Origin of the sequence: Pseudomonas sp. NPDC078416, from assembly GCF_050268485.1 — a bacterium.
In the GTDB taxonomy this organism is placed as follows: domain Bacteria; phylum Pseudomonadota; class Gammaproteobacteria; order Pseudomonadales; family Pseudomonadaceae; genus Aquipseudomonas.
On record NZ_JBNNGV010000014.1, the window covers coordinates 1 to 57671 of the forward strand.

Sequence of the window (57671 nt, forward strand, 5' to 3'; positions counted from 1 at the left end):
CAAGCACCCACACGAATTGCTTGATTCAGTTGTTAAAGAGCGGGTGGTTAAGATCTTTCGTCTCAACCGAGGCGCGCATTCTACAGCGTCTCTTGCCTCTGTCAAGCGGTTATTTTAAGAAGTTTTCAAAGTTTCCTTATCAACTTCAACCACTTGCGCTTCGTTCGACTTAACGTCTCACATCAGCGGGAGGCGAATTCTACAGCGTTACAACCTGCTGTCAACTACCTTTTTCACCGCTGTCGATTCATGCATCTGAACCGAAGCATTCCTCGCTGCTTACTTCGTCCAACTCTTTGATTATCAAGGAGTTTTCCGTTTCGTCTGCGCCGGAAGTGGGGCGAATTATAGACACATCCAGAGAGGCGTCAACACCTAATTTGAACTTTTGGTGAAAAAGCCAAAACCCTAACGAAATCCGACACTTCCTTCTGTTTATACAGAGACTGGCCGAATAGACACGCGAGAGCATCAGCCCTCAAAGAACGCCCGCGTCACGCAACTGCATTACCTCGGTGTCTGACAACCCCAATACGCTAGTAAGAACCTCCAACGTATGCTCTCCCAACAACGGCGGCGCACGTCGGTATTCAACAGGCGTCGCTGATAAACGGATCGGGCTGGCGACCTGAGGAACAGTCCCGCCCAATGCATGCGGCAACTCAATCTGTAAACCGCGAAACTGCACCTGTGGATCTGCGAATACCTGCGCGACATCATTAATAGGCCCACATGGAACGCCTGCCCTTTCCAGCGCCGTTACCCATTCAGCTGTGGTCTTGAAGACAGTAGCCTGCCGGATCAACGGGATGAGCTCGGCACGATGCGCTACGCGCTGCTTGTTACTCGCGAACCGCGGATCGCTGGCCCACTGCGGTTGCCCAGCCACTTCTGCGAATTTGCGGAACTGACTGTCATTCCCCACCGTGAGAATGAAATCGCCATCGGCAGTGGGGAAATCCTGGTAGGGCACGATATTCGGGTGAGCATTGCCCAGGCGCCTTGGCGATATGCCCGTCGTGAGGTAATTCATTGCCTGATTCGCCAGGCATGCGACCTGCACGTCCAGCAATGCCATGTCGATGTGCTGACCAGCCCCTCCTTGATCCCGATGCGCCAGAGCAGCAAGAATCGCAGAAGTCGAATACAGCCCCGTCAAAATATCCGTCAGCGCCACGCCGACCTTGACCGGTCCTGCGCCATCTTCCCCTTCGGGACGACCGGTGAGGCTCATTAGCCCACCGAGCCCCTGGATCATGAAGTCGTAACCTGCTCGCTTGGAGTAGGGCCCCGTCTGACCAAATCCGGTAATAGAGCAATAGATGAGCCTGGGATTTTCCAGCTGCAGCGATTCGTAATCCAGACCGTAGGCCTTCAGCCCGCCAACCTTGAAGTTCTCGATGACGATATCGGACTTCGCCGCCAGCTCCCTAACCAGCCTCTGCCCTTCAGGCCGAGTGAAGTCTATAGTGACGGACTGTTTGTTACGGTTGGCAGATAGGTAGTAGGCAGCTTCGGACGTGTTTTCTCCGCGCGGATCCTTCAGAAAGGGCGGTCCCCAGGCGCGCGTGTCGTCGCCATTGCCCGGGCGCTCGATCTTGATCACCTCTGCACCCAGGTCAGCCAAAATCTGCCCTGCCCACGGGCCGGCGAGCACCCTAGACAAGTCCAGCACACGCAAATGCGATAACGCGCCCATTGCAGGCTCCTTAATAGAAGGCCTGGATGCCGGTCTGCGCGCGCCCCAGGATGAGCGCATGGACGTCATGAGTACCTTCGTAGGTATTGACCACTTCCAGGTTGACCAGATGTCTGGCGATACCGAACTCATCAGAAATGCCGTTGCCGCCCAGCATGTCACGCGCCATACGCGCGATGTCCAGCGACTTGCCGCAGGAGTTGCGTTTCATGATGGAGGTGATTTCCACGGCTGCAGTGCCCTCGTCCTTCATCCGGCCAAGACGCAGGCAGCCTTGAAGCGCCAACGTGATCTCGGTCTGCATGTCAGCGAGCTTTTTCTGAATCAGCTGATTAGCTGCGAGCGGACGGCCGAACTGCTGACGGTCCAGTGTGTATTGACGCGCGGTGTGCCAGCAAAACTCGGCAGCCCCCAAAGCGCCCCAAGAGATGCCGTAGCGGGCGGAGTTCAGGCACGTGAAAGGCCCTTTTAGACCACGGACGTCCGGGAAGATGTTCTCTTCCGGCACGAACACGTTGTCCATCACGATCTCGCCGGTGATCGAAGCGCGAAGGCCGACTTTGCCGTGAATCGCTGGAGCAGTCAGGCCTTGCCAGCCTTTTTCCAATACGAAGCCGCGGATGTCCCCAGCGTCATCTTTGCCCCAGACAACAAACACGTCGGCGATAGGGCTGTTGGTGATCCACATTTTGCTGCCGGTCAGACGGTAGCCGCCCTCGACGCTCCGCGCACGAGTGATCATCGCGCCAGGATCCGAACCATGATTGGGTTCGGTAAGGCCGAAGCAACCAATCCATTCACCCGACGCGAGCTTTGGCAGGTACTTTTGTTTTTGCGCTTCGGTACCGAATTCGTTGATAGGCACCATGACCAGAGAGGACTGCACGCTCATCATTGAGCGGTAACCGGAATCGACGCGCTCGACTTCGCGAGCGATCAAGCCGTAACACACATAATTCAGGCCGCTGCCCCCGTACTGCTCAGGGATCGTGGCGCCGAGGAGACCTATCTCACCCATCTCGCGGAAGATCGCTGGATCTGTCTTCTCATGCCGGAAGGCCTCAAGCACACGCGGCGCCAGTTTGTCCCTTGCGAACTGTTCGGCGCTGTCACGAACCATGCGCTCTTCTTCGGTGAGTTGCTGATCCAGCAACAGGGGATCAATCCAACTGAAACTTGCCTTGCCGCTCATGATTCTCTCCTCACCAAATGCGCTTCCGGATCTCCCGGAAAAGTAATGAAGCGAGCCTAGGCCTGAACCCTTCATGGAGCAAACGACGATTTCGCATCATCTTGTGCTAATTTCTCACTCCGAAACACGCCATGCAGCAGCCGGCCGACCCTTTTAAGTGAGGCAAAGGTACATGCGTCGTAAAATTCCAAGCACCGCTGCGCTGGTGAGCTTCGAGGCCGCCGCGCGGCACGAGAGCTTCACAAAGGCGGCCGAGGAGCTTTCCCTGACCCAGAGCGCAATCTGCCGACAGATCGCGAGCCTGGAAGAGTTCTTGAATGTCGGCCTGTTCCGACGTTCAAGACGGGGCGTGAAGCTGACTGAGGCAGGCCTTTCCTACAGCCGGCGCATCGCAACGCAACTCGATGCCGTTGAACGCGACACGCTGTCGGTGATGGGCCATCAGGGCGTCAATGTGATCGAACTCGCGGTGGTGCCTACATTCGGCACGCAATGGCTACTTCCGCGCCTGAAAGATTTTCAGCAGAAGCACCCTGACGTCACTATCAACTTGACCAACCGCACGCGGCCCTTTTTGTTCGCGGATACCGAATTCGACGCGGCGATCTACTTTGGTGATGCTGATTGGTCCGGTACCGATTCTCACAGACTGATGGGCGAAAACCCGATGCCAGTCTGTAGCCCTGCACTGCTTGGGGCACGGAACAGCATCAGCGCTCAAGAACTGGCCGAGATGCCGCTGCTCCAACAGACCACTCGGCCCTACGCCTGGCGGCAGTGGTTCAACTCGCTGGACATGGGCGTGGCCCGCGACATGACAGGTCCGCGTTACGAGCTATTCTCCATGCTCGCGCAGGCAGCTATGCATGACATGGGTGTGGCGCTGATCCCGCCATTCCTTATTCAGCATGAATTGGCCGAAAAGCGCCTGATGATTGCCAACCCTCACCAGCTCTCAAGCACAAAGGCGTATTACTTGATGATTCCGGAGCGCAAGACGGAATCGGCGTCACTGAAAGCGTTTCGCGACTGGCTGATTCAGCAGGCGGAGACCTACTCGCTGCCCTGAACGCTCAACCGCAACCCGGACCTCTTCATGTAGTGCTCGTCTTTAAAAACCTACAGATATCTTGATATGTCGCATTTACGACACACAGTTCTATTTTGATTCAACACTTCAATAGTCATACAAATAGCGCCCTCCAGCAGGTTCTCTGTCATTTTCAATTTCTAGCGCTCGAATTCCTTTATCTGCGTTTAATTCGTCAAAACTCATATAAATCAAGTAGTTGATTGATTTGATGCGTCAATCGGTCACAGGGTGACTTGTAGTACATTTTTAGTTCAGTTACAGAAACCCTTGAAGGCCTCTGGTATCCCCTGCAAAATGCCGCGCCCGGCTGTTTTAAAGGGCGTAGTGATCGCAATTCCAGCCCTCGGGCCGTAGCGCGCTGGCCTAATTAAAGACAATAAGATCACGCAGGAGATTTGACGTGCACATTGGAGTCCCCCTCGAAACCCAGCTTGGTGAAACCCGGGTCGCCGCCACTCCCGAAACCATCAAAAAGCTCATCGCCCAAGGCCACACGGTGACTGTTCAGAACGGCGCGGGCATTGCAGCGAGCGTGACAGACAGTGCTTATGAGGCAGCAGGTGCATTGATCGGTAGCGCCGTTGATGCGTTTGGCGCCGAACTCATCCTCAAGGTCTCCGCTCCCAGCGAAGCTGAGCTGCTGCTGATCAAAAACGGCGCAGTGGTTGTCGGGATGCTCAACCCTTTCAATAACGACATGATCGCCAGGCTGGCTGAACGCGGGATCACCGCCTTTGCCCTCGAAGCCGCGCCACGCACCTCTCGCGCGCAAAGCCTCGACGTGCTGTCTTCCCAGGCCAACATCGCCGGCTATAAGGCTGTGCTCTTGGCGGCGCATCACTACCCGCGCTTCATGCCCATGCTGATGACAGCGGCCGGTACGGTGAAAGCAGCGCGCGTGCTGATTCTCGGAGCGGGCGTTGCAGGGCTGCAGGCCATCGCCACTGCCAAGCGTCTGGGTGCGGTCATTGAGGCCTCGGACGTACGTCCGGCGGTGAAGGAACAGATCGAGTCGTTAGGGGCCAAGTTCGTTGACGTCCCTTACGAGACCGACGAGGAGCGCGAGGCTGCCGTCGGCGTCGGAGGTTACGCCCGCCCAATGCCGGCCAGCTGGATGCAGCGTCAGGCAGTGGCCGTGCACGAGCGTGCCAAGCAGGCGGACATCGTGATTACTACGGCGCTGATCCCCGGTCGCAAAGCACCGGTGCTGTTGAGCGCTGACACGGTCGCGCAGATGAAGCCCGGTTCAGTGGTGATCGATCTGGCCGCGGCGCAAGGCGGCAACTGCCCGCTGACAGTGGCCGACCAAGTCGTGGTCGAGCACGGCGTGACCATCGTCGGCCACACGAATCTACCCGCCATGGTCGCGGCGGATGCATCTGCTCTTTATGCCCGCAACCTGCTGGACTTCATGAAGCTGCTCTTCACCCCCGAAGGACAGTTCCAGATCAACCTCGAAGACGACATCGTTGCCGCGTGCCTTATGTGCCGCGATGGCCAAGTCATCCGCAAGAACGGCTGAGGATAAAAATAATGGAAGAGTTCATCTCACCCGGTATCTACAACCTGATCATTTTCGTGCTGGCCATTTACGTCGGCTACCACGTGGTCTGGAACGTGACGCCTGCGCTGCACACGCCGCTGATGGCAGTCACGAACGCTATCTCGGCCATCGTCATCGTTGGCGCCATGCTCGCCGCAGCGCTGACAGTGACACCACTGGGCAAAACCATGGGCACCTTGGCCGTCGCGCTGGCTGCGGTTAACGTCTTCGGCGGTTTTCTGGTCACCCGGCGCATGCTGGAGATGTTCAAAAAGAAAGCGCCCAAGGTTAAAGACGAGGTGACCAAGTAATGAGCATGAACCTTGTCACCTTGCTGTACCTCGTTTCGGCAATCTGCTTCATCCAGGCGCTGAAGGGGTTGTCTCACCCGACCACGTCGCGTCGAGGCAACCTGTTTGGCATGCTCGGCATGGGCCTGGCTGTTCTGACCACGATCGGACTGGTGTTTAAACTGGCCGCATTGTCCACCGACGGTGCCAGCGCCGGCATTGGCTATATCCTTGTTGGCTTGCTGGTCGGCGGCACTGCCGGTTCGATCATGGCCAAGCGCGTCGAAATGACCAAGATGCCGGAACTGGTCGCTTTCATGCACAGCATGATTGGCCTGGCAGCCGTGTTCATCGCCATCGCTGCCGTGGTCGAGCCACAGTCGCTGGGCATCGTTCACCACTTGGGCGATCCGATTCCTGCGGGCAACCGTCTGGAGTTGTTTCTTGGTGCGGCGATCGGGGCGATCACGTTCTCCGGTTCTGTCATCGCCTTCGGCAAATTATCCGGCAAATACAAATTCCGCCTGTTTCAGGGCGCACCCGTGCAGTTTGCCGGTCAGCACAAGCTCAATTTGATCCTTGGTCTGTCGACGCTACTATTCGGCATCACGTTCATGCTGACGGGTAGCCTGTTCGCGTTCAGCATCATGCTGATCCTGGCCTTCGTGATTGGCGTGCTGCTGATTATCCCGATTGGCGGCGCGGACATGCCGGTCGTGGTGTCGATGCTCAACAGTTACTCAGGTTGGGCAGCAGCAGGAATTGGCTTCTCGCTGAACAACTCGATGCTGATCATCGCAGGTTCTCTGGTCGGGTCTTCCGGCGCGATTCTGTCGTACATCATGTGCAAAGCGATGAACCGCTCGTTCTTCAACGTGATCGGTGGCGGCTTCGGTGGGGCAACGGATGCCGGTGCTGCGAGCAGCACCCAGGAAGCCCGGCCGGTTAAATCGGGATCGGCTGACGACGCGACCTTCCTGCTGACCAACGCGGATACCGTGATCATTGTTCCCGGCTACGGGCTGGCGGTCGCTCGAGCGCAGCACGCGCTTAAGGAGTTGACCGAGAAGCTGACCCACGCGGGAGTCACCGTGAAGTACGCGATCCACCCGGTGGCTGGCCGGATGCCGGGGCACATGAACGTCCTGCTGGCGGAGGCCGAGGTGCCTTACGATCAGGTGTTCGAGATGGAGGACATCAACTCCGAATTCGGTCAGGCGGACGTCGTCCTGGTGCTTGGCGCCAACGATGTGGTCAATCCGGCGGCCAAGAACGATCCCAAGTCGCCGATTGCCGGCATGCCGATCCTTGAGGCGTACAAGGCCAAGACCATCATCGTCAACAAGCGCTCCATGGCCAGCGGCTACGCGGGCCTGGATAACGAGCTGTTCTATCTGGACAAAACCATGATGGTCTTTGGTGATGCCAAAAAAGTCATCGAGGACATGGTCAAAGCGATCGAATAACCGCTGCAAACCGCGATAAAACAACCCTCGGCGCAGGTCATGGCCGAGGGTTTTTTACAGCCCGGGTAAAAGTGTTTCTCGCGCAGAGGCGCTAATTAGAGCCTTTATTGCGACCTTGGTAGCGGGACGAACAAACCTCAAATCTCTAGACTTCGCTCACGCATCTTTGTCTGAGATTAAACAACATGCACCGTGAACGAATCCGTCTGCCTTCGCTGATGAGCAAGATAATGAGCGCGGCCGACGCCGCTTCCTTGATCAAGGACGGCATGACCGTCGGTATGAGCGGCTTCACCCGCGCCGGCGAAGCCAAAGCCGTGCCCCAGGCGCTGGCTGACCGGGCCAGGACAACACCCTTGAAGATCAGCCTGATGACGGGTGCCAGCCTGGGCAACGATCTGGACAAGCAGCTGACTGAAGCCGGCGTGCTCTCCCGTCGCATGCCGTTTCAGGTCGACAGCACCCTGCGCAAGGCCATCAACGATGGCACCGTGATGTTCATTGACCAGCATTTGTCGGACACCGTCGAGCAACTGCGCAATCGCCAGATCAAGGCCGTGGATATCGCCGTGATTGAATGCGTGGCGATCACTGAAGAAGGGCACTTGGTGCTCAGCACGTCAGTCGGCAACTCGGCGAGCTTCGCCATTCTTGCCGAACACGTGATCATCGAGATCAACCTCGCACAGCCTCTGGAGCTCGAGGGGCTGCATGACATCTATATACCCACTTACCGGCCAACGCGCCTGCCGATCCCGGTGCTCAAGACCGATACCCGAATTGGTAGCCAGGCCGTGAAGATCGATCCAGCCAAGATCGTCGGCATCGTGATCAGCAATCAAACCGACTCGCCATCGACCGTGTTGCCGGCTGACACCGACACCCAGGCAATCGCAGGCCACCTGGTCGAGTTCTTCAAGAACGAAGTGCGGCTGAACCGCCTGACCAATCAACTGATGCCGCTGCAGGCGGGGGTAGGCACGATCGCCAATGCCGTCATGACAGGGCTGATCGATTCACCCTTTCACGGCATGACCATGTATTCGGAAGTGTTGCAGGACTCGACGTTCGATCTGTTCGAGGCGGGCAAGCTGGATTTTGCATCGGGCTGTTCCATGACGCTGTCCGAGCGCAAGCACTCTGCGGTCTACGACAATCTGGACCAGTACAGATCCAGACTGTTACTGCGGCCTCAGGAAATCTCCAACCATCCTGAGGTCGTCCGCCGCCTGGGCATCATCGGCATTAACACCGCTCTGGAATTCGACCTGTATGGGAACGTCAACTCCACACACGTGGGTGGCACGCGCATGATGAACGGGATAGGCGGGTCAGGCGACTTCGCCCGCAACGCCCATCTCGCCATTTTCGTAACCAAGTCCATCGCCAAGGGCGGGGCGATCTCAAGCGTAGTGCCCATGGTCAGCCATGTGGACCATACCGAACACGACGTGGACATCCTGGTGACAGAGATAGGACTGGCCGACTTGCGAGGCCTGGCACCCCGGGAGCGTGCGCGGGTCATCATCGACAACTGCGTGCATCCGGCTTACCGCGAGGCGCTGAATGATTATTTCCGCCGCGCCTGCGCAATTGGCGGTCACACCCCGCATGTGCTGCGGGATGCACTGAGCTGGCACCTTAATTTGGAAGAAACGGGTCACATGCTGGCGATCTGAAAACACAGTTTGAGGGTAGTGACGACCTTTCGTCGTCACAGTTCGTGGCCTGAACGAAAATCCTGCAAGAACTGTACTGCTGTACGGGTGATTTCGCTTAGGTAAAACAGGAAATCAGCGATGCACGCACCCAAAAAGCACACATATGGTGCAGACCCATACAGTTGCCCCACTTCTGTACAAAACAGTGGTGTTTAACAGTTAACTGGAGCAGCACAATACAAATGAACTGTGTCTAGAGAGAGAAGGGCAATGAGAGGAATATTGTCACCAATCAAGTCACTCTCTAATCCCGCCACAAGCGGAAGGAAGAAGCATCATGGAACGCACCGTCAGTTCCGAACTGTTCTACGAAGACACCGCAAAAACCGCACAAGCCTCGTTGCCGCTGCGCATGTTCGCCAACCTGATGCTCTGGCAGCGTCGTCTGTCCAGCCGCCATCAACTGGCTCGTCTGGATGCACGTTTGCTGGCCGACGCCGGTATCAGCGAATCCCAGCGTTACGAAGAGCTGAGCAAGCCGTTCTGGCGCTAATCTAGCGTCTGCTGGTCCCAGGCCACGTGCCTCTCGCCAGCAACCCGAATTGTTCAAACAAAGCCCGTCAGCAGGTTACTGCTGGCGGGTTTTGTCGTTTCAGGCCAGCGCATAGCCTGTAAGCAAAACCAGTACAGTTTTGATTGTTTTCACGCGACACCCATACAGAACAATGTTTCCAGGCGATTTCAGCAGTAATGGTCCGCACGCCGGCTGCTTGCGTAAGGCGAGGATGGTTAGCGGGCTCGCTTATAAGCTAATCTTGCGCCACCTCGACCACGCACTCGCGAGACAGCTAAGGCTGAGCTTCCGATTTCACCGTCAGTGGTTTTCGAATCCCGTTATTTTGGAGTGCCCGTATGTCTCGCGTTCGCCTGTTGAGTGCCGCTTTCCTGATCGTTGCTGCTACCGGGGCCCAGGCTTCCAGTTTCGTTGTTACAACCGACACCATTGTCCGTGCGCTGGATGCATCGTCCAATGCCACGTCGAAAATCTCGTCCTCCTTTCATGACGACAAGATCGTCCTGGCCGCTCGCGACGACGCAGCAAGCTTCGTTGCCAGCGAAGGCGAGATCCGTGGCGTGAAGCTCCAGGGCGCCTTGCAACACATCCGCGAAGTCGCACCTGGCCTGCAAGCCTCGGACGCGCAACTCGCGCAAGCGATTCTTGCCATCTGATTCAGCTTCCCGACAGGTTTCTCAAACGCGCGCCCGGGTCTTTGCACTAGCTCTGACCAGGGTCTTGCGCTAGCCTTGCGACTCGTTTCGCAGAACCTGAACAGCCCTGAATAGCCATGCATTCGTTGTCTCGCTTAGTGCTTGCCGTCACCGCCACCTTGAGTATTTCCACTCAGGTTATGGCGTTCGATGTGACCACACAAAGCCTGGTCAAAACCGGATACGCCACCAGCCAGGTGACGACCGGGCCTTTCGATAGCAAGTTAATAATTGCCGCCCAGGATGATGCTGCAGTGTTTGTCGCCAGTGACGGCTAACTGCGAGGAGCACGGCTGGAATCGGCGCTGGCGTACCTGCGTCAATCCCGTCCAAAACTTCATGCAAGCGACCTTGAACTGGCGCAGGCAATCCTCGTCCAATAATCACTTTTTTGTAACTTCCGTATTTTGGAGACGTTCCATGCGTACCCCGTTGATCGCTGCCGCCCTCGGCCTGCTCTTGCTGACTGATATGGCACAGGCACAAACCCTGAAGGCCACCAGTAACATCGTCGTTCGCGCCCTCGGCCGCAGCATCGATTTCACCTCTGACACCACCTCCTCGGTGCGCAACTGGAAACTCGTGCTTGAAGCGCGTGACGATGCCGCCAGCTATGTCGCCAGCAACGGCGATATCCACGGCGCACTCCTCGACGCAGCCTTCATCACCCTGCGCGATCGTCTGCCTGAAGCACGCACTGCCAGTGATCAGGACCTCGCCGAGGCCATCCTCGCACTGTGAAACACCTCGCTGTCTGGCTGCTGACGTCGGCGCTCTCGCTGATTTGCACGAGCGCCTTCGCCGACCTCAGCCTGTCGCTGCATACCGACGGGCTCAGTCCTGCCCAACAAAAGGCCAGCCAGACATTGCTCGACGAAGCCATGGCGCATCTGCCGCCGCTGTTCGTCAGCAAGCTTGATCGCAAGGTCGAAGTGCATTGGACAGACGACATGCCGTCCAATGCCTACGGTCGTGCGGACGGTCCTTACCGGCTGGACCTGAATCAGAACCTGCTCGCAGGGCTGACTGACGGCAGCGCAGCAACGACCCGAACCAACCGTCCCCACGGCACCGTGCGCGAGGAAATGCTCGCTACGGTGCTGCATGAGCTGACCCACATTTATGATCACGCGCAGCTCTGGTCCCCTGAAGACCGCAAGCTGATCGTTGCCTGTGCCCGGCAGGGCAAGAGCGTAGGCAAGGTTGGCCTGCGTGACAGCTGCCGGGGCCAGACCGACCGACGCTTCACGTTGAGCGATGATCCGCGGCTTCTGGATCTGGCTGGCTGGCCGCAGTACGTCGGCCGCCGCGGTGACAGGGAAGAGCGCAACGGCCAGGTCGCGCGCAGTCCGGACATCTACGAAATCAGCAGCCCGCTGGAATTCGTTGCGGTGAACATGGAGTACTTCCTCCTCGATCCGGCTTATGCCTGCCGCCGCCCGGCCCTGTACGACTATTACAAGGATCGGTTCGACTGGGCGCCAGCGGCGAAGGATCAGTGTCCGACGTCCTATCCTTATCTCAACGCCGGGAACGACTTTGCCCGAGAGCCGCTGGGCAAGCTCGACCCCGAACGCGTATACGAAGTCGATTACCTGCTGGCCGAAGCCAACCAGAATCTGGCGAGCCGTTGGGGCCATAGCATGCTGCGGCTGGTGATCTGCAAGCCCGGTCGCCCGCGCGGCCCCGATTGCCGGCTGGATCTGGATCAGCACTTGGTGCTGTCGTACCGCGCCTTTGTAAACGATCTGCAGCTGTCCAGCTGGAGCGGTTTGACCGGCAAGTACCCGTCGCGCCTGTTTGTCCTGCCACTGGGTCAGGTGATCGATGAGTACACCAAGACCGAACTGCGCGGCCTGGCCTCGGTCCCGCTGAAACTGTCCCGCGAAGAGATCAACGGTCTGGTTCAGCATGCTGCCGAGATGCACTGGGCATACGACGGGGATTACTGGTTCCTGTCCAATAACTGTGCGGTGGAAAACCTGAAGCTGCTTCGCAGTGGCACTAACGATCCGCGGCTTGTCGGGCTGGACAGCATCATGCCCAACGGGTTGCTGGAAGTCCTGAAGGGCAGAGGGCTGGCGGACACCAGCGTGCTGGACGATCCGAAGAAAGCGCTGCGCATGGGCTACCGCTTCGACTCGTACCGAGACCGTTACCAGGCGATGTTCGATGTGTTGCGCAAGACCACCCGTGTCAAGCAAACCACGGTGGAAGACTGGCTGGCACTGACGCCCCAAGAGCGACGCCCTTATTTCGCTCAGGCGGATCTACGCACCAGCGCGGCGATGCTGCTGCTGGAACAGGCCGGGCTGCGTCGTCAGTTGTTGCTCGCGCAGGATGAGGTCAAACAGCGATACCTCAGTGCCGTGGAGCAAAAGGATAACGGCGTCTCCAGGGCGACTGGCACGCTGCAGGACATTCTGGCCAACAGCGGATTTCTGAGTCGCCCGGCGGAACTGCTCGGAAGCGGCGGCTACGGTCTGCCGCAGGAAGGCGAGTGGCAGCGTCTGGAAGACGAGAGCAGTCAGCGGCAGAAACAGCTTCAGCGGCTCAGCGGCGATCTGGACAAAGAGGTGAGGGCGCTGCTCGATCCCGACCGCGCTGCCGAGATTGCTGCGACCGAAGACAATCTCAAGCAAGTCGGCGAACACCTGCGGGCATTGCACAAGGCGTCGGGCGGGCTGGAGCTGCCTTGATCGTTCCCCAGATGCACGCTGCGCGATGACTCAGGCAGTTTCACCTGGCTCACCCGGCAGATGCTCGTCCAGGTGTAGCCAGGGCAGGCGGCTGTCGGTCCAGATGTGTCGATCGGCAGGCGTCAGCTCCGGGTGATCAAGGGTCGCGATGGTCACGTCCATGGTTTCCGGGCTATTGCGGCTGAACAGCGCGACCTGCGCCCCACAGTTATTGCAGAAATACCTGACGCACGTCGGCCCTGAATCATAGGCGGTCGGACTTCCCGCCAGCCATTTGAACGTATCGACAGGCACGCTGGTCCACGTCATCACGATGCCGCCTGACGTGCGCCGACAAATCGAACAGTGGCAGTGGGCAACATCATCCAAGGGCCCATCAAGCTGGTAACGCAGATTGCCACAATGGCATCCGCCGGTATGCAATTCACTCATGAGCACTCTCCCGGTTATGTATGGGTCTGACCGCATCCTGAGGTCGATAACTCAAACTCCCGCTCGTCAACTTCAGAAGTGCAACGAAAGCTGGCTGAAAGCTTCCCCGTTTAGCATCACCTCACCGCCGGCGACAGACCGGTCGGCCAGGACGAACGCGCTTGACGTTCTCCGGCCCATCTACAACAACAATTAGGTGATTCCCGATGCTTGCATGTGCCCTGCAGTACCCCCTCCGTACTACCCGACTCCACGCGCCGCTCGTCTTGAGCTGATCGATTCGTCTCGTCCGTTCCCACGCCGCGTAACGCTGGAGTATTGCTATGTTGACCTTCCTCGGCTTCGCCATGGTCGTTGCTTTCATGTACCTGATCATGAGCAAGCGCCTGTCAGCGCTGATTGCCTTGATCATCGTTCCTATCGTTTTTGCCTTGTTCGGTGGCTTTGCCTCGGAAATCGGCCCAATGATGCTGGCCGGCATCACCAAGCTGGCGCCAACGGGCGTGATGCTGATGTTCGCCATTCTTTACTTCGCACTGATGATCGACTCCGGACTGTTCGACCCGGCCGTGCGCAAGATCCTCAAGCTGGTGAAGGGCGACCCGGTCAAGGTGTCGGTCGGTACGGCGGTGTTGGCGCTGGTTGTCTCGCTGGACGGTGACGGCGCCACGACGTACATGATCTGCGTGGCCGCCATGCTGCCGCTGTACAGCCGTCTGGGCATGAGTCCGCGCATCATGGCCGGCTTGATCATTCTGGCCGGCGGCGTGATGAACATGACCCCATGGGGCGGCCCGACCGCGCGTGCGGCGAGTGCTTTGCATGTCGATCCATCCGACATCTTCGTGCCCATGATTCCGGCGATGCTGGCAGGCGTTGTGGCGATTCTGGTGATCGCCTACTTCTACGGCAAACGCGAGCGTGCGCGCTTGGGTGAGCTGCACTTGCCCGGTGACGAAGGCGATCACAGCGACATCAGCGTTTCCCAGTTTCCTGAAGCCCGCCGCCCCAAGCTGATCTGGTTCAACGGTGCTCTGACACTGGCGCTGATGGTCGCGTTGATCATGGGCCTGCTGCCGCTGCCGGTGCTGTTCATGATCGCATTCAGTATCGCGATGATCGTCAACTACCCGTGCCTGCAAGCGCAGAAAGACCGCGTTGCGGCCCACGCCGGCAGCGTGCTGGCGGTGGTCGGACTGATTTTTGCTGCGGGGATCTTTACCGGTATCCTGTCCGGCACCGGAATGGTTGACGCGATGTCGAAGAGCCTGCTGGCCGTGATCCCTGAAGCGATGGGTCCTTATCTGGCCGTCATCACTGCCGTGGTCAGCATGCCGTTCACCTTCTTCATGTCCAACGATGCGTTCTACTACGGCGTGCTGCCGGTACTGGCCGAAGCCGCTGCGCATTACGGCATCAGCCCGGTGGAAATGGCACGTGCCTCGATCGTCGGCCAGCCCGTCCACCTGTTGAGCCCACTGGTGCCTTCGACGTATCTGCTGGTGGCACTGGCGGGCATCGAGTTCGGTGATCACCAGCGCTTTACCCTCAAATGGGCCGTGCTGGTGTGCGTGTGCATTCTGATCGCTGCGCTGCTGATGGGGATTTTTCCGTTCTTCAGCAGTCTATAACGCAACTCAACGCTCCCTCTGACGCCGCCGCGCCAGCGGGAATACGAACGTTTAAAGGAATACGTAATGGAATGGCTGACCAACCCTGAGATCTGGGTTGCTTTCTTCACGCTGACTGCCCTGGAAATCGTGCTGGGCATCGACAACATCATCATGATCTCGATTCTGGTCAGCCGCATGCCCAAGGCGATGCAGCCGCGCACTCGCATCTTCGGTCTGGCACTGGCGATGGTGACGCGGATTCTGCTGCTGCTGTCGATCACCTGGGTCATGCGCCTGACCGACGACCTGTTCGTGGTCTGGGGCCAGGGCATTTCCGGACGCGATCTGATCCTGTTCTTCGGTGGTCTGTTTCTGTTGTGGAAGAGCTCTCAAGAGATTTACCACGGCATGGAAGGCGAGGAAGAGACGCTGGACGAGCCGAAAGGCAAGGGCGGCATGTTTCTGTACACCATCCTTCAGATTGCAATCATCGACATCGTATTCTCGCTGGATTCGGTCATCACCGCCGTCGGCATGGTTTCCCACGTACCGGTGATGGTCGCGGCGATTATCGTGGCTGTGCTGATCATGATGCTGTGCGCGGGCGTCATCAGCGATTTCATCGAGAAGCACCCTTCGCTGAAGATGCTGGCGCTGTCGTTCCTGATCGTCGTCGGTACCGTGCTGATTGCCGAGTCGTTCGATGTGCATGTGCCGAAAGGCTACGTTTACTTCGCCATGGCGTTCTCGCTGGCGGTCGAAGCGATCAACATCAAGATGCGCACGTCGATGGCTAAAAAGCGTGCGATGCAGGACCCGGTGAAACTTCGCAAGGACGTGCCGGGTCAATAACGTCCGCCGCGCGAACGTCAAAACAACGGGGCTGTGAATGCCCCGTTTTTTATTGGCAGGGCGCTAAGGTGGGGCTTTCAAACACCTGATTTGTTACAGATTTGTTTCAAGAAATAATCCGCTGTGCCATGCTGGCATTAAGGCCACAGGCCGACTAAAGCTTAGTTGAGCGCGCTGCCGATGCACCTCAAGCGCTTACGCTCGCTAGACGCTGGACCTTTTAACTTTGCCCGATGGGCAACCTACAGGGGGCTCTCCGTATGCTGACCCTGCTCGATTTGCTTTCCGCCGTCGCGCTGTTGATCTGGGGCACACACATCGTTCGGACGGGCATTCTGCGTGTCTACGGGTCGCAGCTGCGCCGTGTCATTGGCCAGAACATGTCCAAACGCCCGCTGGCATTTGTCGCGGGGATACTCGTCACCGCTGTGGTGCAGAGCAGTAACGCCACGGCGATGCTGGTGACGTCCTTCGTCGGCCAGGGCTTGATGGGCCTGACGCCCGCGCTGGCCATCATGCTAGGTGCCGACGTCGGTACAGCGGTGATGTCGCGAATCCTGACGTTCGACCTGTCGTGGCTGTCGCCACTGCTCATCTTTCTGGGCGTGATCTTCTTTCTGTCGCGCAAGCAAACCCGAGTGGGCCAGCTAGGTCGTGTTGGCATTGGTCTGGGCCTGATCATCCTCGCCTTGCAGCTGATCGTCACTGCCGCCGCGCCGATCACTCAGGCGGCTGGAGTGAAGGTGCTGTTCGCCTCGCTGACGGGCGATCTTCTGCTCGACGCATTGGTCGGCGCCATGTTCGCGCTGATTTCCTATTCAAGCCTGGCGGCCGTGCTGCTAACGGCGACTCTTGCTGGCGCGGAGATCATCAGCCTGCCGGTGGCGATCGGCCTGGTGATCGGTGCCAACATCGGCAGCGGTCTGTTGGCATTCCTCAGCACCAGCATGCAAAACGTCGCCGGGCGGCAAGTGGCGCTGGGCAGCCTGCTGTACAAGCTGATCGGCCTGTTGCTGATCACCCCGGTGCTGACCCCGCTGGTGGCCTGGATGGACACGCTGAACGTCAGCCCGTCGAGCCTGGTCATCAGCTTTCATGTGATCTACAACTCGTTGCGTTGCCTGATCATGCTGCCGACGGTGGGGCCGATGGGGCGCCTGTGCGCATCGATTCTGCCGCAGCAGGCCGAGATCAACGGCCAGACCAAGCCTCGCCATCTGGACCTGACTGCACTCGCCACGCCGAGCCTGGCGCTGGCCAATGCCGTGCGCGAAACCCTGCGCATGGGCGATCTGATCGACAGCATGCTCAATGCCATGCAAGAGGTGCTGCGTGGCAACCAGACCGCGGTCACTCAGGAAGTGCGCCGGCTCAACGACGACGTCGAGGTGCTCTACAACGCCATCAAGTTGTACCTGGCGCAGATGCCCCGCGACGACCTCAGCGATCAGGACAATCGCCGCTGGGCCGAAATCATCGAACTTGCGATCAATCTGGAGCTGGCCAGCGGGCTGATCGAGCGCATGCTGCGCAAGGTCCAGCAGCAAAAGACCTCGCAGCGCCGGTCTTTTTCCGACGTCGGCCTGGAAGAGCTCTCCGGGCTGCACGAGCAACTGATGGCCAATCTGCGCCTTGGCCTGTCGGTCTTCCTCAGCGGTGACCCGGAAAGCGCGCGCCAGTTGTTGCGCGAAAAACGTCGTTTTCGGGCACAGGAGCGGCGCCTGGCCCACGCCCATGTCAGCAGGCTGCAACGTAAGATCGTGCAGAGTATCGAGACCAGCTCCCTGCACCTCGAGTTGATTTCCGACATGAAACGCTTGAACTCGCTGTTCTGCAGCAGCGCCTACGCGGTCCTTGAAACCACTGACACAGGCGCCTTGTCCAGCGAGGGCAACGCGGATTAATCGTGGTGAACGCAGGGGCCGCTGCGAAGTCTGTTACACATACCGGCCCGCAAGGAAGCCCGTTTTTATGCGTTGCCTGCTGTTCGTTTGTCTGGTTCTGACATCCCTTTCTTCCATAGCCCTTGACCGGTTTCAGGTTGAGGGCTACGTGCTGCCCAACGGTTTGCAGTTGCTGCTCAAGCCTGCGGATAAAGGCCATGTTTCCATTCGTCTCGTCGTCGGCATTGGCTTCGATGACTTCAAATGCGAAGACAAAGAGCTGCCGCACTTGCTTGAGCACCTGCTCTTCAGCGGGATCGACAACAGCGGTGAGGGCGGCCTTGAGCAGCAGATGCAAGCGTTGGGCGGGGAGTGGAACGCGTTCACCAGCAACACCGACACCACCTTCGTCATCGAGGCGCCGGCGCAGAATCAGCGCAAGGTGCTCGACCTGCTGCTCAATCTGCTGACCCACGCCCAAATCAACCAAGCCAATCTGGACACCGCCAAGCGCATCGTCGCCCGTGAAGACGGTGGCCATTATTCGCATCTGCAACGCTGGCTGGACAAACGCGATCTGGGCCACGGCGCCAGCAGCCAGCTTGCCGTAGAGCTTGGTCTCAAATGCCCGGAGCGGCCCGAGGTCGATCACCTCACGCTGGAGCAGATCGAGAATATCCACGACAACTGGTACGCCTCCAACAACATGACACTGATCATCGTGGGCGACCTCGACAAGTTGCTGCCTGCGTATCTGGAGCGCACCTTCGGCCAGCTCAATGCGGTGGATCCTACGGAACACCCGCCGCTTCGTTCGATGACCGAAAAGGCCGATCCTGAGCGCACGCTGATCCGCGGCGCATTGGGCGATGGTGCGAAGCTGCATCTGCTGTTCCCCGAGCCGGACATGGGCGAGCAGCACGATGAAACCTGGGATCTGGTGAAGGCTTATCTGGACTGGGCGCTGTACAGCGAGCTGCGTCTGGACAAGGGTTATTCCTACGGACCATGGGCCGATCGCGAAGCGTTCGGGGACACCGGCTTTCTCAGCCTGAACGCCGATCTCTACCGCGAAGACGTCGATTCGGCCACTGCCGCAGTCCGCTCGATGCTGCAGCGGCTGCGCAAGGAAGGCATGGACCCGGCCACCTTTGCGCGGCTGCAGCAGGCGTCGATTGCCAAGCAGGCCTGGGCGGTTCAAGGCAATAGCGCGCTGGCCGACTATTACTGGGGTGCGCTGAATGATTACGACGACGGCCGCTTTCTGGACCCGGCCAAGCGAACCCGGGGCGTGAGCCTGGATCTGGCCAATCAGGCGATGCGTCAATTGCTGGCGCAACCCGGGTATCTTCGCGTTGAGGAGCCACTGCTCAGTTACGACGAGCTGTACGCCGTCGGATGCCTGCTGACGGCGCTGGTGGCGCTGCTGATTCTCTGGCGATGGCGGGTTTACAAGAAGCGGCCGCTGTAAGCGAGGCGCTTGGCTCTGTAAGATTTCGTCGAAGTGGGCGCAGTCCGATTTTGGTTATTTTTTATACACCTCGACCTATACCTGAGAGCGACGCCCAAGATGCCGGACATTAACGCAATCATTCAGCACTCGCTGGTACAGCGCGTGCTGGAGTTCATCAAGCGCTACCCCGGGCTGATTGCGTTCTTCGGGTTCTGCTCAGGCATCGGCAGCTTCATTCTGGTGGATCGCCAGGCCAAGCTGGCGACCTGGATTGCAGCCATTCTGCTGGTGAGCTGGATCTGGCTCATGGTGGAAAACAGCGCGGTCGCCCTGTTCGCGAAAATGTTTAAACGCGAGATCCCGCAGCCGCTGTTGCGCTACGGCACTCAGATGATCCATCAGGAAAGCCTGTTTTTCGTCCTGCCGTTCTTCTTCGTCACCACAACGTGGTACAGCGGCCAGCTGGCATTCACCGGGCTGCTCGGGGCGGCAGGCCTGATTTCGATCATCGACCCGCTGTATTACAAATGGCTGGCGCCGCGTCGATGGCTGTTCATGGCCCTGCATACCCTGACGCTGTTCGCCGCACTGCTCACGGCGCTGCCGATCATCGTCCACCTGACCACGGCCGAGAGTTACAAGCTGGCGCTGGGCATTGCGATGCTGCTGTCCTTCCCGAGCCTGGCGTCGGGCTATCCGATCAACAACTGGAAACGCGGCCTCGGCGTGGTGGCCATGACACTGGCCATCGGCGGTGTAGGCTGGATGGCGCGATTCTGGGTGCCGCCGGCAACGCTCTGGCTGACCGAAGCAGCGATCAGTACGCGCTTCGATAACCAGAATCGCACCCCCGGCGAGAGCATTCAGGAGATCGGCGTTAACCAGCTGCGCAGCGCCGGGCTTTACGCCTACACGTCGATCAACGCCCCGCGCGGCCTGAATGAACGGATTTATCACGTGTGGCGCCACAATGGCGAGGAAATAGAGCGTATCGCTCTAGACATCAAGGGCGGTCGTGAGGAAGGCTACCGGGCCTGGACGCACAAGCAGAATTTTCCGCCGGACGTGCTCGGCAAATGGCAAGTGAGGGTGCTCACCGAGGACGGGCAGATGATTGGCGTGCTGCGCTTCGACGTGACTGAGCGGGATCAGCCGGCGGTCACTCGCAACAAGATCAAGCCGGCAGGCTTGAAGCCAGGCACCGACGCTGCGAAGCCGGATGATTCCGAGGCGAAAAAAACCGCAGACAGTGCGCCAGCCGAGAACCCATCTGCCCCGGCCAAAACCAACTAAGCTCGTTGCTATGACCCCACTGACCACCCAGGCTTCCTCCGCGCCCAAGGTTCCAGGACGCGTCTTGATGGACACTTCGAGCAATCCGGTACAGCTGCGGATTGCCGGAGACTGGACGCTCGCCCACTACCGCGAACTCAAACGCCAGACCGATGCACTGAGCGCCGGATTCGGTCCAGCCACCCTCGTGGACATGGACGAACTCGGCGCGCTCGATACCGCCGGTGCGTCGTTGCTGGTAGAGCTGCTCGGCGTGCAGCGCCTGCGTTTGCTGGCCGTGCAAGCGCCCAACCTGCCGGAATCCAGCCGCGCACTGATGCAGACCATCCAGAGCGCATTGGCTGACTATTGCCGGCCAGTCCGGGAGCCTGAAGCGGCCGTGGGGATGCAGCTGCTGGCGAGAATTGGCGCGGCGGTGGACGTGATCTGGAAGGACACGCTGCAGCTGCTGGGCTTCATCGGGCTCATCCTGCAGACCTTTGCCTCTACGCTGTTTCGCCCCCGGCGCTGGCGCACCACCTCCGTCATTGCTCACATCGAGCAAATCGGCCTGGACGCCGCGCCCATTGTGGCGCTGCTGACGTTCATGGTCGGCGCGGTGGTGGCCTTCCTCGGCGCCACGGTTCTGAAGGCCTTTGGCGCGACTATTTTCACCGTTGACCTGATCGGCTTCTCGTTTCTGCGGGAATTCGCCGTGCTGTTGACCGCCATCCTGCTGGCCGGTCGTACGGCCAGCGCCTTCACCGCGCAGATCGGCTCGATGAAAGCCAACGAGGAACTGGATGCGCTGCAAACCCTGGGGCTGAGTCCTACCGAGTTGCTGGTATTGCCCCGCGTGATCGCGTTGCTCATCTCGCTGCCCATGCTGACCTTTCTCGCGATGATCTGCGGCATCGTCGGTGGCGGCGTGGTCTGCGCTTTGTCCCTGGGTATCTCGCCGGCGATGTTTCTGTCGTTGATGCAGGCCGATATCGGCGTGCAGCACTTCCTCGTGGGTATCGCAAAGGCACCGATCTTTGCGTTCTTCATCGCCGCCATTGGCTGTCTGGAAGGCTTCAAGGTCGAGGGCAGCGCTGAGTCCGTTGGGGCTCATACGACGTCGAGCGTGGTGCAGTCCATTTTCGTGGTCATCGTGCTGGACGCCTTGGTCGCGATGTTCTGCATGGAGATCGGCTGGTGACCCGCCGTTGCGTACAACCCGTCGAGACGGTGATTGAGGTCCGCGGCCTGAGCAATCGCTTCGGCCCGCAAGTGGTGCACGAGGATCTCGATCTGGACCTGTATCGCGGGGAAATCCTTGGCGTAGTGGGCGGCTCCGGGGCAGGCAAGTCGGTCTTGCTGCGCAGCATTGTCGGGCTGCAAAGACCTGCATCCGGAAGTGTCCGCGTATTGGGTCAGGACTTGCTGAATCTGTCCGATAAAGCACGCTCTCAGGTGGAACGACGTTTCGGTGTGCTGTTTCAGAAAGGCGCGCTTTTCTCATCGCTGACCATCACGGAGAACGTCGCGCTGCCGCTGATTGAACACGCCGGGCTGAGCCGCCAGGAAGCCGAGCATCTGGCCGGGATCAAGATGGCGTTGGCCGGGCTGCCGCTGTCAGCGGCGCACAAGTATCCCGCGTCTCTCTCCGGCGGGATGATCAAGCGCGCGGCGCTGGCGCGAGCACTGGCGCTGGACCCGGACATCCTGTTTCTGGACGAACCCACTGCCGGGCTCGATCCGATTGGCGCCGGTGCGTTCGACCAGTTGATCCTGACCCTGCGCGACGCATTGGGGTTAAGCGTGTTCATGGTCACCCACGACCTCGACACGCTTTATACAATCACTGACCGAGTGGCCGTGCTGGCGCAAAAGCGCGTGCTGGTCGCAGACAGCATCGACAGGGTGTCTGCCACCAAGGACGCCTGGATTCACGAATACTTTCATGGCCCGCGCGGCCGCTCGGCCTATTCGGCGGCCACCCACCCACACGAGGTCTCATGATGGAAACCCGCGCCCATCACGTTCTGATCGGCCTGTTCACGGTCATCGTGGTCGCCGCCGCGCTGCTGTTCGGTCTGTGGCTGGCAAAATCCAGCGTCGACTCGGCGTTCAAGGACTATCAGGTTGTCTTTAACGAGGCGGTGAGCGGTTTGTCTCGCGGCAGTCCGGTGCAGTACAGCGGGATCAAGGTCGGTGACGTCGTGCAGCTGCGCCTCGACCCCCAAGACCCGCGCCGCGTGCTGGCGCAGATTCGCGTTGCGGGTGAAACCCCGATCAAGCGCGACACCTTCGCAAAACTGGCATTGGCCGGCATTACCGGTACATCGCTGATTCAGCTCAGTGGCGGCACACCGCAAAGCGAGGCGCTGAAGGGCGAGGGCGGCAACCTGCCGGTGATCATCGCCTCACCGTCGCCCATCTCGCGGCTGCTGAACGACAGCGACGACTTGCTCAGCGGCACCAATGCACTGCTGCACAATGCCAACGCGATGTTTTCTTCGAACAACGTGGAGACGCTGTCGCGCACGCTGCAGCATCTGGAGCAGACCACCGGAGCGATCTCCGATCAGCGCGACGACATTCGTCAGGCCCTGAAGCAGATGACACTGCTCAGCAAGCAGGCCGGCGCGACGCTGGAGCAGACCTCTACGCTGATGCGCAACGCCAACCAGTTGCTGACCAGCGACGGCAGGCAAACCATCGCCAGTGCGCAACAGGCGATGAAATCCCTCGAACAGAGCAGCCAGACCATCAACACGCTGCTCAAGAACAACCAGAATTCGGTGAACGACGGGCTGCAAGGGCTGGGCGAACTGGGCCCGGCGATTCGCGAGCTGCGTGAAACCCTCAGCTCATTGAAAACCATCTCGCGCAGCCTGAATGCCAACCCGAGCGGCTACTTGCTGGGCAGCGAGAAGAATAAGGAGTTCGAGCCATGAGGCTTGTCGGTCAGTCCATCACTCGGCTGTTATTGGCGGCCGCCGTGCTGTCCCTCGGCGCCTGCTCGATCCTCCCCGAGCAGGCGCCTTCAGACGTCTACCGGTTGCCAACGGCATTGCCGGCCAGCAAAGGGACCTCGCCCGTATCGTGGTCGTTGCGGGTGGTACGGCCCAAATCCAGCGAGACACTGGACAGCCCGCGTATCGCCGTCATCCCCCAAGGCAATGTCATCAGCAGCTACAAAGGCGCGCGCTGGAGTGATCCGGCCCCGGTTCTGCTGCGCAACCGCCTGACCGATGCGTTCTATCGCGATGGGCGAGTACAGTCGATCAGCACCGACGACAGTAATCTGCAGGCTGATTTTGAATTGGGCGGGGAGCTGCAGGCGTTTCAGAGCGAGTATCGCGGGGTCGCCATTGAAGTGGTGATTCGCCTTGATGCGCGGCTCGCTGATGATCGCCAGCGGATTGTGGCGAGCCGGCGCTTCGAAGTGCGTCAGCCGGTGGCCGACAAGCAGGTGTCGGCGGTGGTCTCGGCATTCGGTCAGGCCAGCGATACGCTGGCCGCCCAAATGTTGCGATGGACCGTTGAGCAGGGCGAGAAGCGTTACACCGCCGAGCCGAAGAACCAGTAGCAGACGGCGATCGCGGCGACCACACCGGCGAATTCCGCCAGCAGCGCGCAACCCACGGCGTGTCGCGCCCGCTGAATGCCTACGGCGCCGAAATACACCGCCAGTACATAGAACGTGGTTTCGGTGCTGCCTTGAACCGTCGCCGCGACGAGGGCCGGGAAGCTGTCGACGCCTTGAGTCTTCATGGTCTCGATCAGCATCGCCCGTGCCGCGCTGCCGGAGAACGGCTTGACCAGCGCCGTCGGCAGCGCATCGACGAAGCGGGTGTCCAGGCCGACCCACTGAATCACGTGACGAATTCCCTCAAGAATCAGATCCAGCGCGCCCGATGCGCGCAGCACGCCGACGGCGCAGAGCATCGCGACCAGATAGGGCAGCAGGTTCTTGGCGACGTCGAAGCCTTCCTTCGCGCCCTCAACGAAGGTTTCGTACACCTTCACCTTGCGAAGCGCGCCAACCACCAGGAACAGCATGATGATGCCGAACAGCGTCACGTTGCCCAGCACCGACGACAGGCTCGACAGCGCAGCGGCAGACAACCCGGCCAGTACGGCCATGAAGCCGCCCAGCAGCAACGCGCCGGGGATCAGGTAGGCGAGCACCACCGGGTCCCACAACTTGAGCCGCTGCATGAACGCCACTGACAGCAGACCGACCAGCGTCGAGGCGCTGGTGGCGAGCAGGATCGGCAAGAACACCATGGTGGGGTCGGCGGCGCCTTGCTGGGCGCGGTACATGAAGATGGTCACTGGCAGCAGCGTCAGCGAAGAGGCGTTGAGCACCAGAAAGAGGATCTGCGCATTGCTGGCAACGGTCTTACTGGGATTGAGCTCTTGCAGCGAGCGCATGGCCTTGAGGCCGATGGGTGTGGCGGCGTTGTCCAGACCCAGCGCGTTGGCGGCAAAGTTGAGGGTGATCAGGCCCAACGCGGGGTGGCCGCGTGGCACTTCGGGCATCAGGCGATGAAACAGCGGCGCCAGGACTTTACCCAGCCAGTCGACGATTCCGGCCTTTTCGGCAATGTTGAGAAAGCCCAGCCACAGGGTCAGGGTGCCGAACAGGAGCACCATGACTTCTACCGACAGCTTGGCCATGGCGAAGATGCTCTCGACCATGGCGGCAAAAACGCCGGCATTGCCCCCGACCAGCCATTGCGCCAGCGCAGATATCGCCGCGACCACGAAAAACCCAAGCCATAGGCCGTTCAGCATACAAATCCCCTCACAAGATGCGGCGATGATAACGGCGGGGGCAGAAACAACAAACCCCGGCCGGGGCCAGGGTTTGATGATTCACGCCAGACAGTAATTACTCGACCGTCGATTGACCCGCCGGCAGAGGGTCTTTGCCACGCCAGTGCGGCAGGGAGTTCCAGTAGCGCTCGCCCTTGGCGTCGTCGTACATGCCTTCCCAGCGGGAGATCACCAACACCGCAAGCGCGTTGCCGATCACGTTCAGCGCGGTGCGCGCCATGTCCATGATGCGGTCGACGCCGGCAATGAACGCCAGGCCTTCCAGGGGGATGCCCACGCTGCCCAGGGTTGCCAGCAGCACCACAAACGACACGCCCGGTACACCGGCGATGCCCTTGGACGTCACCATCAGGGTCAGCACGAGCATCAACTGCTGGCCGATCGACAGATCAATGCCATAAAGCTGCGCGATGAACAGCGCCGCAATGCTTTGATACAGCGTCGAGCCATCGAGGTTGAACGAGTAACCGGTCGGCACCACGAAGCTGCTGATGGCCTTCGGCGCCCCGTACGCTTCCATCTTCTCGATCACGCGCGGCAGCACGGTTTCGGAACTGGCGGTGGAGTAGGCCAGCACCAGTTCGTCCTTGAAGATGCGCATCAGCTTGAGTACCGAGAAGCCAAACAAACGCGCGATCAGGCCAAGCACCACGAAGGCAAAGAAGGCGATGGCGACGTACACCAGAATCACCAGCTTGGCCAAAGGCAGCAGCGAGGCGAAGCCGAAGTTGGCGACGGTCACGGCGATCAGTGCGAATACGCCAATTGGCGCGTAGTTCATGATCATGTGGGTGACCTTGAACATGGTCTCCGACACGCCCTGGAATACCTTCACCAGCGGATCACGCACTTCCGCATTCAGGCTCGACAGGCCCAGCCCGAAGAACACCGAGAAGAAGATGATTGGCAGCATGTCGCCACGGGCAACCGCCGCGAAGATGTTAGACGGAATGAGGTTGAGGATCGTGGCGACGAAGGCATGGTCATGCTGGACTTCGGAGGTGGTCTTCTCGTACTGAGAGATGTCCACCGTGCCCAGCGTGCTCATGTCGATGCCAGTGCCGGGATGGAAGACATTCGCCAGCAGCAGACCCACCACAATGGCAATTGTGGTGACGATTTCAAAATAGAGGATGGTCTTCAGACCGATACGACCAAGCTTCTTGGCATCGCCAACGCCGGCGATGCCAACGACCAGGGAGGAGATCACAATCGGGATAACGATCATTTTGATCAGACGGATAAAGATATCGCCCGCTGGCTGCAGGATGTTGCTGATCCACCAGGCTTTCTCGGTGCTGAAATGGTTCAGGAGGGCGCCAATGGCGATACCCAGGACCAGGCCGATGAGGATCTGCCAGGCGAGGCTCAGTTTTGCCTTCTTCATGTCATTACCTTGTTGTCATTGCCGGGACATCCCCCAACCACACGTTCATCATTGCGCTTGCCAGCAAGCGTGACGCCGCGGTCGCCGTCAGGGCTGTCTCGTAAGTGGCCGCAGGCGAGCATCCGAGCTCTGAGCAGGCGAAAAAGGCGCAACTATTCCCACGGTGACCGCCATCGTCTAATGCCGTAAACGACTACCCCATGCCGAATCGGCATGATGAAAATCAATCACTTACGCTGGGGTGCGCTAAAAGAGGGCGGATTTGCTTGACGCAGGAATGCTGAGAAGTGGCTAAAACGTCGCCTGTAGCGTGTTTATACAGGGCGTTACAGCAGCACGACGGACTGGCCGCGGATGGCTGGGTCGCCGTTTAAACGGGAAAATTTTGGCGATATACGGTCGTAGGAAACGTAGAAGGGGCTGTGTAGGACTCTCGAGGACCGGAGACCTTGTAGGACGTGGAGAATATTTGCGCCTCACAAGTCCACTGTCGGATAAAGGCTAAAACCGTATCGGACGATGGACTTGCGTTGCGACTTGCCTGACCCGGCCCACGTGTGGGAGTACTCCTTGTACACCTAGGACGCTTCAATCACTCCCTTGATCGTAACGCCCCGGCCCCTTGGTCATACGCGCACCGTCTTCGGGCTGCGCGTCTATCAGGAAGGTCTGTCAGGGACAGGTCTCCCATCATTCAAATCAGTACCAGTTCGGATCTTTCTTGAGCTGTTCTTTCAGAAGGCCTTGCATGCCTTCATCCGGTTTGCCCAGAAACCGGTAATCCGCATGGCGCGTCGGTGACTTGTCTGCGGGCAGTCCCGCTGGCACTTCAACCAACATCGCGTACGCATGGGACTTGTCCAGACTGAATGCCACGATGAGGCGCTTGTTGCGGCAAGTGTCCTGGGTTTCGCAGAGCGGCCCTACCAGATACTTGTCACCGTCTTCGGTCACGGCATTCATCTGTTCAGCGGCGCCGGAGAGATTGATCACCCAATCGGGCAATCGCTCTTCCTTCTTCACCACGCTCGACCACGTTTCGCGATACTCGGGATTCGAGCTCAAAAGCTCGTTCGCCCGAGACTGACCGTCGTTGGCCGCCATGGCTGTAACGCTGGCGCTCCCAAGGAGCGCCAATGTCAGTGCATGGAAATGCTTGAAGCCCATGTTCAGCCTCGGCCGCGACGGCCAAAGAAGAACGACACCACGAACATAACCAAGAAGACCACGAACAGGATCTTGGCAATGCCGGTAGCAGTACCTGCGATACCACCAAAACCAAGGACGGCTGCAACGATAGCGATGATCAGAAATGTGATTGCCCAACTCAACATGGTGAATCTCCTTACTGTTTATTGATTATTGCTACGTCGAGGCGTCGGGATGACCCTCGGGGTAGATCGCGTCTTCGACCCGGAGGATCAGAAAACCCAGCTTTGCTGACGTGGCGCTTCATCAGTAGTAGCGGCCGCATCATCAACTTGCATGCTCAAGGCGACGTCCGAGGCTTTCAGCGCACTTGCCTTGGCAAACGGTGCGGTGTGGGCGTGGGAGTAGTGGACCTGAGTCACTTCCTGATTCTGATTCCAGTGATTGAATTGCTGAACCGCAATGAGCGTAATCATCAACGCCAGACTGGCAAACAAAACCTGCTGCAAATGCAGAGGAGAGATACGCAGTTTGTTGGCGAGATGTTGAGCGTTCATTCAGCTGACTCCTGGCAATCTTGTCGGCCGTCTGTTCGGGCCTTTGTTACCAAGGATATTGCACGCTGTGTGCCAGCTTTTTACCAACCAATAAATCCTTTTAAATCAATAACTTATATTAGTGATTCAGAAGTGTCGTACACGCAAGCTGCACGATTGAACATTTGCCATCGTGCGGAATGCACGAATGGCCTGACACCACGCAGGCTGCCGAATTCATTCCGGGTAGTAATTCCGTTCTGATACCCGTCTTACGACCGCCGTGTAACGCTCTAACCCGCGCTGCGCGCTGTGACGCGCAGGGTGTCGGCATCGACGCCTTTGACCCCGCGAATGTTTCGCGCAATGTCGACCGCCAATTCCTTCTCGGCGTAGTTGGCCACCACACCGTCCAGCGTCACCACACCGTCTTTGGTCTCGACCTTGATGTTCAAGCCATCAAGGGTGCGGCTATATATAAGGCTGGATTTCACCTTGCTGGTGATCCACGCGTCGCTGAACTCTTCGCGAACACTGTTGGCCTGCAGCTCACTTTGCTCCTTGATCGCCTGAGTATCCCGGGCGCTGACGCTGATCAGGTTGTTCACCTCCGTCACGCCGTCCGTGTTGGTAGCCAGGCTTCCGGCCAGCTGCTTGGCATCCGCGTCTTTCGCCTGGCCCTTGAGGGTGACGACCCCCTGAGCGGCGCTGACATCGACATTCAACGCCTCGGTCACGCTGTTCCACAGCAACTTGGATTTGATGGTTGCTGTGAGCGTCGCGTCATCGAAACGCTGGGCCATGGTGGCTTTGGTGCCCGGATCGGCAGCGACCTGCGCATCGATTTCCAGCTGGTTATCAACCTTGTTGATCCCCTGAATGTCGCCCGCGATCTGCGCCGCCAGATCCTTGTCGACCTGGTTCTCGACCTTGCCCTTGAGGATTGCAGTGCCTTGTTCCACGTCCACGCTGATCTTGAACGGGCTCAAATGCCGGTTCAGGGCGAAGGCGGTCCAGATCGAACCCTCCTGACGCGCCTCGGCCAGTTGGGTTTGCAGATCGGCGGCCGCGGCGTGAGCCATGAAGGGTGTCATTCCGAGGAGGCTGGCAGTGGTGATGGCCAGGGCGATCTTCTTCAACGTGGGCATGGGAATCTCCAGACAATTGCAAAAAGGTACCTCTGGACAGACTGGTCTTTCGCCCAGATGTTCGGCGCGGCCTGATTTTGCCTGCATGAGGATCCGTGCCGACGGTTATTGGACGTAACCTGCCCTGGATCAGCGCATGACGGCTTTTTTCAGAAGATCGCTACCATGCAACGTTAATAATCAATCAGAATGAACCATGCAACTTGCCCGATTTTTCCGGGACTAACACAGACTATTCATTGAGGAGCGTAGGAAAAATGGAAGCAGCCGCTGAGAATCAGGGCCGTATTCTGCTCGTGGATGATGAATCCGCCATCCTTCGCACCTTCCGTTATTGCCTGGAAGATGAGGGCTACAGCGTAGCCACGGCCAACAGTGCGGCGCAGGCAGAGGCGCTGTTGCAGCGTCAGGTATTCGACGTGTGCTTCCTCGACCTGCGACTGGGTGAGGACAACGGGCTGGACGTTCTGGCGCAAATGCGCGTGCAGGCGCCGTGGATGCGCGTGGTGATCGTCACTGCGCACTCGGCCGTGGACACCGCCGTTGACGCGATTCAGGCCGGCGCTGCCGATTACCTGGTCAAGCCCTGCAGCCCGGATCAGCTGCGCCTCGCCACCGCCAAGCAGCTCGAAGTCCGCCAGTTGTCGGCGCGACTCGAAGCCCTCGAAGGCGAAGTTCGCAAACCAAAGGACGGCCTGGATTCCCACAGCCCGTCGATGATGGCGATCCTCGAAACCGCGCGGCAGGTCGCCAACACCGACGCCAACATCCTTATCCTCGGCGAATCCGGTACAGGTAAAGGGGAATTGGCGCGGGCGATTCACGGCTGGAGCAAGCGCGCCAAGAAGGCTTGCGTGACCATCAACTGTCCATCGCTCACTGCCGAGTTGATGGAAAGCGAACTCTTCGGCCATAGCCGGGGCGCCTTCACCGGCGCCAGCGAAAGCACACTCGGCCGAGTGAATCAGGCGGACGGCGGTACATTGTTCCTCGATGAAATCGGCGACTTCCCGCTCACCCTGCAGCCAAAACTGCTGCGCTTCATTCAAGACAAGGAATACGAGCGCGTCGGTGACCCGGTCACCCGCCGTGCCGACGTGCGCATTCTGGCGGCGACCAACCTGAACCTCGAGGACATGGTCCGCGAAGGCCGCTTTCGCGAGGACCTGCTGTATCGCCTGAACGTGATCACCCTCAATCTGCCGCCCTTGCGCGAGCGAAGCGAAGACATCCTGACGCTGGCGGACCGCTTTCTGGCGCGCTTCGTCAAGGAATACAGCCGCCCGGCGCGTGGCTTCAGCGAACAGGCGCGCAGCGCGCTGCTCAACTACCGCTGGCCCGGCAACATTCGCGAGCTGCGTAACGTGATCGAGCGGGCGAGCATTATCTGCCCGCAGGAAAAAGTCGAAATCACGCACCTGGGCATGGCCGAACAGCCGGCCAACAACGCCCCTCGCGTTGGCGCAGCATTGAGTCTGGATGAGCTGGAGAAAGCTCACATCGGCGCGGTGCTGGCCACCAGCGATACGCTGGATCAGGCCGCACGCACGCTGGGCATCGACGCCTCGACGCTGTACCGAAAACGCAAGCAGTACAACCTGTGACAGGGCGCCGATGATGTTTGCGATGAAGTTGCGCACCCGACTCTTCCTGAGTATTTCGGCCCTCATCACCGTTGCCCTGCTGGGGTTGGTGCTGGGGCTCGTCAGCGTCATGCAGATGGCCAAATCTCAGGAATCGTCGATTCGGCACAACTTCATCACCCTCGATATCGGCCTGAAGCTGCGACAGAACCTGGGCGACCAATTGGTCATGATGCTCAAGGACAGCCCCGATCAGGCGTCGATCAAGCGCAATCAGGAACAGTTCCAGAATCTGCTCGATCAGGGCATCGAACATGATCAGCAAACCGGCGTTCCCAGCGGGTTCGAAACGGCCCGGGTGAACTATGCCCGCTTCGTCAAAACCATCGAGCAATCCACCGAGCATGGTGACGCGATCCGCGACAATGAGGCCGTGACCGAGGCGTTCAACACGTTGCGCGATGGCCTGCTCGACGCTCACCGCCAGGCGCTGGTGAACATTAGCCAAGCTGAAAGCGCCTCAAGATCGCGAGCGCTCTGGGTCTCGGCGCTGCTAGGGCTGGTGGGACTGGCGGTGCTGGTTATCGGCTTCGTCACCGCCCACGGCATTGCCCGGCGTTTCGGCGGCCCCATCGAGCAGTTGGCCAAGGCGGCGGACCGCATTGCCCAGGGTGATTTCGACGTCACGCTGCCCACGTCATCATCGGACGAAATGAACCTGCTGACTCACCGTTTCGGCATGATGGCCGACGCATTGCGCCAGCATCAGAAAACCAACGTCGATGAGCTGGTCGCTGGCCAACAGCGCTTGCAGGCGGTGCTGGACAGTATCGACGACGGCTTGCTGATGATTGATCGCCAAGGGCGGCTCGAACACCTGAATCCGGTCGCGCAGCGGCAATTGGGCTGGGAAGAAAGTCGCCTGGGCCAAGGTCTCGGCGAAGCGTTGCAACGTCCGGAGCTGGACGAGCAGTTGTATCTGGTATTGCGCGGCGGCACGCTGGAACGGGCACCCGATGACCTGTCCATCGAGATCGACGGAGAAGTCCGCCTGCTGACCTACAGCCTCACGCCAGTCAGCCACACCAAAGGCCACATCGTCGGCGCCGTGATGGTGTTGCACGACGTCACCGAGCAGCGGGCATTCGAACGCGTGCGCAGCGAGTTCGTGCTGCGCGCTTCCCACGAGTTGCGCACGCCCGTCACCGGCATGCACATGGCCTTCGGCCTGCTTCAGGAGCGCGTGCATTTCCCGCCGGACTCGCGCGAGAAGGACCTGCTGGACACCGTCAACGAAGAAATGCAGCGTCTGATGCAGTTGATCAACGACCTGCTCAACTTTTCGCGCTATCAGAACGGCCTGCAGAAGCTGACGCTTGAACCGTGCGATATCAGCGAATTGCTCGAATCGGCGCGTCAGCGCTTTGCCGACACCGCCCACGATCAGGACGTCATGGTGCTGCTGGAAACCCAGGAGCCGCTGCCGCGTGTGCAGGCCGACAAAGCGCAGCTCGACCGGGTGCTCGACAACCTGCTCGACAATGCTTTGCGCCATACCCCGAAATCGGGCCTGATCCGCTTGCAGGCGCGGCGTCATGGCGAGCGCTTGATCATCAGCGTGGAAGACAATGGCGAAGGCATTGCCTACGGCCAGCAGGCCCGAATCTTCGAGCCGTTCGTGCAGGTCGGACGCAAGAAAGGCGGCGCGGGCCTGGGGCTGGCCTTGTGCAAGGAAATCGTTCAGCTGCACGGCGGACGGATGGGCGTCTATTCCCGACCGGGGCAGGGCACGCAGTTCTACATGGCGCTGCCGCTCTAGACCAGCACGCTACGCCACATCATCCGCACGACGCCCGGCGCTGCGCCTGCCGCCGGTCACCAGCTCAGTAAACTTGGTCGCGCTCAGCGGCCGGGCGAACAGCCAGCCCTGACCATAAATCACCCCTTCGCTTTTCAGCAGCATCGCCTGGGACTCAAACTCGATGCCTTCGGCGATCACCCGCAGTTGCAGCGCATGGGCCATGCGAATGATGTGCGGCGCCACGCCACTGCTCGCGGCATCGTGCCCGAGGGCGTCGATAAACGCTTTGTCGATTTTCAGGCAATCCACCGGCAGCGTCTGCAGGTACGCCAGACTGCAATAACCGGTGCCGAAATCGTCGATCAGCACCTGATGGCCCCGATCGCGCAGCGCCTGGAGATGGTTGCGCGCGACTACCACGTCCACGAGGCCGCGTTCAGTGACTTCAAATGCAATCTGCCGAGGCGCCACCCGATGCAACGCCAGCAGCTTCGCCGTCACTCGGCCGATGCGTGGGGCCATCACGTCGCACGCCGCCAGATTGACCGACACGTACAGGTGCGGATTGGCGCGTAGCAGCTGGCCCAGCTGTTCAAGCAGCTGCTGAAGCACGAAGTCGGTGATCTGACGGATCTGCCCGGTGTTTTCCGCGAGCGGAATGAAAAGGTCGGGGCTGGTCAGCGTGCCGTCCGGTCGTCGCCAGCGCACCAGGGCCTCAGCGCCCACGCACAGCCGCGTGTTGAGATCAAAAATGGGCTGATACAAAACCTTCAGCTCGCCGCGGCGCAGTGCCCCGTGCAGCTCACCGCCCAATGACTGCCGCTGACGCACCAGTTGCAGGACGAGAATGCCGATAAACAATGAAATCAACAGGCTGGCCGGGACCAGCAGCCACCACGCACCGGTGATCTTCTGTTGCAAGGCACTGCGCGGCGTAATGAGGACCAGTTGATATTCCGGGCTCTGGGTCGGCATCCGGTAGACGAGCTTGTCCTGGGTGGTCATCAGCGTTTCGGTGGAGGTCGGCGACCAGTCCGGCGTGGGCGGCCATGTCTGAGCCGGGCCCAGGACCGGGACTGCTTTGGACCCGCGATCCAGCACCACCACCAGACTGCCGCCCGCCGGCAGGTCAACCACGTCAGTCAGATGGCCGCGGGAGGTGGAAACACGAAACTCCCCGCGCCCAAGCATCAATGAAGCCAGGTTGTCGTCAGGCTGGGTAGAGGTGTTGAGCCAGTAATCGTAGGTGGGGCCGCGAATGTCCGGCGGCCTGGGCTTGCCAATCAGGCTCTGGCGCGTCCAGCTGGAACAGAACTGGCTTTCGCTGACGTACGCCACTTCGTAGATAAAGCGGTAGCGCGAGTTCACCTGACGCAACTGCTCGATCATCTCGGGGCTGCAACCGCGCAACGGCTGCGCCTCAAGCTGATCGAGCCCGGCTCTCAACTGGCCGAACAACTGCTCCAGCCGCACCAGAAAGCGCTCGCCCTGTGCATTCATCTGCGCACGTTCGTCCTGCCGGGCCTGATGCATCGCCAGACCAAAGCTGCCCGCCAGCAAGACGGCCGCGCTTAACAGCGCGGCCAACAATGCCAGAAGCCAGGGACGGTAAAGGAAAGAGCGCAGTCGCGGCGTCGCCGTGAGCATCGACAGTCATCCAGAGGGTGGGATTTCCATAACCACTGAGGTATAGCAACAAGCGCAAAAATAGTCCGGAAAAAACCGACAATCAGCGGAATTTAGTGCCTGAAGTTAAGCACTTGCAGCATAGCTGCACTTTGCAGATCCGGCTCACCGTCAAATTTTTGTGGTCGGTAATGCATCTGGAACGAAGCCAAGGTGTGACGGGTTGCGATGTCCAGCTCTCCGGTCTGCGGCGTCGGGTAACCCAGCAGCGCCAATTGCTGCTGGAACCATACGATATTCGGCACGACGCCCATCAACTGGGTCTGACGCTGTGCGACCTGCTGTTCATCCGGCCAGATGCCCAGGCCTTCCTGGGCCAGCCGCTTCCACGGGAACAACGGTCCCGGATCGAGCTTGCGCAAAGGCGCGATGTCGCTGTGACCAATGACGTGACGGGGTTCGATGTGATTGCGTTTGACGATGTCTTTGAGCAGCACGATCAGCGCTTGAATCTGCGCCTCGCTGTAGGGATACCAGAGCCGGCCCGTCGGCGTGTCGCGGTAGCCCGGATTGACGATCTCGATGCCGATGCTGCTTGAGTTGAGCCAGGTGCGCCCGTCCCATTCGCTTTCACCGGCGTGCCAGGCGCGCTGGGATTCGTCGACCAGTTTGTAGGTCGTGGCTGGCCCGTCGCCGATCAGGTAATGCGCGCTGACCTCACCGTGGGTGAGCAATGCCAACGACCGCTCGAGGGAGGCAGACGTGTAATGAACCACCACGAACTGCACGCGGCTGTCGAAGTTGACGGAAGGGTGGGTGGTGTCGATCTTCGGGCCGCTGCTGCAAGCGGTCAGCAGCAACAACAGAAACAGGGCAGAAATAGACTTCATGGCGGCACGACGTGTGGGCAAATAATGCAACAGTGTAACGTAACGTTGGCGGCGCATTCAAAATGCATTATGCCCGCGCGGCCAACCAGACGAACCGTTCAGCCGTGCTCGATCCGGTTACGCCCCTCGTGCTTGGCACGGTACAGCGCCTGATCCGCACGTTTGAGCACCACATCGCTGCGCTCACCGGGAGCAAACAGCGTAATGCCCATCGACACCGTGACCGTCACCCGCTCGCCCTTGAAGTGAAACGGGCATTGTTCAATGCCTTCGCGCAGACGCTCCAACAGCGCCAGCCCCTCACCCATCGGCGTGGTCGGCAGCAGGATCACGAACTCTTCCCCGCCAAAACGCGCGATGAAGTCAGAAGCCCGCAATCGCTTTCTCAACTGACCGGCAATGATCTTCAAAACCTTGTCGCCTGCCAGGTGGCCGTAACCGTCGTTGATGCGCTTGAAGTGATCCAGGTCGAGAATGCCGAGCAGCAGGCTCGAACGCTTCCTCTGCAACTGGTCGATCTCATGCTCCAGCCGTTCGTTCCACGCCGCGCGGTTTGGCAAGCCTGTCAGCGTGTCGATCAGCGCCTTCTGCCGTTGCTCTTCCAGGTGAGCCCGAAAGCCCAGCGCTTCCTGCTCCATCGTGGCCACGCGACTGGAGAGGGCTTGCAGGCGGGTGGCGACTTCCTGCTCACGCTGATCGCGTTGCTGCTGATGATGATCCATGGTGCCAATCAGCCCTTCGAGGCGGCTCTCCAGCACGTGTTTCAAGCTGTCCAGGTCGGCCGCCTGCTGCACGCTGGTTTGCAGGTCATCGACGTGCTCGCGCAATTGATGGTCCAGTTGACGCGACGCCGAGTGCTGATCGGCATGGTCTTCGCTGGCAGCCAGCAAGCCGCTCTGAAACGACTCAAGGCGCTCGTTGAGCTGCTTGAGGTAGGCCTGGAATTCGTGCTGGCCGCTGTCGGTGATGGCGAGCATCAGCACAGCGAGATCGTCAAGGATCGGCAGCAATTCGTACCAGTTAAGCCCATGCTCGAGCCGCGCGCGCATGGCTTCGGCTTGCGGGCGATGGTATTCGGGCAGCGTTAGTTCATCGAGCAGCCCTAGCAGCGTCTCTTCGATGTGGGCGGCGACTGAGCTGTAACTTGGCTCGGGCGAGGAGGGCAGCGCGTAGGGACCGTCTTCTTCGGCGGCGATCCCGTCAGGTTCTTCGTCTTCAGCGACGATCTCGGTCTCGTCGGCAATAACGACGGCTTCAGCAGCCTCTTGAGGCTCCGGTGAGGACTCTTCAGGTACCGGCTCGGCTGCTTCATCGTCTGCCGCCTCAGCGGCGGAGGGCTGCGGGGCGTCAGCGGTGTGGAGCGATGCTTCAGGCTCTGCGGTTGTCTGGTCAGCCGGCTCGGGATCGGGCTCGGAGGTGACCGGCTCTACTGCAACTTCCGGGTGAGGCTCCGGAATAGAGCGCGCGGGCTCTTCGGCGACAGAGGGACGAGCCGACAGGACAGCGCTGCGAAGTTCAGCCTCCAGCTCAGTGTTCTCTGGCGCCGCCTCCGGCAAGGCAGCTGAATGCTGAGGCGCATCGTCAGAAGCCCGCAGCGTCGGCCCGGCCGGCTCGGTAACTGAATGGGGCAACGGGGCCGACTCATCACCCTCGCCGCCAGCCTCACGGTGACTGCCGAACAATCGCTGCAGAAAACCCGGACGGGACGCTTCATCCGGGTGCTCGATCTGCGACAGCGCCTGCCCCTGAAGTCCGCTTAACTCACTTAGTATCAGCGGCAGCTCACGGGCTTGGGTGATGCGATCTTCCAGACTCTTGGCAAAACGCTTGAGGGGCCTGCTGACGTCCTTCGGCAACGGCAACGCCTGCAACTGCGCAACCAACGACGTCAACGCCGTGCCCATTTGCTCGACGCGCTGCTCGCGACGCTGTTCAGAATCCAGCACCGCTTTTTCCAGGCGCGGAATCAAGGCAGCCAGGCCTGCGTCCATGTCGTCCTTGCGAACGATCTCGCGCATTTCCTTCATGCAGGCATCAACCGCCTTGTCGGCACCTTCTGCCGCCAGGCTGCTGCGCACGAGGCCTCGACGCAGCAAGTCGAGCCGCGCGTTCCAGCGCCGCTCCAGTTTGTCTTGTTGCTCGATGCTCTTGAGGTACTTTTCTTTCCAGCGCTGCGCTTCGTCGGTCATTCCACAGGTCCGCGAGGAGATGTGCTTGTTATCGGCAGCGAGTCACCGATTAATGAGGCCGGCAAGCGAATCTCCACCGCGACGGGCAGATGATCGGAAATGGGCTGCGCCAGCACCTGCACTTTTTCAAGGGTCAGGGTCGGGCTCAGGAGAATGTGGTCCAGGCATCGCTGGGGACGCCAACTGGGGAAAGTCGCCTCGATCTGCGGTGCAAGCAAGCCAAGATCGCGCAGTGGCGACGTTTGCAGCAGGTCATTGGCGTGGGTGTTCATGTCGCCCATCAGTATCTGATGGCGATAGCCGCCAATCAGTTCGCGAATGTACGCGAGCTGCCGTGTGCGGGTCCGCGCGCCCAGTGCCAGGTGCATGACCACCACGACCAGCGCATCCGGACCTTCGCCGAAACGAACGAGGATGGCGCCACGCCCGGCAGGGCCTGGCAGCGGATGGTCTTCGATGTCCCACGGACGCAAACGACTGAGCACGCCATTGCTGTGCTGGGCGAGGCGTCCGAGGTTTCGATTGAGTTGCTGGTGCCAGTACGGAAACGAACCGAGCTGGGCGAGGTGTTCGACCTGATTGATGTAGCCCGAGCGCAGGCTGCCGCCATCTGCCTCCTGCAACGCGACCAGATCATAGTCACGCAGCAGATCGCCGATCTTCTGCAGGTTACCGGCTCGACCGTTATGGGGCAGCAGATGCTGCCAGCCCCGAGTCAGGTAGTGCCGGTAGCGTTCGGTGCTGTTGCCCACCTGGATATTGAAACTGAGCAGGCGAAGCCGACCGTCGGCCGGCAGGCCTGTCTCGTGAAGATGGTGCTCGTTGACCTTCGGCGTGTGCCGGGCAACAACCCGTTCAGTAGTTCCCCAGCGCGCCATGGTCAGCCCTTACTTGGCGGTCAGCGTCGTACGTTCTTTGGCGATCAGCTGATCGGCCACTTGCAGCGCTTGCTCGGGACCACCGGCAGTGCCGAGATCAAAGCGGTACTTGCCGTTGACGATCATGGTCGGAACGCCCGTGATTTCGTACTTCTTGGCCAGTTCCTTGTATTGGGCGATCTTGCCCTTTACGGCGAACGAGTTGAAGGTTTCGAGGAACTTGGTCTTGTCGACGCCTTGGGTGGCGACGAACTCGGCCATGTCGTTCGGGTCAGTCAGACGCTTGCCGCCTTTCTGGATTGCGTCAAACACGGCCGTGTGAACTTTCTTCTCCACGCCCATGGTGTCGAGGGTAATGAATAGCTGGCCGTGAGCGTCCCAAGGGCCGCCGAACATGGCGGGGACGCGGATGAAATGGACGTCAGCGGGAAGTTCTTCGACCCATGGATTGATGACCGGCTCGAAGGCGTAGCAGTGCGGGCAGCCATACCAGAACATTTCGACGACTTCGATCTTGCCCGGCTCGGAAACAGGAACAGCGCTTTTCAGCTCGACGTATTGCTTGCCGGCTTCGATGGGCTCTGCTGCTTGAGCGGTCAGACCGAACAGGCTGGTGAAAATCAGAGCGGCGCTGAGAATCAGATTACGCATGCTTAACTCCTGGGCATGGAAGGTCACTTCGGTGGCCGCGGTTCGACCGGCCGAGGTGATATGAGTTCGCAAGTGTAACGCCTGCGGCCACAAAAAAGGGCAGCCGTTCGCTACCCTTTTTGGCCCGTCCGGGCAGGTCTGTCGGCATTTTGTTTTACCAACCGTGTCCGTCAGGATCGCGCGCCAGAGGCTCAATGCAGCCCTTGAATGTACGCTGCCAGCGCTTCGATATCCTTGTCACTCAGTTTCGCGGCGATGGTACGCATGACCAGGGTGTCGCCGTCATTGGTGCGCTCACCTTCGCGGAACGCGGTGAGCTGTTTCTTGATGTAATCGGCGTGCTGCCCGCTCAGGTACGGGAAGCCTGCCGTTGCAATGCCCGCGCCGTTTGGTGAGTGGCAGCCGATGCAGGCCGGCATGCCCTGATCGAGCTTGCCGCCGCGAAACAATACTTCGCCACCGGCGACCAGATTGGGATCGGCAGCGCCAACACTGCCTTGCTGGCCTGCGTAATAAGCGGCGATGTCGGCCAGGTCCTGATCGGTGAGCGGGTTGAGCTGACCGGTCATTTCCAGCACGATACGTTTGCCGTCTTTGATGTCGTGCAGTTGCTTGAGCAGATAGCGCTCGCCCTGGCCGGCGAGCTTCGGAAAAATGGGCACCAGGCTGTTGCCGTCGGACCCGTGGCAGGCGCCGCAGATCGCTGTTTTCGCTTGGCCGGCGACCGGATCGCCCACGGGCGAGTCAGCGGCCTGCACGAAGCCATTCAGGCTCAAGGTCAACAGCAGGCTCGACAGAAATGCGTTCATGGGTTGATCCGATGCGGCTGAAAGTGCGGCCCTCATGATGGACTGTCTTGAGAGGAGGCGGCCTGGTTCTGGACGTTTCGGTGCACATGCCAGGCGGGTTCTCGCGTCGGCAACACCCTTGCGGGGGCAGGACAAGGCACACATGAAAATCTGCGGCATTATATACTCGCGCCCATTGAACGGAAAAAGACACCCCGTTGCCGCGCACGTCGCAACGCCCTCACCGGATATCCCATGCAACTCAAGAACCCTATTCTCGGCCTGTGCCAACAAGCCAAGTTCATGCTCAGCGCTGCCAAAGTCGACCAATGCCCGGACGACGAAGGCTTTGAAGTCGCATTCGCCGGCCGCTCCAACGCCGGTAAATCCAGCGCGCTGAACACCCTGACTCACGCCAGCCTGGCGCGCACGTCAAAAACCCCTGGCCGTACCCAGCTGCTGAACTTCTTCAGCCTGGACGACGACCGCCGTCTGGTCGACTTGCCTGGCTACGGTTATGCAAAGGTGCCTATTCCGCTGAAGCTGCACTGGCAGCGCCACCTCGAAGCCTATCTGGGCGGTCGTGAAAGTCTGAAGGGATTGATCCTGATGATGGACATCCGCCACCCGATGACTGACTTCGATCTGCTGATGCTCGACTGGGCCATCGCCAGCGGCATGCCGATGCATATTCTGCTGACCAAAGCCGACAAGCTGACCTTCGGCGCGGCAAAAAACACGCTGCTCAAGGTCCAGTCGGAAATACATCGCGGTTGGGGTGACGCTATCACCATCCAGCTGTTCTCGGCACCCAAGCGCATGGGCCTGGAAGAGGCTTACACCGTGCTGGCTGACTGGATGGAACTGGAAGACAAGGCACCGGCGGCCTGAATCGCAGGCAAAAAAAACCCCGGACTTCATGTGGGGAGGGGAAGTTCGGGGTCCAAGTCCAGACCTCTCGAGAGGGGTCCGGATATCTGCCAACACTTAACACAACATAGGAGCATGAATGGCTACGTCAGCCATTCGCAAACTCAGACCGGGATTTGTCCGATGAAGTTCAAAACCGGTGGAAATTAATGGATGGCGTGGTTCCGATACCGCGCAGAATCGGAACCACAAGGCCGTATTAATGTGCCTCGTCCCAGTTGTTCCCCACACCCACTTCAACCAGCAGCGGAACATCCAGATCGGCCGCGCCGCTCATGTGCACGCGGATGTCCTTGCTGATCTGCTCGACCAGATCTTCACGCACTTCCAGCACCAGTTCATCGTGAACCTGCAGGATGACGCGAGCATCCAGACCTGACGCTTCCAGCCAGCCGTTCACCGCCACCATCGCCCGCTTGATGATGTCAGCCGCCGTGCCTTGCATCGGAGCGTTGATCGCCATGCGTTCGGCGCCTTTGCGCAGCGCCTGATTCTTCGCGTTGATGTCCGGCAGGTAGAGGCGACGACCGAAAATGGTCTCGACGTATCCTTGTTCCGCCGCCTGAGCACGGGTGCGCTCCATGTAATCCAGCACGCCGGGATAGCGCGCGAAATAGCGATCCACATAGGCCTGGGACTGCTTGCGATCGACACCAATCTGCTTGGCCAGCCCGAACGCGCTCATGCCGTAGATCAGACCGAAGTTGATCGCCTTGGCGCTGCGACGCATGTCGTTGGTCACGTCCGGCAGTTCGACACCAAACACCTCGCCCGCCGTTGCACGGTGGACGTCCAGGTCGTTGCGGAAGGCGTGCAGCAAGCCTTCGTCCTTGGCCAGATGCGCCATGATCCGCAGTTCGATCTGCGAGTAGTCCGCCGCCAGCAGCTTGTAGCCTTGGGGCGCGACAAACGCCTGACGAATGCGACGACCCTCGGCGGTCCGGATCGGGATGTTCTGCAGGTTCGGGTCGCTGGAGGACAGACGCCCGGTCACCGCCACTGCCTGATGGTAAGAGGTGTGAATTCGCCCGGTGCGCGGGTTGATCTGCTCCGGCAGGCGATCGGTGTACGTGCTTTTCAGTTTGCTCATCGAGCGGTACTGCATCAGCACCTTCGGCAGCGGATATTCCTGCTCGGCCAGTTCCGCGAGCACCGCTTCAGCCGTAGAGGGCTGGCCGGTGGCGGTCTTGCTGATGATCGGCATGCCGAGCTTTTCGTAGAGAATCACCCCGAGCTGCTTGGGCGAGCCGAGATTGAATTCTTCACCGGCGATGGCGAACGCTTCGCGCTCAAGTTCGGTCATCTTGTTGCCTAGCTCGACGCTCTGATTGCCCAGCAGATTGGCATCGACCAGTGCACCTTGACGCTCGATGCGAGCCAATACAGGCATGAGCGGCATCTCGATGTCGTTCAGCACCGGGGCCAGGCTCGGCGTCTTGGCCAGCCTGTCCTGCAACACCTCGTGCAGTCGCAGCGTCAGGTCAGCCTCTTCGGCGGCATACGTACCGGCCTGCTCCAGCGCGATCTGATCAAAACTCAGTTGTTTGGCGCCCTTGCCCGCGATGTCCTGGAAATTCACTGGCGTGTGATCCAGGTATTTGGCGACCAGGCTGTCACGGTCGTGACGCGTCGCGGTGGAGTCGAGCACATAGGATTCGAGCATCGTGTCGAACTTGACGCCCTGCACGTTGATGCCCTGGCTCTGGTCGCCATTGATGGCGCAGTTGGCCAGCAGGTTGATCGCAAACTTGGCGTGCTGGCCGACCTTGATTTTACTCGCGTCCTCCAGGATGGGCTTGAGCGCTTTCAGCACAGCGTCGCGATCCAGCTGCTGCTGCACGCCCATATAGGAATGGGTGAGCGGGATGTAACAGGCTTCGTGGGTCTTGATCGCGAACGACAGGCCGACGATCTGCGCGCGCTGGGCGTCGGTGCCGTTGCTCTGCACCACAAAGGCGAACAACTGCGCGGCGTTGAGCTTCTTCAGCCAGTCGTCGAATTGGGTTTGCTCAAGAATGAGTTCGTACGTGGCCTCGATCACAGGCGCTGGCTCGGCAGCCGGGACGACTTCTACGCCTTCCTGGCGGGCGTCACGCTGCAGATCGGTGATCCAGCTCTTGAATTCCAGCTCGGTGTACAGCGCCATTAGCGCCTCACGATCGGGCTCGCCGCAGTGCAGGGCATCGAGCTCTATATCCAGCGGCACGTCGATCTTGATGGTCGCCAGCTCGTAGGACAGGAAGGCCATTTCCTTGTGTTCTTCGAGCTTGGCCGGCAGGGATTTAGCGCCCCGAAGCGGCAGTGCTGCCACTTTGTCGAGGTTCGCGTAAAGCTCTTTCAGGCCACCGTTGATGCCCACCAGCAGGCCTGCTGCGGTTTTCTCACCGACACCGGGTACGCCGGGGATGTTGTCGACCTTGTCGCCCATCAACGCCAGGTAATCGATGATGTGTTCCGGGCCGACGCCGAACTTCTCTTTCACGCCGGCGACGTCCAGCACGCTGCCGGTCATGGTGTTGACCAGCGTAATGTGGCCATCGACCAGTTGAGCCATATCCTTGTCACCGGTGGAGATGACCACCGGACGATCGGCGGCGGCGCTGCTGCGCGCCAGCGTGCCGATCACGTCGTCGGCCTCCACGCCTTCGACGCACAACAGCGGGTAACCGAGGCCTCGCACGCAGTTGTGCAGGAAGTCGATCTGCACGCGCATGTCGTCCGGCATGCTGGGGCGATTGGCTTTGTATTCGCCGTACAGCGCGTCGCGGAACGTTCCGCCCTTGGCATCGAACACCACGGCAAACGGGCTTTCGGGATATTGCCTGCGCAGGCTTTTGAGCATGTTCAGCACGCCCTTGACCGCACCGGTGGGCAGGCCTTTGGAGGTCATGAGCGGCGGCAGCGCATGGAACGCGCGGTAAAGATAAGAAGAACCGTCCACCAGGACGAGGGGCGCAAGACTCATGTGCAAGATCAACCTTTTCGGCGGGGTCGGCGCTAGAATGCGCGGACCGTTGACGACAAAGGCACAAGGTTATCATGCGCGCGCTGAATCGCCTGTTACTGCTCGGCGGGTTGCTTGCCTGTCCGTGGCTGGCGGTCGCGGCGGACGATGAAGCGCCGTCGGCAGAGCCTGATGTGACGATTCGTCAGGACAGTGATGGCTTCATCAAGGAGTACCGTGCGAACGGATTCGTATACGCCGTGAAGATCACGCCCAAACACGGTAAGCCTTATTATCTGGTGCGCGCCGATGGCACAAGTGGTCAATTCATCCGTTCGGATCAACCGGACATGCTGATACCTCAATGGGTACTATTCAGCTGGTAACGCCCTACATTCACTCTCTTGCTGGCAGTCTTCTATGTCCGTTTTTACTCCCCTGGCTCGGCCCGAGCTGGAAGCTTTTCTCGCCCCGTACGGGCTTGGCGCCCTGCGTGATTTTCAGGGCATCGCCGCTGGAAGTGAAAACACCAACTTCTTCATCAGCCTGGAGCAGGGCGAATTCGTGCTGACGCTGGTCGAGCGCGGCCCGGTTCAGGAAATGCCGTTCTTCATCGAGCTGCTGGACGTTCTTCACGATGCCAACCTGCCCGTGCCCTACGCGCTGCGCACCACCGACGGCCAGGCCCTGCGCGAGCTGAAAGGCAAACCGGCCCTGCTGCAACCGCGCCTGTCCGGCAAGCACCCGGCCCAGCCCAACACCCAGCACTGCGTGCAGATCGGCGAGTTCATGGCGCACATGCACATGGCGACGCGCAACCAGACCATCGAACGCAAAACCGACCGTGGTCTGGACTGGATGCTGGAGGAGGGCGGTAATTTCATCTCTCACCTGGACGAGGCGCAGGGCGCGCTGCTGACCAAGGCTGTCGAAGAAATCCAGCGTCGCAAGGCGAAAATCATGGCGCTGCCACGAGCCAATTTGCACGCCGACCTGTTCCGCGACAACACGCTGTTCGAAGGCACTCACCTGACGGGCGTCATCGATTTCTACAACGCCTGTTCCGGGCCGATGCTGTACGACGTGGCGATTGCGGTAAATGATTGGTGCTCGTTTGAGAACGGCACCATCGATGCCCCGCGCGCCCGGGCGTTTCTGGGTGCCTACGCTGCGCTGAGGCCGTTTACCGCCACCGAAGCCGAGCTGTGGTCAACCATGCTGCGAGTGGGTTGCGTGCGGTTCTGGCTATCGCGCCTCATCGCCGCCGAAACTTTTGCCGGGCAGGACGTGTTGATCCATGATCCGGACGAATTCCGCAAACGCCTGGAACAGCGCCAGGAAACCCATATTCCGTTGCCGTTTGCGTTGTAAACCATATCAGCCTACGCATATCCACTGTAGGAGCGTGGCTTGTCCCGCGATCGGTTGCATAGCAGCCGTGAACCGGTAATGCGGACTGCAGTACAGACGCGTTGTCCGGTTTGCTGCCGCTGCGCGGCAGATCGCGGGACAAGCCACGCTCCTACAGGTGTTACGACTGCGTCACAAACCCTCCAGACACCCCGCCAGATCATCCGCCAGCTTGCTCAGCAATTGCTCGTAACCCTTGGCGGTGGCGGGTGTGTAGCCGCCCAATCCGTCCAGCTCAGCCAATTTGACAGGCAAGCCCGCACTCAATGTGTCGGCCAGACGCGGGCGAAGGGGCGGCTCGCTGAAGACGCAGGTTTTGCCGAACTCGGTCAACCGCGCACGCATGGCGGCGACGTGTTGAGCACCCGGCTGAACCTCGCTGCTGACGGCAAATACGCCCGCATGCTTGAGCCCGTAAGCCTCTTCGAAATAATCAAACGCCTCGTGGAACACGAAATACTGCTTGCCCGAAATGCCGGCGACACGCTGTTTGATTTTGGCGTCCAGTGCGTCAAGGCGTGCGTCGAAGGCTTTGACGTTGCTCTCGTAACGCGCGGCATTGGCCGGATCGGCCTGGCTCAAGTCAGCGGCCATCTTCGCCGCAATCACCCGCGCATTGACCGAAGACAACCACAAATGCGCATCGACGCTGCCCGGCCGGTGATCGTGGTCATGTTCGTCTTCGTCATCATCGTGGTGCTCGGTGCTGGCGGTGAAATGGCGCAAGTGCATGCCCTGCAACGACTCCACCGGGACCGAGGCTTTGCTGCGCCCGGACAGCACGCGAGGCAGGAATGTCTCCATGTCCGGGCCGATCCAGTAGAGCAAATCTGCTTCCTGCACGCGCCGTACGTCGGACGGCCGTAGCGCATAGTTATGAGGGGATGCGCCTGGCGGAAGCAGGACTTCCGGCACCGCGATTCCGTCCTGCACAGCCGCGGCGATCAACTGCAGCGGCTTGATGCTGGTCAGAACACGGACGTTGGCTTCAGCAACGGTGATGGTTGAGAAACCGGTAATAAATACGACAAAAAGTAAAAAAATTCGGGACACGGTAACCACTCATGGGGGCAGGAACAGGTAACATAATAACGTCTCTCTCAAAGGCCGTCGCCGCTCATGTCTAAAACACCCCTGGCCAGTCGCCCCCACGATCACTCCCACTGCGTGCACAGTGCGCTCACTGAAGCAGACACGCTGTGCGCGGGCAAAGGCCTGCGCCTGACGGCGCTGCGCCGTCGCGTGCTGGAACTGGTCTGGCAGAGCCACAAGCCGCTGGGCGCCTACGACATCCTCGCCGTGCTCAGCGAAGAAGACGGCCGCCGCGCCGCGCCGCCTACGGTGTACCGCGCGCTGGACTTCCTGCTGGAAAACGGCCTGGTGCACCGCATCGCGTCGTTGAACGCCTTCGCCGGCTGCAACCACCCGACCCACGCGCATCAAGGTCAATTTCTGATCTGCCGCGAGTGCCACGCCGCCATCGAATTGCAGCACGGCAGCATCAGCGCGGCCATCGTCGACGCGGCTAATGAGGTCGGCTTTGACGTCGAAGCCCAGACCGTTGAAGTCGTCGGCGTATGCGCCGGGTGCAAGGCCGCCTGATGAGCGATGCACTGATCCGCCTGAAGGACGTCAGTGTGACGCGCGCCGGCCAGAGCGTGCTGGAACATATCCAGTTGAGCGTCAGTTCGGGCGAAATCGTCACCCTGATCGGCCCCAACGGGGCGGGCAAGACCACACTGGTGCGCGCCGTGCTCGGGCTGCTCAAAGCCGACTCGGGCGAGATCTGGCGCAAGCCGAAACTGCGTGTCGGCTACATGCCGCAAAAACTGCACATCGACGCCACGCTGCCGCTGTCGGTCTTGCGCTTCCTGCGTCTGGTCCCCGGCGTTGATCGGGAGACCGCGCGGGCGGCGCTGATCGAGGTCGGCGCCGAGAAGGTCATCGACAGCCCATTGCAAGGGATTTCCGGTGGCGAGATGCAGCGCGTGTTGCTGGCGCGAGCGCTGTTGCGCAAGCCGGAGCTGCTGGTGCTCGACGAGCCGGTGCAGGGCGTTGACGTGGCCGGGCAGGCCGAGCTTTACGCGCTGATCACTCAGTTGCGCAACCGGCATCAATGTGGCGTGCTGATGGTGTCCCATGACCTGCACCTGGTCATGAGCACCACCGATCAGGTGGTCTGTCTCAATCGCCACGTGTGTTGTTCCGGTCACCCCGAGCAGGTCAGTAACGATCCCGCCTTCGTCGAGCTGTTCGGCCTGAACGCGCCGAGCCTGGCGATCTATCACCATCATCACGATCACGCCCACGATTTGCATGGCGAAGTCTGCCAACCCGCGCCGGCTCACGACCACGTCCATACCGACACCCACACTCACGACCACGGGGACAGCTGCAAGCATGGCTGATTTTCTTCTTTACGCCTTGCTCGCAGGCCTCGCGTTAGCAGTAGTGGCAGGCCCTCTGGGGTCTTTCGTGGTCTGGCGGCGCATGGCTTATTTTGGCGACACGCTGTCCCATGCCGCGTTGCTCGGCGTGGCACTGGGCTTTTTGCTGGACATCAGCCCGACGATCGCCGTCACCGTGGGCTGCCTGCTGCTGGCGGTCTTGCTCGTGACCCTGCAGCAGCGCCAGCCACTTGCCTCCGACACGTTGCTGGGCATTCTGGCGCCGAGCACCTTGTCCCTCGGGCTGGTGGTGCTGAGCTTCATGCGCGATGTGCGCATCGACTTGATGGGCTATTTGTTCGGTGACCTTCTGGCCATCAGTCCAAACGATCTGGCGTGGATTCTCGCGGGCAGCGCATTGGTGCTGGTGCTGATCTGTGCGCTATGGCGACCGCTGCTGGCGATCACTGTGCATGAAGAGCTGGCAACGGTCGAAGGGCTGCCGGTGGCGACACTGCGCATGACATTGATGCTGCTGATTGCCGTGGTCATCGCGGTGGCCATGAAGATCGTCGGCGTGTTGCTGATTACCTCGCTGCTGATCATTCCCGCCGCTGCGGCACAACGTCACGCCCGTTCGCCAGAGCAAATGGCCCTGGGGGCAAGCATCATCGGCGTCATTGCGGTGTGCTCGGGTCTGGCATTGTCCTGGTTCAAGGACACCCCGGCAGGCCCGTCTATCGTGGTCTCGGCGGCAACCTTGTTTTTGCTCAGTTTCCTTTTGCCCAAGCGGTAGAACCTTGGGTGGCGGGTAGAGTCATACTCCGCAATAATCCGATGGCGGCAATGTGCAATGACTCCTTGCGCGCCCACCGATCGTGATCAGTTATTTTCGGTGCAAGTCAGTTGCGTGTAGACTTGCTCGTTTTTTGCGCAAATAGAGAATCGCAGGAATGAAGCCGTTCGCATCCCGTTATCTGCTGCTTGCTGCATTTTCCGTCCTGTTGAGCGCTTGCCAGAGCAAGCCCGTCGAGCAGCCAGCCCCTGTGGCGCCGCCTGACGCGTATCAGCAGTTGGAGCAGAACATCGCCAGCAGCGAGTTGGCCACCGCCGAAGATCAATTGGCGGCGCTGCAAAGCAAGTCCCCGGACGATCCCCGACTCGAGCAATACCAGCGTCAATTGGCTGAGGCCTATTTGAGCCGCAGTCAGATCGTGCTGCAAAAAGGCGACATGAATGCTGCCGCGACTGCGTTGAGTCGCGCTCGCGCCCTGATGCCAAAGGCCCCGGCGCTGACCAGTGGCGTCAACGGCGCCATCGCCCACGCCCGTAAAGCCGAGCTGGAAAAGGCTGAAGCCGATCTGCGCGCTGCCGAAGCCAAGCGCAAGGCGAAGGTGATCGACCCGAGCGCCGAGAGTACGACCATCGAGCTGAAGCTGGGGGACATGAAGCAGCTTCGCCGTCAGTTGAGTGACATCGCTGAAGATGTCACAGCGTTCAACTGCGACGTTATCGTGCAGGTGCCGCGCACAGACGACTACCCTTGGCTGGCCACCTTGCTGACCAAGCGCATCACGAAGATCAACCCGGATTTCGAGTTGCAGATGCAGCGTGAAATCGAGCGCACTGAGCCTGCGAAGATTGTGTTGAAACCCGCTCAGCCCTGATCGGTTTTTGATCAAAAGAAAAGGCGTTGCCCTCGTGGGCAACGCCTTTTTTTGCGCTTGCTTGCCTCCCTTCCCACGGGAAAGGCTCGGGATCGACTGCGCAAGAAGTTGCGCACTTGATTGTGTGTTTCAGGGTGCTTTCTGCGCTGTATGCCTCGTCTTTTGTGGCCTGTAGACGAGTGCGCAAGAAGTTGCACAGGGGTGCGCAACTTCTTGCGCACTTTCACTTTGTTATCGGGTTTAGCGTTCGCTCAAACCTGCTATTTATCCTCTTAAGCTATTGATTTTGCTTTCTTAATTTATCGCTGGCACAGCCCTTGATATCTCCGTGGCCCCCGGATTGGCATTCACGCCTTTTCCGATGGTTTTTTGAGCACGGAGAGCATCCTTGGCAACCCCCTTAAATCTTCCCGTTGGTGGCGATAAACGCGAACCTCAGGTCGCGATTGTTCCGCTTGATCAAATTCAGGTTGAAGACGTTGGTCTTGGTGCGGCCAATGTTGATGCCTGGCTGCAGGAGATCAGCGGCGGGGTTGTCACGCTTGAGCGGATCAAGACCGTGGCCGGTGGGCTGCCGGTGGTGGGCAATATCATGGCGCTGGTTGATGCGCTGAACGACATCGTCCGGCTGGCGACCAGTGACGAGCGTGACCCGCTGGACTGGGTCAGTTTGGGCATCAATCTGATCGGGATGGTGCCGATTCCGCCGGGCATGGCCGCGGCGCGGATGAGCCTGCGTCCGATGCTGTTTCTGGTGCGTCAGGAGATGCGGCAGGCGGGGAAGATGGTGTTGGGTGATGCGCTGATCGAGATTCTGATCGGGCACCTCAATGCCACGATTGTCGGGACGCTTGATGATTTTGTGACGCAGGCGCAGGGCAAGCTGCCCGGGATCCTTGAGGATGCGGGGAAGCTGGGTGAAGGCGTACTGCTTCAGATCGCTGCTGGCTTGGAGAGCTTGGTAGACCCAAAACTGAACGCCAAGGCCGATTTGCTTGAGGCGGGGCAGTTGGCTCATACCGCAGGCGATCTTTGGGCCTACGACCCTCAGGCCGCGATTGGCAATATCTTCGTCGCGGCTGCAGATATTTGTGTTGCTGCGGGTAAGGGTGCGGTGAATGGTGCTGCTGAATACCTCGTGCCTGAAGCGGTTAAAAAAGAGGTGGGCAGGCAGGCCAAGTTATTGCGTGATCTGGCTCCTCAGCTTCGCACGCAGATCACAGGGTTGGGTAATCCCGAAGCTCAGCATTCTATCGCGGCGTTGCTGGTTACTTTGGAGGGTGCGGTCGTCAGCTGGCGGTCGCGCAATGGCCATGGGCAGGCTTTCAACATCAAGCCCGGGGTGGTTAATAAGGCCAAGCGCCAGGCGGGTGAAGGCAAGCTGGAGACTGTTCAGTTCGAGAAGCCTGCAAAGGGCCGGCCTAACAAGCGGAAGAACTGTACGTGTCCGTGCCCTTGTGAATGTGCCTGCGGGTCGACGGCGAGGAGCATCAGTTTTGCGATGGGTTCGGAGTCGGTCAGTCATACCGATTTCAGCCTGCCCGGACCGTTTCCCATTGAGTGGACGCGGACCTATTGCTCCAGTCTGGATGCCTACGATGAGGATGTCATCGGCGCACGCTGGATCACGCCTTTTACTACGCGCTTCGATCTCGTCGGCGACGGTTTGGTCTTCCACGACGCCGATGGCCGCAGCCATGAATTCCCTCTGCCCAAGGTCAAACTGTTTCACTTCAACGCCATTGAGAACCTGACCGTCGTTCGCCTCAGCAAAGATCGGCTATCGCTGATGCGTGGGCTTGATCACCGCGAGACATATGTTCGGCGGGGTGACCGGTTTGTATTGATCAATAAGGTTTTGCCCAATGGCGCCGGGGTGATGCTGCATTACGAGTATCGGCACGGTGGGGATTCGGTGCTTTCTGAGTTGGTGACGTACTCGGAAAAAGATGTAAACAAAGTCCATCTTCGCCTTGGCACTTTGATTGATGATCAGGGCCGGCTGACCGGCCTGTGGGAAGTTCGCGATGGTGACGTCAAACGCCAACTGTGCGCGTATCAGTACGACACCGAAGGCGACCTTGTTCTGGCTCAGGACGAGAACGGCGCTACATGGCGCTATCAATACCTACACCACCTGATCACCCGCTACACCGACCGCACCAATCGTGGTTTGAATTTGCAGTGGCAAGGCACCGGTCCCGACGCCAAGGCCGTGCGCGAATGGGCCGACGACGGCAGTTTTGATACTCGGCTGGCGTGGGATGAAAACATTCGTCTTACCTATGTCACCGATGCACTCGGCCACGAAACCCGGCACTACTACGACAGCCTGGGTTACACCTACCGCATTTGCCATGCGGACGGGCGTTCGGAATGGTTCTTTCGTGATCAGGCGAAGAACATCATCCGCCACGTTCATACCGACGGCAGTACCGACCGCTATCGCTACGACAAACTCAGCAACCTCACCGAGCACACCCGCGCTGATCACAGCGTCATCAATTACGCCTACGACGATAAAAGCCATCTGATCAAGATCAGCGATGGCGAGGGCGCCTTGTGGAAGCGGGACTACGACCTTCGCGGCAATCTGGTTGAAGCGATCGATCCTTTAGAGAACATCACCGAATACGCCTACAACTCGTTCGGTCTTCCTACAGCGATCAAGGACGCCAACGGCAACACCAAAGCGTTGGCCTACAACGACGCGGGTCAGCTCGTTAAGTATACCGACTGCTCGGGCAAGGTCAGCGCGTGGGAATACGACGAACGCGGCCAGATGATCCGCTTCACCGACCCGGCCGGGCATAGCACGACGTACGAATACAAAGCCGGCCAGTTGGTGTTGATCAAGCATCCGGACAAAACCGAAGAACGCTTCAGCCGCGATGCAGAAGGACGACTGCTAGCTCACTCCGATGGTTTGGAGCGCTGCACCACTTGGCGCTACACCGCTGCAGGCTTCATCGCCGAACGCGTCGACGCCGCCGAGCAAACCCTGCGTTATCGATGGGACAAACTCGGCCGCCTCGTCGCGCTGGACAACGAAAACGAACGCAGCGCGCATTTTCACTACGACCCGGTTGGGCGCCTGCTGGAAGAGCGCGGCTTCGACAATCGCTCGACCCGCTATCAGTACGATCCCGAGACGGGGCGCCTTGCCCAAGCCCTCAACGGCCAACGCACGATCGCATTGACCTTCGACCCGATGGGCCGCCTGACCGAACGCCGTGCCACTCTCGGCGACAAGTCCCAAAGCGAAACCTTTGCCTACGACGGCAATGGCCATCTGGTCATGGCGACCAACGCCGTCAGCCGCCTGCAATGGTTTCACGATCCCGCGGGCAACCTGCTGCGCGAGCATCAGCACTATTCGAATCTGGATAAACCACTGGTTGCCGTCTGGCAGCACGAGTACGACGCGCTCAATAACCGCGTTGCGACTATCCGCCCGGACGGCCATCGCGTCAGTTGGCTGACCTACGGCAGCGGGCATCTGCTCGGCCTCAAGTTCGACGAGCACGAACTGCTCAGCTATGAACGCGATGATCTGCACCGCGAAATCAGCCGGCATCAAGGCAATAACCTGCTACAAACCCAGCAATGGGACCCGGCGGGACGCCTTCAAGAACAGCTACTGGGCCGGGCAGACGATAAAACCACGCTCATCAAACGCGCCTACACCTACGACGCTGCCGGCCAACTCACCGATATCAACGACAGCCGTCGCGGGCAATTAAGCTACCGATACGATCCCGTCAGCCGACTTATCAATGCGACTAGTCGCTTGGGCGTGGAAACCTTCGCCTTCGACCCTGCAAGCAACCTGCTCAACGACAGCGACGCGCCCGTCCGCCGCCCGTTAGATCCGGAGCCTGTCCGCCACAAACTGATCGACAACCTGCTGCGCGACTACGCGGGCAATCACTATGAGTACGACGAACGCGGCAACCAGACTGAACGCTGGACCAATGGCCTGCGCAGCGAGCTTCACTGGGATCTATTCGATCGTCTGGTGCACTTCCGCGATCCGCGTCTCACCGTCGACTTCGGCTACGACCCCCTCGGACGCCGCCTCTACAAACTCTCCAAAGCCCACTACCGCCCGCGCCCAGAAGCCGGCACCGGCTGGAACGAAAACGAACACGCCCGCAAAGAACGCGAGCTCGGCTGCGGCTTCACCCTGTACGGCTGGGACGGCGACAACCTCGCCTGGGAAAGCAGCCCTCCGCCGTACGCCGGCGCACTCGGCCGAACCGTCCACTACATCCACGAGCCCAGCACTTTCGTTCCCGTGGCCCAGGCCATCCGCCACGAAACCATACGCCTCGTAAGCCAACCCACTTACGAAGGGCGCTACAACTTCAAAGAAGACCCGCTCTGGAACTACAAACCCGTCGCACTGCCGATCGACGCACTCGCCTGGTACCAATGCGACCACCTCGGCACCCCGCAGGAAATCACCGACCAGAACGGCAACACCGCCTGGTGCGCGCAATACAAAGCCTGGGGCGAAGCAACCGAACAGCGCTCCGAATTCGCTCACCAGATCGGTCTGACCAACCCAATCCGCTTCCAAGGCCAATACCACGACCACGAGACTGGCCTGCACTACAACCGGCATCGGTACTATGATCCAAGGGTCGGGCGCTTCATTAGCGAGGACCCGATTGGCTACAGTGGTGGGCTGAACCTCTACCATTACGTGCCGAATCCGACGGATTGGATCGACCCGCTGGGACTTGCCCGTCTAAAGGGGATCACACCGAATAATAAAGGTGCTCGTACAACCGGCGAAGATTGGTCCCTCCCCGAGCCTACGGTCGGTTACAGCGGAGCGGCGGGTGGAGGCGGTGCGCATCATCCTGTCGTGGAACAACTCTACGCTTCCGTTCCCGAAGATAAGCGCACGGCTCTTTATCACAGTCAATGCGGGGAGGCAGACCTTCTCAGCCTTATTGCGAAGCAACATAATGTTCAGACCGTACCTCAACTGAAAAAACTTGTTAAAGGTGCCACCTTCACCACACTGAGGAATGACGGAAAAGCGTTACCTTTCTGCCGTTCTTGCACACGAGTAATGAAGACTCTTGGCATCAAGGATGGAACATTAATATGATTGATGAGATAGAAGCTCTAGAGATGGAAGCACTCGAACAACGATTCGTTGAGGAGGGATTGTCATACGACACAGTTAGACGTCTTTTTGGAAAGTTCTTGCTAAGGCTTTTTGACAACGGAACATTTTTCAGCATTTTTGACGAGCGAACGCCAAATCTTGTTCCTCATCTACAAAAAGCGGTCGCTTGTCGAAAAATAGATCGACGCGACCCAGCGATAATAAAAATGATGCATGAACTTTGGATTCTGCACGACCAGCAATGTGGACCAAACGCCGACCTTTCAAATCTTGCTAGGTGTGTAATCGTCTGCTATGGAACTCAACAGGAATGGGAAGAAGGAGACTCAACTGAGCCAACAGCCGTATTTCTCTACTTGGTCTACTTAAAGAAAGTTATTCCCGGGATCCGCCCGCTTTTAATTGAGTTCTTTACCAAGGATTAGGCTTTGAATAGCGGCCTCTTTCTTTTCTGTGATTACCTAAAAGGGCTGGCCTCGGGTTTTTTGCTGATTCGAGGTGGACAGCCGCCCTAGGTCCTAGGCTCTGTACGAAAAGTGGCTGCGCTCGGTCATGCTGCGCTAAAAACAGGCTCAGGATGCCCATTTACGACACGTAGACTCCGCTTCCTTGCCTGTTTTTGCCTTGCCTGACCTTCGCTCGCCTACTCCTCGTACAGAGCCTAGAGCCCGGTTCTGTTTGATCTAAGTCTGAGGATGGAAAAAGGAAGCGGCTCATACAGCCAATATCGCTCAACCGCCTTGAGTAACTGGAAAATAAATTATGGATCGCGAACACTTTAAAAAATATAGTATCAACTCAATAGTTCGACCTGCCGGCGACTCTAATGCACTTAAGCATCAGCTTACGTTCTTTGTCAGCGTTTTGGACGCATTGGATATTGATTTTTCAAATCCCGAAGACGATCCGATGAGGTTGGTGAGGGACTATATTGAAGACAAGATCCCTGTTGAGACACTTACTGCTAAAGCCTCAACTTGGTGGTCAATAATTGATGATTCAGCAGCGGTGCGTGAATTCCGAGACCGCAATATATTAATGGCAAGACTTGCTATCTGTCTTCTCTACTGGGATGAGACCAAACGCTCGGACCTAGGAGATAACCTGTCATGGTTTCTGGAGCTGCTACACGCTTTGAACGTCGACAGGAACCTACCAACTGAAATGATGATAAAGTATTTTGAATATCGATAAAAATAGCCAGTAAGTTAAAGGCGCGGACCATTATAGTTTGCTGCGCTTATGCCCTGAAGTCTCAGAAGAGTTCTTTGCCTTTTTTCAACGTGCTAATTGCAGCGCAGTGGGAGGAGGCTCGTTGTGATTGGTCACGCACTGACAGCGCCTAACGAAGATCAATCCCGATTTCGAGTTGCGGATGCAGCGTGAAATCGAGCGGACCGAGCCTGCGAAGATTGTGTTGAAACCCGCTCAGCTCTGATCGATTTTTGATCAAAAGAAAAGGCGTTGCCCTCGCGGGCAACGCCTTTTTTGTTACGGCTAGCCCCGCAAATTACGCAGGAATCGCCTTCGCTTTAGGCTCACGAGCCCAGACGCGGTGCTGCTGGATCGCATCGAAGAATGCCTTGAAGGAGGCTTTGTCCGAAACGGCCAGCAAGCCGGCATCGGCTTCCAGGCGCAGCAGGTCGATCAGTTTCTGTGCATCACCTGCATAAGCAATGGCTTTGAGGTGCTTGTACGCCTCAAGCACATAGTGCAGTGCCACGCCATCGCCGCTCAGGGCCTTGATCGAAGCTTCGCCGCCCGGGATGAACACAGCGTCGAACGCGACCGATGGCAAACCTTCCATCGAAGCATCCACTGCCAGGGACGCGCCGCTCGCAGTTTTAACCGGCGCGGAGGTAGGGCCCAGCACCTTGGCATGTGCACCTTCGGCTTCCAGGGCTGCTTTCATCGCCGCTACCGCTTTGTCGTCGACGCCATTAGCGACCAGGATAGCGACTTTGCGCGAAGCGATGTCGGCAGGCAGCAGGTTCGCCTGGCTCAGCAGTGGCGACTTGTCGACGGTCAATTTGCCATTGCTTTGCGCCTTGACGGTAGCGGCTTTCGGCGCCGGCAAGCCAAGGTTTTCAGCCACACGTTGAGCCAGTGTGAGGTCGATATTCGCGAGAATCTCGTTCACCTGACGTGCGCGGATGTGCTCACGCTCCACCTTGCCCAGCTCGAAGCTGTATGCCGCGATGATGTGCTCTTTCTCGTGCTCACTCATGCTGTTGAAGAACAGCGTGGCCTGGGAGAAGTGATCGCCAAACGACGGGCTGCGTTCACGCACTTTGTGCGCTTCGATGCGTTCTGGATACGTTTCGAAACCGCCATCCTCCGGACCTGCAGGTGTTTCTTTCGGCCAGCCGCCGTCGATCGAGTTGGGTTCGTAGGAAGCACGACCCTTGTCGATAGTGGTGCGGTGTTGAGCATCACGCTGGTTATTGTGGTTCGGCGAGACCGGACGGTTGATCGGAATCTCGTGGAAGTTCGGCCCACCGAGGCGGCTGATCTGCGTGTCGGTGTAGGAAAAAAGACGACCCTGCAGCAATGGATCGTTGGAGAAGTCGATACCCGGCACGACATGACCTGGGCAGAAAGCAACCTGCTCGGTCTCAGCGAAGTAGTTGTCCGGGTTGCGGTTGAGCACCATCTTACCCAGCGGCGTCACCGGCACCAGCTCTTCCGGGATGATCTTGGTCGGGTCCAGAATGTCGAAGTCGAACTTGTGCTCGTCTTCTTCTGCGATGATCTGAACGCCCAGTTCCCATTCCGGGTAGTCGCCCATCTCGATGGACTCCCACAGGTCGCGGCGATGGAAGTCAGTGTCCTTGCCCGCAAGCTTCTGCGCTTCGTCCCACACCAGGGAGCAGGTACCGTACTTGGGCTTCCAGTGGAATTTGACGAAGGAGGATTTGCCCTCGGTATTGATCATGCGGAACGTGTGAATGCCGAAGCCTTGCATCGAGCGCAGACTCTTCGGGATCGCACGGTCGGACATGGTCCACAGCACCATGTGCGCGGATTCCGGCACCAGGGAAACGAAGTCCCAGAAGGTGTCGTGTGCCGAGCCGCCCGTAGGGATTTCGTTGTGAGGCTCTGGCTTCACCGCGTGTACGAAATCGGGAAACTTGATGGCGTCCTGGATGAAGAACACCGGCATGTTGTTGCCGACCAAGTCGTAGTTGCCTTCGCCGGTATAGAACTTGACCGCGAAACCGCGTACGTCACGGACAGTATCGCCGGAGCCACGTGGGCCCTGGACCGTGGAAAAGCGTGTAAAGACCGGGGTTTTCTTGCCCGGGTCGCGCAGGAAT

48 protein-coding genes and 1 pseudogene (1 of these 49 running past the window's edge) are annotated in these 57671 nt (G+C 59.3%); 31 read left to right on the forward strand and 18 right to left on the reverse strand.

All coding sequences use genetic code 11. The features are described from left to right. Positions 1-478: 478 nt before the first annotated feature. Positions 479-1699 (reverse strand): CaiB/BaiF CoA transferase family protein, encoded by a 1221-nt coding sequence (locus ACQKEN_RS14180; protein WP_427686351.1) that lies wholly within the window; start codon positions 1697-1699, stop codon positions 479-481. A 10-nt stretch (positions 1700-1709) separates the two neighbouring features. Continuing rightward, on the reverse strand, positions 1710-2891 hold the full coding sequence (locus tag ACQKEN_RS14185; RefSeq protein ID WP_122534346.1) for an acyl-CoA dehydrogenase: 1182 nt from the start codon (positions 2889-2891) through the stop codon (positions 1710-1712). 172 nt (positions 2892-3063) lie between these two features. Here ACQKEN_RS14185 and ACQKEN_RS14190 point away from each other — a divergent pair, with 172 nt between their 5' ends. The 10 genes and pseudogenes from ACQKEN_RS14190 to ACQKEN_RS14235 all read left to right on the forward strand — a co-directional run bounded on the left by ACQKEN_RS14190 (position 3064) and on the right by ACQKEN_RS14235 (position 12912). After that, positions 3064-3960, forward strand: coding sequence for a LysR family transcriptional regulator (locus tag ACQKEN_RS14190; RefSeq protein WP_427686353.1), 897 nt, complete (start codon positions 3064-3066; stop codon positions 3958-3960). Between the two features lie 424 nt (positions 3961-4384). Further along, positions 4385-5506: a Re/Si-specific NAD(P)(+) transhydrogenase subunit alpha gene (locus ACQKEN_RS14195; RefSeq protein WP_427686355.1), complete on the forward strand. Its 1122-nt coding sequence runs from the start codon at positions 4385-4387 to the stop codon at positions 5504-5506. 11 nt (positions 5507-5517) lie between these two features. Beyond that, positions 5518-5838, forward strand: coding sequence for an NAD(P) transhydrogenase subunit alpha (locus tag ACQKEN_RS14200; protein ID WP_427686357.1), 321 nt, complete (start codon positions 5518-5520; stop codon positions 5836-5838). Then, a complete protein-coding gene (locus tag ACQKEN_RS14205; protein WP_427686359.1) occupies positions 5838-7283 on the forward strand; it encodes an NAD(P)(+) transhydrogenase (Re/Si-specific) subunit beta in 1446 nt (481 codons plus the stop codon). The genes ACQKEN_RS14200 and ACQKEN_RS14205 overlap by 1 nt, the downstream gene beginning before the upstream one ends. A 185-nt stretch (positions 7284-7468) precedes the next feature. Then, complete coding sequence (locus ACQKEN_RS14210; RefSeq protein ID WP_427686360.1) at positions 7469-8962, forward strand: acetyl-CoA hydrolase/transferase family protein; 1494 nt, start codon at positions 7469-7471, stop codon at positions 8960-8962. Positions 8963-9281: 319 nt separating this feature from the next. After that, positions 9282-9497, forward strand: a complete 216-nt coding sequence (locus ACQKEN_RS14215; protein ID WP_093466716.1) for a DUF1127 domain-containing protein — start codon at positions 9282-9284, stop codon at positions 9495-9497. A 359-nt stretch (positions 9498-9856) separates the two neighbouring features. Beyond that, on the forward strand, positions 9857-10174 hold the full coding sequence (locus tag ACQKEN_RS14220) for a DUF2388 domain-containing protein (RefSeq protein WP_133774179.1): 318 nt from the start codon (positions 9857-9859) through the stop codon (positions 10172-10174). A 116-nt stretch (positions 10175-10290) separates the two neighbouring features. Next, positions 10291-10596 (forward strand): annotated as a pseudogene (locus ACQKEN_RS14225) (DUF2388 domain-containing protein). A gap of 37 nt (positions 10597-10633) precedes the next feature. After that, on the forward strand, positions 10634-10954 hold the full coding sequence (locus ACQKEN_RS14230) for a DUF2388 domain-containing protein (RefSeq protein ID WP_133774174.1): 321 nt from the start codon (positions 10634-10636) through the stop codon (positions 10952-10954). After that, a complete protein-coding gene (locus tag ACQKEN_RS14235) occupies positions 10951-12912 on the forward strand; it encodes a DUF4105 domain-containing protein (protein WP_427686363.1) in 1962 nt (653 codons plus the stop codon). Before ACQKEN_RS14230 ends, ACQKEN_RS14235 begins: the two co-directional genes overlap by 4 nt. Positions 12913-12942: 30 nt before the next feature. Here ACQKEN_RS14235 and ACQKEN_RS14240 read toward each other — a convergent pair whose 3' ends face one another. Continuing rightward, positions 12943-13344, reverse strand: a complete 402-nt coding sequence (locus ACQKEN_RS14240; RefSeq protein ID WP_427686365.1) for a GFA family protein — start codon at positions 13342-13344, stop codon at positions 12943-12945. Between the two features lie 323 nt (positions 13345-13667). Between ACQKEN_RS14240 and ACQKEN_RS14245 the strand changes: the two genes are divergently transcribed. The 9 genes from ACQKEN_RS14245 (at position 13668) to ACQKEN_RS14285 (ending at position 23994) form a co-directional block, all read left to right on the forward strand. After that, entirely contained in the window at positions 13668-14975 is a 1308-nt protein-coding gene (locus tag ACQKEN_RS14245; protein WP_427686367.1) for a CitMHS family transporter, read from the forward strand. Positions 14976-15041: 66 nt separating this feature from the next. Continuing rightward, a complete protein-coding gene (locus tag ACQKEN_RS14250) occupies positions 15042-15809 on the forward strand; it encodes a TerC family protein (RefSeq protein WP_108121304.1) in 768 nt (255 codons plus the stop codon). Positions 15810-16069: 260 nt separating this feature from the next. Next, positions 16070-17713 (forward strand): Na/Pi cotransporter family protein, encoded by a 1644-nt coding sequence (locus ACQKEN_RS14255; protein WP_265387821.1) that lies wholly within the window; start codon positions 16070-16072, stop codon positions 17711-17713. Between the two features lie 67 nt (positions 17714-17780). Beyond that, entirely contained in the window at positions 17781-19163 is a 1383-nt protein-coding gene (locus tag ACQKEN_RS14260) for a M16 family metallopeptidase (RefSeq protein WP_427686369.1), read from the forward strand. A gap of 99 nt (positions 19164-19262) precedes the next feature. After that, positions 19263-20438 carry a DUF5924 family protein gene (locus ACQKEN_RS14265; protein ID WP_427686371.1) on the forward strand — a complete coding sequence of 392 codons (1176 nt, stop codon included), beginning with the start codon at positions 19263-19265 and terminating at the stop codon, positions 20436-20438. A gap of 19 nt (positions 20439-20457) precedes the next feature. After that, the gene (locus tag ACQKEN_RS14270) at positions 20458-21618 is read left to right on the forward strand and encodes an MlaE family lipid ABC transporter permease subunit (protein WP_427686503.1); all 1161 of its coding nucleotides are present in this window, start codon (positions 20458-20460) and stop codon (positions 21616-21618) included. Further along, on the forward strand, positions 21615-22421 hold the full coding sequence (locus ACQKEN_RS14275; protein WP_427686373.1) for an ABC transporter ATP-binding protein: 807 nt from the start codon (positions 21615-21617) through the stop codon (positions 22419-22421). Before ACQKEN_RS14270 ends, ACQKEN_RS14275 begins: the two co-directional genes overlap by 4 nt. Further along, on the forward strand, positions 22421-23359 hold the full coding sequence (locus ACQKEN_RS14280; RefSeq protein ID WP_427686505.1) for an MlaD family protein: 939 nt from the start codon (positions 22421-22423) through the stop codon (positions 23357-23359). The genes ACQKEN_RS14275 and ACQKEN_RS14280 overlap by 1 nt, the downstream gene beginning before the upstream one ends. Beyond that, on the forward strand, positions 23356-23994 hold the full coding sequence (locus ACQKEN_RS14285; RefSeq protein WP_427686374.1) for an ABC-type transport auxiliary lipoprotein family protein: 639 nt from the start codon (positions 23356-23358) through the stop codon (positions 23992-23994). The genes ACQKEN_RS14280 and ACQKEN_RS14285 overlap by 4 nt, the downstream gene beginning before the upstream one ends. Here the strand turns inward: ACQKEN_RS14285 and ACQKEN_RS14290 are convergent. From ACQKEN_RS14290 to ACQKEN_RS14315, 6 genes are all read right to left on the reverse strand, one after another. Next, a complete protein-coding gene (locus tag ACQKEN_RS14290) occupies positions 23967-25205 on the reverse strand; it encodes a nucleoside recognition domain-containing protein (protein WP_427686375.1) in 1239 nt (412 codons plus the stop codon). The genes ACQKEN_RS14285 and ACQKEN_RS14290 overlap by 28 nt on opposite strands. Before the next feature lie 97 nt (positions 25206-25302). Continuing rightward, complete coding sequence (gltP, locus tag ACQKEN_RS14295) at positions 25303-26634, reverse strand: glutamate/aspartate:proton symporter GltP (protein ID WP_427686377.1); 1332 nt, start codon at positions 26632-26634, stop codon at positions 25303-25305. Positions 26635-27333: 699 nt separating this feature from the next. Beyond that, complete coding sequence (locus tag ACQKEN_RS14300) at positions 27334-27801, reverse strand: inhibitor of vertebrate lysozyme family protein (RefSeq protein WP_192174453.1); 468 nt, start codon at positions 27799-27801, stop codon at positions 27334-27336. A gap of 2 nt (positions 27802-27803) precedes the next feature. After that, on the reverse strand, positions 27804-27968 hold the full coding sequence (locus ACQKEN_RS14305; protein ID WP_002555679.1) for a DUF1328 domain-containing protein: 165 nt from the start codon (positions 27966-27968) through the stop codon (positions 27804-27806). An 87-nt stretch (positions 27969-28055) separates the two neighbouring features. Then, positions 28056-28340, reverse strand: coding sequence for a hypothetical protein (locus ACQKEN_RS14310; protein ID WP_133774146.1), 285 nt, complete (start codon positions 28338-28340; stop codon positions 28056-28058). A gap of 272 nt (positions 28341-28612) precedes the next feature. Then, complete coding sequence (locus tag ACQKEN_RS14315) at positions 28613-29467, reverse strand: BON domain-containing protein (RefSeq protein ID WP_427686380.1); 855 nt, start codon at positions 29465-29467, stop codon at positions 28613-28615. Between the two features lie 257 nt (positions 29468-29724). On the opposite strand from ACQKEN_RS14315, the gene algB reads away from it, so the two are divergent. Both algB and ACQKEN_RS14325 read left to right on the forward strand, forming a co-directional pair. Further along, complete coding sequence (gene algB / locus ACQKEN_RS14320; RefSeq protein ID WP_133774142.1) at positions 29725-31071, forward strand: sigma-54-dependent response regulator transcription factor AlgB; 1347 nt, start codon at positions 29725-29727, stop codon at positions 31069-31071. Positions 31072-31081: 10 nt separating this feature from the next. After that, positions 31082-32869 (forward strand): KinB sensor domain-containing domain, encoded by a 1788-nt coding sequence (locus ACQKEN_RS14325; RefSeq protein ID WP_427686382.1) that lies wholly within the window; start codon positions 31082-31084, stop codon positions 32867-32869. A 9-nt stretch (positions 32870-32878) separates the two neighbouring features. Here the strand turns inward: ACQKEN_RS14325 and ACQKEN_RS14330 are convergent, their stop codons facing one another. The 6 genes from ACQKEN_RS14330 to ACQKEN_RS14355 all read right to left on the reverse strand — a co-directional run bounded on the left by ACQKEN_RS14330 (position 32879) and on the right by ACQKEN_RS14355 (position 39894). Further along, positions 32879-34498, reverse strand: coding sequence for an EAL domain-containing protein (locus ACQKEN_RS14330; RefSeq protein WP_427686383.1), 1620 nt, complete (start codon positions 34496-34498; stop codon positions 32879-32881). 92 nt (positions 34499-34590) lie between these two features. Continuing rightward, positions 34591-35367 (reverse strand): N-acetylmuramoyl-L-alanine amidase, encoded by a 777-nt coding sequence (locus tag ACQKEN_RS14335; RefSeq protein ID WP_427686385.1) that lies wholly within the window; start codon positions 35365-35367, stop codon positions 34591-34593. A 98-nt stretch (positions 35368-35465) separates the two neighbouring features. Further along, entirely contained in the window at positions 35466-37556 is a 2091-nt protein-coding gene (locus ACQKEN_RS14340) for a diguanylate cyclase (RefSeq protein ID WP_427686387.1), read from the reverse strand. After that, a complete protein-coding gene (locus ACQKEN_RS14345) occupies positions 37553-38434 on the reverse strand; it encodes an endonuclease/exonuclease/phosphatase family protein (protein ID WP_427686389.1) in 882 nt (293 codons plus the stop codon). The genes ACQKEN_RS14340 and ACQKEN_RS14345 overlap by 4 nt, the downstream gene beginning before the upstream one ends. A 9-nt stretch (positions 38435-38443) precedes the next feature. Continuing rightward, positions 38444-39085 carry a thiol:disulfide interchange protein DsbA/DsbL gene (locus tag ACQKEN_RS14350; RefSeq protein WP_427686390.1) on the reverse strand — a complete coding sequence of 214 codons (642 nt, stop codon included), beginning with the start codon at positions 39083-39085 and terminating at the stop codon, positions 38444-38446. A 191-nt stretch (positions 39086-39276) separates the two neighbouring features. Beyond that, positions 39277-39894 (reverse strand): c-type cytochrome, encoded by a 618-nt coding sequence (locus tag ACQKEN_RS14355; RefSeq protein WP_427686392.1) that lies wholly within the window; start codon positions 39892-39894, stop codon positions 39277-39279. Between the two features lie 234 nt (positions 39895-40128). Between ACQKEN_RS14355 and yihA the strand changes: the two genes are divergently transcribed. Then, the gene (yihA, locus tag ACQKEN_RS14360) at positions 40129-40764 is read left to right on the forward strand and encodes a ribosome biogenesis GTP-binding protein YihA/YsxC (RefSeq protein WP_065987940.1); all 636 of its coding nucleotides are present in this window, start codon (positions 40129-40131) and stop codon (positions 40762-40764) included. Between the two features lie 238 nt (positions 40765-41002). On the opposite strand, the gene polA is transcribed toward yihA, so the two are convergent. Next, positions 41003-43768 (reverse strand): DNA polymerase I, encoded by a 2766-nt coding sequence (polA, locus tag ACQKEN_RS14365; protein ID WP_427686395.1) that lies wholly within the window; start codon positions 43766-43768, stop codon positions 41003-41005. Between the two features lie 74 nt (positions 43769-43842). On the opposite strand from polA, the gene ACQKEN_RS14370 reads away from it, so the two are divergent. Next, positions 43843-44133, forward strand: a complete 291-nt coding sequence (locus ACQKEN_RS14370; RefSeq protein ID WP_133774125.1) for a DUF2782 domain-containing protein — start codon at positions 43843-43845, stop codon at positions 44131-44133. Between the two features lie 34 nt (positions 44134-44167). After that, positions 44168-45118: a homoserine kinase gene (locus tag ACQKEN_RS14375; RefSeq protein ID WP_427686397.1), complete on the forward strand. Its 951-nt coding sequence runs from the start codon at positions 44168-44170 to the stop codon at positions 45116-45118. Positions 45119-45289: 171 nt separating this feature from the next. Here ACQKEN_RS14375 and znuA read toward each other — a convergent pair whose 3' ends face one another. Further along, on the reverse strand, positions 45290-46210 hold the full coding sequence (gene znuA, locus ACQKEN_RS14380) for a zinc ABC transporter substrate-binding protein ZnuA (RefSeq protein WP_427686399.1): 921 nt from the start codon (positions 46208-46210) through the stop codon (positions 45290-45292). A gap of 66 nt (positions 46211-46276) precedes the next feature. On the opposite strand from znuA, the gene ACQKEN_RS14385 reads away from it, so the two are divergent. The 7 genes from ACQKEN_RS14385 to ACQKEN_RS14415 all read left to right on the forward strand — a co-directional run bounded on the left by ACQKEN_RS14385 (position 46277) and on the right by ACQKEN_RS14415 (position 55548). Then, positions 46277-46759 carry a Fur family transcriptional regulator gene (locus tag ACQKEN_RS14385; RefSeq protein WP_427686401.1) on the forward strand — a complete coding sequence of 161 codons (483 nt, stop codon included), beginning with the start codon at positions 46277-46279 and terminating at the stop codon, positions 46757-46759. Then, positions 46759-47565, forward strand: coding sequence for a zinc ABC transporter ATP-binding protein ZnuC (gene znuC, locus ACQKEN_RS14390; RefSeq protein ID WP_427686403.1), 807 nt, complete (start codon positions 46759-46761; stop codon positions 47563-47565). Before ACQKEN_RS14385 ends, znuC begins: the two co-directional genes overlap by 1 nt. Then, positions 47558-48340, forward strand: a complete 783-nt coding sequence (gene znuB, locus ACQKEN_RS14395; RefSeq protein ID WP_427686405.1) for a zinc ABC transporter permease subunit ZnuB — start codon at positions 47558-47560, stop codon at positions 48338-48340. The genes znuC and znuB overlap by 8 nt, the downstream gene beginning before the upstream one ends. A gap of 157 nt (positions 48341-48497) precedes the next feature. Beyond that, positions 48498-49211: a PA5502 family lipoprotein gene (locus tag ACQKEN_RS14400; protein WP_427686406.1), complete on the forward strand. Its 714-nt coding sequence runs from the start codon at positions 48498-48500 to the stop codon at positions 49209-49211. Between the two features lie 388 nt (positions 49212-49599). After that, the gene (locus ACQKEN_RS14405; protein WP_427686408.1) at positions 49600-54333 is read left to right on the forward strand and encodes an RHS repeat-associated core domain-containing protein; all 4734 of its coding nucleotides are present in this window, start codon (positions 49600-49602) and stop codon (positions 54331-54333) included. Next, entirely contained in the window at positions 54330-54779 is a 450-nt protein-coding gene (locus ACQKEN_RS14410) for a hypothetical protein (protein WP_427686410.1), read from the forward strand. Before ACQKEN_RS14405 ends, ACQKEN_RS14410 begins: the two co-directional genes overlap by 4 nt. Positions 54780-55116: 337 nt before the next feature. Then, entirely contained in the window at positions 55117-55548 is a 432-nt protein-coding gene (locus ACQKEN_RS14415; RefSeq protein ID WP_427686412.1) for a hypothetical protein, read from the forward strand. A gap of 316 nt (positions 55549-55864) precedes the next feature. Here ACQKEN_RS14415 and katE read toward each other — a convergent pair whose 3' ends face one another. Continuing rightward, positions 55865-57671: the 3' portion of a catalase HPII gene (katE, locus tag ACQKEN_RS14420; RefSeq protein WP_427686414.1), read on the reverse strand. 353 nt of this gene lie beyond the right edge of the window; 1807 of the gene's 2160 nt are visible here — the last part of the coding sequence; its start codon lies off the right edge, out of view; it ends in the stop codon at positions 55865-55867.

Bases quoted from the DNA above. Each gene is read 5' to 3' on its own strand.
- znuB (WP_427686405.1), top strand. From the start codon at position 47,558: ATGGCTGATTTTCTTCTTTACGCCTTGCTCGCAGGCCTCGCGTTAGCA.
- ACQKEN_RS14345 (WP_427686389.1), bottom strand. From the start codon at position 38,434: ATGGCGCGCTGGGGAACTACTGAACGGGTTGTTGCCCGGCACACGCCG.
- ACQKEN_RS14250 (WP_108121304.1), top strand. From the start codon at position 15,042: ATGGAATGGCTGACCAACCCTGAGATCTGGGTTGCTTTCTTCACGCTG.
- gltP (WP_427686377.1), bottom strand. From the start codon at position 26,634: ATGAAGAAGGCAAAACTGAGCCTCGCCTGGCAGATCCTCATCGGCCTG.
- yihA (WP_065987940.1), top strand. From the start codon at position 40,129: ATGCAACTCAAGAACCCTATTCTCGGCCTGTGCCAACAAGCCAAGTTC.
- ACQKEN_RS14240 (WP_427686365.1), bottom strand. From the start codon at position 13,344: ATGAGTGAATTGCATACCGGCGGATGCCATTGTGGCAATCTGCGTTAC.
- ACQKEN_RS14210 (WP_427686360.1), top strand. From the start codon at position 7,469: ATGCACCGTGAACGAATCCGTCTGCCTTCGCTGATGAGCAAGATAATG.
- ACQKEN_RS14410 (WP_427686410.1), top strand. From the start codon at position 54,330: ATGATTGATGAGATAGAAGCTCTAGAGATGGAAGCACTCGAACAACGA.
- ACQKEN_RS14280 (WP_427686505.1), top strand. From the start codon at position 22,421: ATGGAAACCCGCGCCCATCACGTTCTGATCGGCCTGTTCACGGTCATC.
- ACQKEN_RS14215 (WP_093466716.1), top strand. From the start codon at position 9,282: ATGGAACGCACCGTCAGTTCCGAACTGTTCTACGAAGACACCGCAAAA.
- ACQKEN_RS14265 (WP_427686371.1), top strand. From the start codon at position 19,263: ATGCCGGACATTAACGCAATCATTCAGCACTCGCTGGTACAGCGCGTG.
- ACQKEN_RS14205 (WP_427686359.1), top strand. From the start codon at position 5,838: ATGAGCATGAACCTTGTCACCTTGCTGTACCTCGTTTCGGCAATCTGC.
- ACQKEN_RS14325 (WP_427686382.1), top strand. From the start codon at position 31,082: ATGATGTTTGCGATGAAGTTGCGCACCCGACTCTTCCTGAGTATTTCG.
- ACQKEN_RS14375 (WP_427686397.1), top strand. From the start codon at position 44,168: ATGTCCGTTTTTACTCCCCTGGCTCGGCCCGAGCTGGAAGCTTTTCTC.
- ACQKEN_RS14330 (WP_427686383.1), bottom strand. From the start codon at position 34,498: ATGCTCACGGCGACGCCGCGACTGCGCTCTTTCCTTTACCGTCCCTGG.
- ACQKEN_RS14385 (WP_427686401.1), top strand. From the start codon at position 46,277: ATGTCTAAAACACCCCTGGCCAGTCGCCCCCACGATCACTCCCACTGC.
- ACQKEN_RS14300 (WP_192174453.1), bottom strand. From the start codon at position 27,801: ATGGGCTTCAAGCATTTCCATGCACTGACATTGGCGCTCCTTGGGAGC.
- ACQKEN_RS14350 (WP_427686390.1), bottom strand. From the start codon at position 39,085: ATGCGTAATCTGATTCTCAGCGCCGCTCTGATTTTCACCAGCCTGTTC.
- ACQKEN_RS14290 (WP_427686375.1), bottom strand. From the start codon at position 25,205: ATGCTGAACGGCCTATGGCTTGGGTTTTTCGTGGTCGCGGCGATATCT.
- polA (WP_427686395.1), bottom strand. From the start codon at position 43,768: ATGAGTCTTGCGCCCCTCGTCCTGGTGGACGGTTCTTCTTATCTTTAC.
- ACQKEN_RS14305 (WP_002555679.1), bottom strand. From the start codon at position 27,968: ATGTTGAGTTGGGCAATCACATTTCTGATCATCGCTATCGTTGCAGCC.
- ACQKEN_RS14200 (WP_427686357.1), top strand. From the start codon at position 5,518: ATGGAAGAGTTCATCTCACCCGGTATCTACAACCTGATCATTTTCGTG.
- ACQKEN_RS14245 (WP_427686367.1), top strand. From the start codon at position 13,668: ATGTTGACCTTCCTCGGCTTCGCCATGGTCGTTGCTTTCATGTACCTG.
- ACQKEN_RS14370 (WP_133774125.1), top strand. From the start codon at position 43,843: ATGCGCGCGCTGAATCGCCTGTTACTGCTCGGCGGGTTGCTTGCCTGT.
- ACQKEN_RS14315 (WP_427686380.1), bottom strand. From the start codon at position 29,467: ATGCCCACGTTGAAGAAGATCGCCCTGGCCATCACCACTGCCAGCCTC.
- znuC (WP_427686403.1), top strand. From the start codon at position 46,759: ATGAGCGATGCACTGATCCGCCTGAAGGACGTCAGTGTGACGCGCGCC.
- ACQKEN_RS14415 (WP_427686412.1), top strand. From the start codon at position 55,117: ATGGATCGCGAACACTTTAAAAAATATAGTATCAACTCAATAGTTCGA.
- algB (WP_133774142.1), top strand. From the start codon at position 29,725: ATGGAAGCAGCCGCTGAGAATCAGGGCCGTATTCTGCTCGTGGATGAT.
- ACQKEN_RS14260 (WP_427686369.1), top strand. From the start codon at position 17,781: ATGCGTTGCCTGCTGTTCGTTTGTCTGGTTCTGACATCCCTTTCTTCC.
- ACQKEN_RS14185 (WP_122534346.1), bottom strand. From the start codon at position 2,891: ATGAGCGGCAAGGCAAGTTTCAGTTGGATTGATCCCCTGTTGCTGGAT.
- ACQKEN_RS14285 (WP_427686374.1), top strand. From the start codon at position 23,356: ATGAGGCTTGTCGGTCAGTCCATCACTCGGCTGTTATTGGCGGCCGCC.
- ACQKEN_RS14340 (WP_427686387.1), bottom strand. From the start codon at position 37,556: ATGACCGACGAAGCGCAGCGCTGGAAAGAAAAGTACCTCAAGAGCATC.
- ACQKEN_RS14220 (WP_133774179.1), top strand. From the start codon at position 9,857: ATGTCTCGCGTTCGCCTGTTGAGTGCCGCTTTCCTGATCGTTGCTGCT.
- ACQKEN_RS14230 (WP_133774174.1), top strand. From the start codon at position 10,634: ATGCGTACCCCGTTGATCGCTGCCGCCCTCGGCCTGCTCTTGCTGACT.
- ACQKEN_RS14180 (WP_427686351.1), bottom strand. From the start codon at position 1,699: ATGGGCGCGTTATCGCATTTGCGTGTGCTGGACTTGTCTAGGGTGCTC.
- ACQKEN_RS14400 (WP_427686406.1), top strand. From the start codon at position 48,498: ATGAAGCCGTTCGCATCCCGTTATCTGCTGCTTGCTGCATTTTCCGTC.
- ACQKEN_RS14335 (WP_427686385.1), bottom strand. From the start codon at position 35,367: ATGAAGTCTATTTCTGCCCTGTTTCTGTTGTTGCTGCTGACCGCTTGC.
- ACQKEN_RS14190 (WP_427686353.1), top strand. From the start codon at position 3,064: ATGCGTCGTAAAATTCCAAGCACCGCTGCGCTGGTGAGCTTCGAGGCC.
- ACQKEN_RS14355 (WP_427686392.1), bottom strand. From the start codon at position 39,894: ATGAACGCATTTCTGTCGAGCCTGCTGTTGACCTTGAGCCTGAATGGC.
- ACQKEN_RS14255 (WP_265387821.1), top strand. From the start codon at position 16,070: ATGCTGACCCTGCTCGATTTGCTTTCCGCCGTCGCGCTGTTGATCTGG.
- ACQKEN_RS14310 (WP_133774146.1), bottom strand. From the start codon at position 28,340: ATGAACGCTCAACATCTCGCCAACAAACTGCGTATCTCTCCTCTGCAT.